The sequence below is a fragment of the Actinoplanes auranticolor genome, from assembly GCF_018332655.1.
In the GTDB taxonomy this organism is placed as follows: Bacteria; Actinomycetota; Actinomycetes; order Mycobacteriales; family Micromonosporaceae; genus Actinoplanes; species Actinoplanes auranticolor.
The window spans coordinates 1-56438 of record NZ_BOQL01000016.1 but is presented as its reverse complement, the minus strand read 5'-3'; the positions used below and the strand labels follow the sequence as shown (position 1 = coordinate 56438).

The following is a 56438-nucleotide window of genomic DNA, read 5'->3' as shown; positions in this document are numbered from 1 at the left end:
ATCAACGTCTGCCAGCTCGTGCCGGGCAGCGTGGACACGCCGATCTACACGAGCGCGGCCAACTACGCGGGCTTCGTGGGCCGCCCGCCGCCGCCGGTGGATTCCGCCGAGCGGATGGGTGCGGGAATCCTGCGGCTCGCCGACCGTCCCCGCCGGGAACTGTCGGTCGGCGCGGCGAACAGATTCGCCGAGCTCGGTTTCAAGACCATGCCACCGGTCTATGACGCGCTGGTCGGGCCGATGATGGGCCGGCTGGGCCTGAGCCGCCGCCGGGCCGTGCCGGACGCGGGCAACGTCTTCCGGCCCGCCGGCCGGGTCGAGGGTGGACCGGCCCGCTGGGGCCGGCTGCCGGTCGCGGCGCTGGCCGCCACCGCGACGGTGCTGGCCTCGACCACGGTGGCCGTCGGCGTACGCCGGCTGCGCCGCGGGTCTTGAGTCTTCCCCAGGGGCGGGGTGCACACTCGTCCCCATGACCGTGCGGGAGCTGCGGGGGCTGACGATCGGCGAGTTCGGCCGCCGGTCCGGCCTGTCCGTCAAGGCGTTGCGTCTCTACGACCTGTCCGGCCTGCTGCCGCCGGCCGAGGTGGATCCGGCCAGCGGCTACCGCCGGTACGCCGTGAGCCAGCTCGACCGGGCCCGCCGGATCAGCCTGCTGCGCCGCCTCGACATGCCGCTCGCCGTGGTCGCCGAGGTGCTGGCCGGCAACGACGAGGAGGCCGTGGAGCGCCTCGACCGCTGGTGGGCGGCCCAGGAGCAGGCCACGGCGGCCAAGCGGGGCAGCATCGGCTGGCTCCGCGTCCAGCTCGCCGCGGCCACCCAGCCGGCCCTGGCGTACGAGGTGCACCGGCGGGACGTGCCGGCCACCAAGGTCGCGTCCATCCGGCGGGCCACCGACCAGCAGGGACTCGCCGGGACCATCCACGAGCTGCAGTGGCAGGTACGCGACCAGCTGGCCGGCGCCACCACCACCGCGGCACACTGGGTGATCTACCACGGTTTCGTGACGCCGGACAGCGAGGCCACGGTCGAGGTCTGCGTGCCGTTCACCGGGGCGGCCGAGCCGGCGGGCACGATGGTGATCCGGCTCGAGCCCGCGCACACCGAGCTCTACACCACGGTCGTCCGCGACGACTGCTTCTACCCGCGGATCATGCAGGCCTACGAGACCCTGGCCCGGCACGTCGACGCCGAGGGCCTGGTGCTGAGCGCGCCCGTCCGTGAGGTCTACCTGGCCCACTGGCCCACGATCGCCGGCTCCGACCCGTTTGTGCACGTCGCCCAGCCCGTGGGTCCCTGACCGCGGCGCCCTACCGGACGAGGAGCTCGACCAGCCGGTCCAGCTCGGCCGACGGGTCCGCCGCCAGGCCCATGTGCACCGGACCGGCCTGCAGGATCGTGCTGCGCGGGGCGACCATCCAGCGGAAACGCTCGCCCTGCTTCATCTCGCGGGCCGCGCCGCCGTCCGCGCCGCCGGCACAGGTGATCTCCCAGGACTGCAGCGACGCCCGGATGCCGTCCAGGTCGGCGTTCGGGTCCAGGGCGAGCAGCCGGGGCTCGTGCAGGTGGGTGCGGGCGGCCAGGAAGTCGAGGCGCTGGGAGTAGAGGACCACGCCGACGTTGATGAACTCGCCGCGTTCCACCCGGGGGACCGCGCGGACGATCGCGTACTCGTAGGGGACTCTCATGCCGGAACCCCCGGCAGCCAGGCGGCCGGCTCGGCGGCGCGGGCCACCAGGTGGTCGAGGTAGGCGCGGCGGGCCTCGGCGGGCGCGGCGAAGTCGAACTCGGCCAGCCACTCGTCCGGGACCAGGTCGATGACCTCCGTCAGCAGCGCGGGCGTGAGCTGGGCGGCCAGCTCCGGCCCGGCGGTCGCCAGCGCGGTCGCGTACGGCTTCAGCACATGGTCGTCCCACTTGTACGCCCGGTGCACCACGTTCGCCGCGCGCGGCCAGTTGTGGTGGAAGTACAGCGTCGCGCCGTGGTCGATGAGCCAGAGCCCGCCGTGCCAGATCAGCAGGTTGGGGTTGCGCCAGCTGCGGTCGACGTTCTCCACGAACGCGTCGAAGGCCAGCGTGCGCGAGGCCAGCTCGGCGTCGACCGGGTGCGCCACCGGGTCGTAGCCCAGCGCCCCGGGCAGGTAGTCCATCCCCAGGTTGGCGCCGGCGCTGGCCTTGATCAGCTCCTGCACCTCCTCGTCGGGCTCGGCCCGCGCGACGACGGGGTCGAGCTGGGTGACGACGAGCTCGGGCACGGGCAGACCCAGCCGGCGGGCCAGTTCACCGGAGACGACCTCGGCGACCAGCGCCTTGGGGCCCTGGCCGGCGCCGCGGAACTTGACCACGTACGTGCCGAGGTTGTCGGCCTCGACGATGCCGGGCAGCGAGCCGCCCTCCCGCAGCGGAGTGACGTAACGGGTGGCGATGACCTCGGACAGCACGCCGCTCACCCTAGTGCGTGCAGATGGCGGGCCACCCAGTCGCTGCCGCAACAGGGCGGCGATCTCCGGGTCGCTGTCGGCGGCGCCGTGCACGACCGCATAGATCGGGTACGACCGCTCGGCCACCTCTCTGATCGGCCAGGAGCCCGTGGTGGTGAAGGGCGCGGACGACCACGAGGTCTACCTCCTCCGCCCCGGGATCCCGGCCGACTGGCTCGCCGCCCGGCGGGTGTGACTCAGGCGGCGTCCGGGCCGCGGCGGCGCAGGTCCTCGACCTTGGTCATGGCGTCGCGCAGCTCGGTCAGCCACTCCTCGGTGTGCTCACCGACCAGCTTGACGCACCAGGCCAGCGCCTCGGAGCGGCTGCGGGCCACCCCGGCGTCGACCAGCGTGTCGAGCACCTGCCGCTCGGGCTGGCGCAGCCGGGTCATCACCGGTGCGGAGAGATGGGTGAACAGCTCCTCGCTGTCGCCGCAGCGCACACCCCAGCTGACCTTGCGCTGGTAGCGGTGCTCGACCTGCAGGGCGACCCTGATCCGGTCGTCGCGGGTGTCCTCGCGGAACTGATGGATCCGCCCGGCCTGGGCAGCGGAACGGTCGGCGTCGGTGGCGTCGGCGCCTAGGTCGGGCGTGGGCACCCGGCCCCAGATGATGATCTCGTCGCGGTCGACGACGACCTGGGGTGGTTCGGTGAACCAGCCGTCGGGCGAGGCCCCGGTGATCCAGGCGGCAGCGTCATCGGCGGCGGGCGGCTCGGTGCGGGCCCCGGAGGGTGGACGGAAACGCATGGGAACCTCCAAGCGAAGCGATGATTACATGCTTACACCGTTGCACCGCTTGCACCAGGAATCACGTTCAGCTGTCAGAGGACAAAGGCATCGGTCCAGAGCTGGCGGGAGCGCCCGGACAGCGCGTCCATCAGGGCCACCGCCTGGCTGTCGGTCAGGGCGGCCACGAAGTCGATCACCGCGCGGCCGCGGGCCCGGTAGATCAGGTCCGGGGTGCCCTCCGGCAGTTCCGCCTCGGCCAGTTCCACCAGGTCCCGGATGCGGCGGGGTAGGCGCTCGGTCTCGTCCGGGTCGGCCAGCCAGGCCAGTAGCGCCTCGACCAGCGAGCCCAGCAGCCGGGCCTGACCCCGCTGGTGCAGCGCCAGGTCCGGGCGGGCCAGCACGAACCTGTTCTGCACGAACTTGAGCACCTGCACCTCGTGCCACTGGGCCGGGGCCAGCAGGACGTGCCCCGAGCGCACCGCCGGCGCGTCGGTCACCTCGATGGACTCGACCAGGCGCCGGGTCCAGTTCGCCGAGAACGCCGCCACCTGGGCCTCGGCGTCCAGCGAGCCGTCGAATGCCTCAGCCAGCAGCCCGTCCACCAGCTCCGCGCGGACGTGCTCGACCGCGGCGGCGAACGCCTCGTCGTCGCTGATCCAGCTGTCCTTGCGGTGCAGCTGGCGGCGCAGCGCCTCGATCGAGCTGCCCGGCCGGCGCTGGGCGTGGTTCAGATCCTCGTCCGGGACCTCTCGGAACGACGAGCGCTGCCAGGCCATCAGCTCCGCCGCCACCGAACCCTGCTGCAGTACCCCGACCCGGTGCACATCCTCCAGGTCGTGGATCGCGTACGCGATGTCGTCGGCCGTGTCCATCACCGAGGCCTCGGCGGTCTGCTGCCAGTCGGCGACCCGCCCGGCGAACGGCAGCCGGGCCTGCACCATGTCCTCGGCCTCGGTGGTGTACGCGCCGAACTTCAGCGAGCCGCCGTCCGGGTCGTCCGGCGGCGCGGCCGCACCGCGCGGGGGAGGGTCCATGAGCCGGGGATGTGGCGCCGGGTGGGTGTGGCGGGTCCACGGGTACTTGAGGATGGCCGCGCGGGTGGCGGCCGTGAGATTCAGCCCGATGGTGGCCTGACCGCGGATCTCGGTGCTGGTCACGATCCGGTACGACTGGGCGTTGCCCTCGAAGCCGTCGCGCAGCCCCAGCCGGTGGCGGGCGAGCTGGTCCAGGACCCGCTCGCCCAGGTGGCCGAACGGCGGGTGCCCGAGGTCGTGCGCGAGCGCCGCGGCCTCGACCACGTCCGGATCGCAGCCACCGAGCTTGTCCAGCACGTCGGCGTAGCGGGGGTCGGCGGACAGGCGTTCGGCGATCGCCCGGCCCACCTGGGCCACCTTGAGGCTGTGGGTGAGCCGGTTGTGCACCAGCAGGCCGGCGCCGCCGGGACTGATCACCTGGGTCACGCCGCCGAGGCGGGCGAAGAACGGCGAGCTGACGATCCGGTCCCGGTCGACGCGAAAGGGGCTGGTGGCGAGGTCGCCGGGGGCGACGAGACTGTCGCCGAAGAGGCGCCGGGCGCGCGGATCGTCCATGCGCCCGACGCTAACGCACCGGACTACCGGGACTGGAGCGCGTCCAGGGCTACCGACATCGCGGCGACCAGCCGGCGGTCCAGCTGCGGGTCGTGGATCGTCACGACGTACTTGTCGCGCAGGCCCCACTTCTTGACCACCGAGAACGCCGGGCGGCCGTTGAGCACGAAGTCGAAGTGGTACGGCAGCCAGGACAGCGCTTCGACGAAGCGGCGCAGGATCGCGACGGGCAGGTTGGTCTCCCGGCCGATCATCTCGCCGTAGCCCGGCTGCTCGAGGTGCCACGTCGAGCGCAGCAGGGATTCCTTGAAGTTCTTGCGGAACAGGCCGATAGGACTACCGGCGGCATCCGTGACGTCGTAGGTGGCGCCGAGATCGAGGACCTGGCGGGCCTGGAAACCGAGGACGGGAGTCGTCTTGGTGTCGTCGGTGTAGAGCGTCACCTGCTCCTTGAACGCCATCCGCTTCTGCTGGGCGAACGCGAGCACGCCGGCCTCGGACCCGTCCGGAGCGACGGCGTGGACCTCGTACTGGTTGACCATCAAGCGGACGCGCTGACGCACGATGAGCTGCTGCTGGGTCTGAAGGGTGTCGACAGTCACGGCGGCAGTGTGACATACCGGTGCCTACCTGAGGAGATCCACAGCACGACGGTGGCGCCGGGCGCCCGTGGGCGGTCAGACTTGCAGCCGGACAGAACTGACACGGAGGATCACGCATGGCGAAACAGGCAGACGGCCGTCGGGGGCGCACCGGGGCATGGGTGGCTCTGGCACTGGGGGCCGCTGCGGCCTGGGCCGCTCGTGACATCCCCGCGCAGATCGGCGGGCGCAAGATCGGTGCCCGCGCGGACGGCGAGCGCGGCGCGCGGTACAGCCGTTCCCCGCAGTTCGCCGACGGCAAGTTCCGCAACACGGTGCCGGCGACCATGATGACGGCCGGCTCGATGCCCCGGATCCTGGCCGCGACGCTGCGCGACCGCGACCGCCGGCACCCGGGCCAGCCGATCCCGGTGCTGCGGCCGGAGTTCGGTGGCGAGACGAGCGGGCTGCACGTCACGTGGTTCGGCCACTCGTCGGCGCTGATCGAGATCGAGGGCCGCCGGGTCCTGCTGGACCCGGTGTGGAGCGAGCGCTGCTCCCCGTCGCGGCTGGGCGGCCCGAAGCGCCTGCACGAGCCGCCGATGGCCCTGCGCGAACTGCCGCCGATCGACGCGGTGCTGATCTCCCACGACCACTACGACCACCTCGACATGGACTCCATCCGTAACCTGGTGGACCTGCAGGCGGCGCCGTTCCTGGTGCCGCTGGGCGTCGGCGCGCACCTGGAGCGCTGGGGCGTGCCGGCGACCCGGATCATCGAGCTGGACTGGGACGAGCGGGCGACCGTGGCGGGCATCGAGTTCATCGCGACCGCGGCCCGGCACTTCTCCGGCCGCGGCTTCAGCCGCGACGAGACGCTGTGGGCGTCCTGGGTGATCGCGGGACCCAACCGCAAGGCGTTCTACTCCGGCGACACCGGCTACTTCCCGGGCTTCGCGCAGATCGGCGAGGAGCACGGCCCGTTCGACGTGACGCTGGTGCAGATCGGCGCCTACAACGAGGACTGGCCGGACATCCACATGTTCCCCGAGGACGGCGTGGCCACCCACGTCGACGTGCGCGGCGGCCTGATGATCCCGGTGCACTGGTGCACGTTCAACCTGGCGCTGCACGACTGGCCCGAGCCGGCCGACCGGACCTGGCGCGAGGCCAAGGCGCGCGACGTGCGGCTGGCCATCCCGCGGCCGGGCGAGCGGGTGGACGTCGACAACCCGCCGGCCGTCGACGGCTGGTGGCAAGCGCTCTAGAGTCAAGATCAAGAAGCTCATGTCGCAGGCCCGTGCGTGGTGCTGACCGTCGCTTCCGCCGATTGCCGGCTGATTGCATGGTGAAACCCGTCGTCCCCCGGGGCGGCGGGTTTCTGCTGCGCGTTGCGTCAGTCGACGTACCAGGAACCCGCGGCGGCACGGATGGTCCAGTCGCCGCCGGGCAGGGGGAGGGCCATCGTCACGTCGTCGGCGGTGACGTCCAGCGTCGGTGCGCCGGTGAGAGCCAGGCCGTCCGGGGTGACGGTGAGGGGCGCGCAGCCGAGCGGTTCGCTGAGCACGATCACGACGATCGTGTCGCGGTCGCCGCGTCGGGCGTCCAGGTGGATGACGGTCTCGCCCGGCCCGGCCCGGCCGGCGGCGGTGTCCACGAAGCGCAGCCGGCCGCCGGTGAAGTCGAGCTCGGCCGGCAGGCGCGCGGCGGTGCCGACCGTGATCCTGCTCGGGACCGGTGGGGCGGCGGCGCCGGGCAGCTCGGGCACCTCGAGCGGCAGGTGCCGGCCGACGATCCGGAGCAGGTCCCGGGCCTGGCTGTCCTCGGTCTCCAGCAACGAGCGGACCCGGTGCGCGGCCCAGCGGGACCGCAGCGCCGTGGGGGTCATGCGGAAGAGCTGGGCGTTCAGGCCGCCACAGAGCGCGCCCGCCGCGGCCAGCTCCCAGCGCCGCAGCAGGCCGGCGTAGCGCATCCGGCGCAGCTGCCACATGATCGTGAGTTGCAGGATGCCCAGCACGTCGGCGCCCCGCGCGGCGAGCTCGGGCAGCTCGGGGGCGTCCTCGCGGACGCCTTCGTCCGAGGCTCGGGCCGCCGCCGACCCGGACCAGTCCACGTCGTCCGGATACCAGCGGAGATCCCGGCCCGCCAGCCGCAGTGCTGTGCCGCCGGCGGGAACGTCGAGACCGACCTCGTCCGGCGCCGGCACGACGGTCAGCTCTCCACCCAGCCGCACCGAGCCGCGCTCAGCGTGCGGGAACACCCCGGACGTCAGCTCGCCGACGTGGAAGTGCAGCGCGGGCGGGACGGGGCTGTCCGCGGGATGTCGCCGGCAACCCGGGGCGAGCTTCAGCGACCCACTGATTTGCTGTGGATCGCTGCCGTGCACGTCGATCCGGGCGCCGGCGAGGGTGCCGCCGGTCAGCTCGTAGTCCGCGCAGATCAGCTCCGCGGCCTCGGCGGTCAACGGCTGCGGCACCGGGATGAGCCGGCCGTCCCCGCTCCGGGACGGCCGGCTGCTCCGCTCGGGACCGAGCAGGGCCGCCGGGTCGTGCCCGAGACCGTCGAGGTGGCCGGCCATCCAGCGCCGGTGCTCGTCCCCGGCCGCGAGACCGAGCCGGCGCCACACCGCCCGCGCCGCGGACCGCCGGGTCCACGGAGGAGCGGTCCCGGCGGCCACGGCGGGCAGTAGATGGTTGTCCCACAGATCGAACTGACCGATGAGGAACTCCCGGTCGAGCGACCGGGGCCGCGCGGCCGCCGCGGCCACCTCGGCGTACGTGCGATCCAGCAGCAAGCCGAGAGCGCCCGCCTCGTCAGCCCGCCCGGTCCACATCATGCAGGCACTCTGCCAGGTCCGGCAGCACCGGGCCACAGCCCGGCCGGCCCGGCCTGCCCCGGGTTTCACCGAGCACGGACCTGGCAGGGTGAGGGTGGCCGCTCATGAGCCGACAGGCGAATGGCCACCCTCGCCCGGTCTCGGCGGGAGCGACGGTCGGTGCCATGCAACCAGGCACGACATCGCCTTGATCTTCGCTCTGGCTCTTCGTTCTGGCTCTTTGCTTCGGCTTTTTGCTCGGCCTCTTCGCTCCGGATTCGGCCGCTGTCTGCCGCGCGGCGTCAACGGTGGCCTCGATGGCGGCGTCAATGGCCGGCGTCGTAGGCCGCGGCGGCGAGCGTCAGGATCACGAAGACCGCGCCCAGGACCAGGGGCCCGGTGTGTCCCCAGGCGATCTTGCGCTTGGCCGGCAGGTCGCGCTTGACGGCGCGGACGTCGCGCCAGGCGGCGTGGGCCCGGCCGATGCGGTAGCCGATGACGATGACGGTGGCGGCGGTCATGACTGCTGCGACGCTCACTGCGGAACTCTGGTGGTAAGGCATTGCCGACCCCCTGGAGATGCGTAGCGGTGCCCGACGCCATCAGTGTGGGGTCGCGGCACCGCTACGGACCAGAGGATTAATCAGGCTTAAGAACCATGAATCAGATTTAGCGGGACGTAGGCCGACATACGTTTTCTGTCGCTTATCCGATCGGCTGATGCGGGACGCAGACCTTGACGGCGGCCGGCGCGACCTCCACGCGGATCTTCTTGACCGCTTCCCGGGCGCCACCGTCCAGCTCGTACATGAGCGGCTTCTTCAGCTTGACGTCGATGCGCCGGGCCCGGGTCATGTGCACGAACGGCGAGTCCTCCGAGCGGCCCACGGCCATCCGGCCCATCGTGCGGGCCCACTGGGTCACCCCGCGAGCCGTCGCCACACCGACGTCCAGCCAGCCGTCGTCCGGCTTGGCGTCGTCGAAGGCCTTGATGCCGCCGGTCACCGTGCTGACGTTGCCGACCAGCACGCAGCTCGCGTCGTCGGAGAACCAGGGCGTGCCGTCCACCTTGATCGTCGCCTTCGGTGCCTCGCCGTTGAGGTGGCGCATGCCCGTGTAGACGTACGAGAGCTTGCCCAGCCGGTCCTTCAGCTTGCCGTCCGCGTCCTGGATCATCGCGCCGTCGAAGCCGATGCCGGCCATGACCGCGAAGTGCTCGCCGTTGAGCACCCCCAGGTCCAGCTTGTGCCGCTCGCCGTGGAACGCGATCCGCACCGCCTCGGCGAGGTCGTGCGGCACGCCCAGATTGGTGGCCAGCAGGTTCGCCGTGCCGGCCGGGATGATGCCGACCGGGACCTTGGCGCCGCCCTTGGTGCGGGCGACGGTGTCCAGGCTGCGCTGCACCATGCCGTCGCCACCCCATACGAGCAGCAGGTCCGGTTCCTTCGCGAGGGCCCGTCGCACCTGTTTGGGCGCCTTACGGCTCTTGGGCACCTCGTGCCAGTCGAGCTCGTCGACGCCCTCGTCGGTGATGAGCCGGCGCAGCTCGTCGAGCCCGCCGCCGAGGGTCTTGCGCCGGTGGGCGACCACGGCGATCTTCCGGGGAGTCCGCATGGCACCGGCGTTTACCCGATGCCACACATTCCTACGCCCACGGTGGCCGTCCCCGCTCCCGCACCGCGGACTCTCAGTGCACGCTCTCGCGCATCCGCTGCTCGGCGGCCGCGCTGCGGATCACCATCAGCCGCAGCTCCAGCTCGTCCGACACCATGGACGCCAGGTGCTCCAGGGCGGTCAGCTGGCGCTCCGTCACCTCACGGGGGCGGTTGTCGATCACGTTGACCGTGCCCAGCCGGTAGCCGTCGTGGGTGCGGATCGGGGCGGCGGCGTAGAACCGCAGGCCCAGCTCGCCGCGGACCAGCGGGTGCTCCAGGGTGCGCGGGTCGACCGCGGCGTTGTTGATCACGTAGACGTCGTCCTGCGCGATGACCGAGGCGCACAGCCCCGGCTCCTTGCCGACCTCGCGGACGCCGGTCAGGCCCTGGCAGGCGGCGAGCCAGACCCGGTCCTGCTCCACCAGCGACACCGTCGCGATGGGAGCGTCGAAGATGGCGCCGGCCACGAAGGCGATCCGGTCGTACGCGTCCTCGACCGGCTGGTCCACCAGCCGGTAGCGGCGCACGGCCTCCAGCCGGCGCTGCTCCTCGGGGCCGGCACTGTCCAGGTATTCATAGGCATTGCCCGATACGGGGCTGCTGTTCGTCATGGGGGAACCACCTCACGCAATGATCGCTCGCGGTCACTGAGAGCCTAGTGAGAACGGCCAGGTCGTCCGCAATGGGCGCGCGCGCCAAAATGGCCACGATCATCGCGGCGAACGCGAATGTCGCACAAATTGTCAGACCCGCGGGGCCCTATTCCTCGTCGTCCTCTTCGGTACGGGGGATCGCGCGCAACCGGACCCGGGTGATCGCCCGGCCGGTCACCTCGACGACCTCGGCGGTGAACTGCGGCAGCGTCACCACCTCACCCGGCTCGGTGGGGATGTGCCCGAGCACCGCGAGCACCATGCCGGCGACGGTCGTGTAGTCGCCCTCGTCGTTGCCCGAGTTGTCGAAGCCGATGTCGGGCAGGTCGTGGATCGGGAACGAACCCGGCATCAGCAGGGCGCCGTCCGCCTCCTTGACCACCGACTGCACGTCGCGGTCGGTCTCGTCGTAGATCTCCCCGACGATCTCCTCGACCAGGTCCTCCATGGTGATGATGCCGTCGATGGCGCCGCGCTCGTCGACCACGAGGGCGATCTGCTGCCGCTCGGAGCGCATCTGCCGCAGCGCGTCGGAGACCCGCAGCGTCTCCGGCAGGAACAGCCCCGGCCGGGCCACCGCGTCGACCGGCCCCTGCGCGCCCACCAGGTCCCGCAGGTGCACGACGCCGAAGACGTCGTCCAGCCCGGCCGGCCCCACCACGGGCGCACGCGAGTGCCCACCGGCGATCAGCTGGCTCAGGGCCTCCGGCGCGGCCAGCCCGGTCGCCAGGGTCAGCACGTCGCGGCGCGGCACCAGGATCTCCCGCAGGATCCGGTCCGCGATCTCGAACGCCCCGCTGATGATGGTGCGCTGCTCGATCGAGAAGTCCTGCTGGGCCGCGACCATGTCCCGGATCTCCTCGGTGCTGACCTCCTCGCGCTGCGCCGACGGGTCACCCCCGGCCAGCCGGACGATCAGGTTGGTGGCCACGCTGAGCAGCCAGACGGCGGGCCGGGAGATCGTGGACAGGATGTCCAGCGGGCGCGCCACCAGCAGCGCCCAGCCCTCGGTGCGCTGCATGGCGATCCGCTTCGGCGCCAGCTCCCCGATCACCAGCGTCACGAACGTCAGCACGATGGTGACGACGACGATGGCGGCCGGCTCGGCGGCCGAGCCGAGAAAGCCCAGCGGCTCGACCAGCGGCCGGGACAGCGAGACCGCGGCGGCGGCCGAGGCCAGGAAGCCGGCCAGCGTGATACCGATCTGAATGGTGGCCAGGAACCTGTTCGGGTCCCGGGTGAGCCGGCCCAGCACCCGGCCGCGCCGGGAGGACCGTTCCAGCTTGTGCACCTGGCTGTCACGCAACGACACCAGTGCCATCTCGCTACCGGAGAAGGCCGCGTTGACCAGCACCAGCACCAGCACGAGCAAGACCTGCCCGCCTATGCCATCCACGACAGTTTCAGCCCCTCAGGCGTTCGGATCACGAGCCCCACAGGCTATAGACACTCGGTTACCGCCGCGCGGCGGCAGGCAGGAAAAACAGTTCAAACCCGCTTTTGCAGGTACGTGATGCCGACCGGAGCGGCGCCCGGCCCCCAGCCGGACTCGACGTACCCGAGCCCGCGGTAGAGCCGCAGGTTGGCCTCGCTGGTGGCACCGGTGAACAGCTCGAAGCGGTCGACCCGGCCGGCCAGCGCCTCCTCGACAGCGGTGGTCAGCCGCCGCACCGTGAGCACCTCGCCGGCGTCCGCGGGACCGGCCACCGCGATGGTGATCTCCATCAGCTGACCTCGTCGGCCCAGACCCGCCAGTCGTCGAGCACGCCGAACAGCGCGGGGGTCAACCAGCCGGGGGCGGACCGCTGGAAGACTCCCGGCTCCATCCCGCCGGCACCGTCGGGCAGCGCGCCGACCAGGTGCGGGACCAGCTCGGTGAGGTTGGCCCAGTGCACCAGCTCCGGCTCGGCCGGCCAGGCGCCCAGCACCACCTTGGCCGGCACACCCCGGCGGTCCAGCGCCTCCAGCGTCAGAGCGGTGTGGTTGAGCGTGCCCAGGCCGGCGCGGGACACCACGATGGTGCGGCCACCGAGCGTGGTGGCGAGGTCGGCCACCGTCCAGGCTTCACCCGAAGGACGGACGCCCATCGGCACCAGCAGGCCACCCGCGCCCTCGACGAGGACCAGGTCGTGCTTCTCCGCCTCGGCCCGGATCGCGTCCACGACCTCGTACAGCTCCAGCGGCGCCATCCCGGCGACCTTCGCGGCTGCGAGCGGAGCCAGCGGCTCGGGATACGACGCCAGGGTGCGCGCGGTGTGCGGGTGCGCGAGGCGGGTGATCAGGTCGATGTCGGTGGGGCCGCCGCCGGCGGTGCCGGTCTGGCCCGGCTTGACCACGGCCACCCGCAGCCCGGCGGCCTGGGCGGCGGCCGCGATGGCCGAGGTGACGATGGTCTTGCCGACGTCGGTGTCGGTGCCGGTGACCAGGACGATGCCGCGCCACTCGCCGGCCTCGGCCGGGCGGGCCGCGGCGCGGGTGGCCGGCTCGGGCTCCGGCTCGACGGTGGCCTGGATCGTCTCCGGGGAGAGATCGGCGTCCTCGGGCGAGGCGGGGCCCACGCCGGGGGAGACGGGGATCGGGGTCGCGGGGGAGATCGGAGCCGGGATCGCCGGGGAGACCGGGCGGGGGTCTTCCTCCGGGGAGCGGGTCGGGGCGGTCTGGTCCCACGTCACGGTGCGCACTCCACGATCACGTCGAGGGCCCGCGCGAAGTCCGCCGCCGCGACGCCCGCGTTCAGGGTCAGGCGCAGCCGGGACGAGCCGTCCGGCGTCGAGGGCGGGCGGAAGCAGCCCACCGCGATGTCCCGGTCCGCGCAGTCCGCCGCCCAGGTCACCGCCGCCTCCGGGCCCGGCGCCGGGACCGACAGCACCCCGGCCGCCGGCCGCGACACCTCGAACCCGGCCGCGCCGAGCCGCCGCGCGGTCAGCGCACCCCGCGCGGCCAGCACGGCCCGGCGGTCATCCGCGGCCCGGGCCAGCCGCAGCGCCGCGTGCACGCCTGCCACCACGGCCGGGGGCGGGGCGGTGTCGTAGATGAAGGTGCGGCCCGTGTCGACGAGGTGCCGGATGAGCGCGGCCGGCCCGGCCACCACACCACCCGCGCCGCCCAGGGACTTCGACAGGGTCGCCGTCACGATGACGTCCGGTTTGCCCGCCAGACCCGCCGCCGCGACGCCACCTGCGCCCTCGGTGCCGAGGACACCCACGGCGTGGGCGTCGTCCACCAGCAGCAGCGCGTCGCGGGACGAGGTCACCGCGTGCAGCTCGGCCAGCGGCGCGAGGTCGCCGTCCACGGAGAAGACCGACTCGGTGACGAACACGGCGGGCCGGCCGGGGTGGGCGTCGAGGATCGCCGCGAGCGCGGCCGGGTCGGCGTGCGGGGCGACGACCACCTCGGCGCCGGAGCTCTTGCAGCCGTCGATCAGCGAGGCGTGGTTGTAGCGGTCCGAGACGAGCAGGGTCTGCGGGCCGGCCAGGGCGCGGACCGCACCGAGATTGGCCAGATAACCCGACGAGTAGACCAGCGCCTGCTCCGCACCCAGCCAGCCGGCCAGCTCGGTCTCCAGCGCCTCGTGGGCCCGGGTCGAGCCGCGGACCAGACGCGAACCGGTGGCGCCCAGCCCGTACTCCTGCAGGGCCCGGACCGATGCCGCGATCACCCCGGGGTGCACCGCCAGGCCGAGGTAGTCGTTGCCGGCCAGGTCGACCACCGTGTCGCCGGCCGGCCGCGGCCGTAAGATCCTGGTCAGCCCGGCCTTGGCCCGCGTGCGGGCCTGGCGCTCGAGCGCCTCCTGCCAGCCCGCCAAAGCACCCTCGCCCTCTCATCGCCGAACCCCGTCCGCCGGGCAAACTACCACCCGGCTCCGACATCCCCGCCGCGCGGAACGCCTTGTAGGGTACGGGCATGCCAGAGATCCTCGACCGGGCCCGGGCCCGGGTTCTTGCCGACGGTGCCGGGCTCGACGAGGCGGGGATTCTCGAGGTGCTGCGGCTGCCCGACGAGGATCTGCCGGAGCTGCTCCAGCTGGCGCACGACGTCCGGATGAAGTGGTGCGGCCCGGAGGTCGAGGTCGAGGGCATCGTCTCGCTCAAGACCGGCGGCTGCCCCGAGGACTGCCACTTCTGCTCGCAGTCCGGCCTGTTCACCTCGCCCGTGCGCGCCGTCTGGCTGGACATCCCCTCGCTGGTCGAGGCGGCCAAGCAGACCGCGGCGACCGGCGCGACGGAGTTCTGCATCGTGGCGGCCGTGCGGGGGCCCGACGAGCGGCTCATGGCGCAGATGCGCGAGGGCGTCAAGGCGATCAAGGAGGCCGTCGACATCCAGGTCGCGGCCAGCCTGGGCATGCTCACCCAGGAGCAGGTCGACGAGCTCGTCGCGATGGGCGTGCACCGCTACAACCACAATCTCGAGACCTGCCGGTCCTACTTCGCCAACGTGGTGACCACCCACTCGTGGGAGGAGCGCTGGGGCACGCTCAAGATGGTGCGCGACTCCGGCATGGAGGTCTGCTGCGGCGGCATCCTCGGCCTGGGCGAGTCCGTCGAGCAGCGCGCCGAGTTCGCCGCGCAGCTGGCCGAGCTGGACCCGCACGAGGTCCCGCTCAACTTCCTCAACCCGCGCCCGGGCACCCCGCTGGGCGACCGCCCGGTGGTGGAGGGCAAGGACGCGCTGCGCGCCATCGCCGCCTTCCGGCTGGCGATGCCCCGGACCATCCTGCGGTACGCGGGTGGCCGCGAGATCACCCTGGGCGACCTGGGTACGCGCGACGGCCTGCTCGGCGGCATCAACGCGGTGATCGTCGGCAACTACCTGACGACGCTGGGCCGCCCGGCCACCTCCGACCTGGAGCTCCTCCAGGAGCTGAAGATGCCGGTCAAGGCGCTCTCGGCGACGCTGTGACGGTGCTGATGTACTGCGACCGGTGCGGTCAGGCGGCCACCGAGGGCGACCACTCGGCCTGCGCGGCGGCCCGTGAGCTGGAGCCACCACGCTTCTGCCCGGACTGCCGGCGCCGGATGAAGGTGCAGGTCGTGCCGACCGGCTGGACGGCGACCTGCGTCGAGCACGGAGTGCGGCACTCCTAGGGCCAGTCCTGGACGAACCCATCGGCGACGGCGGACCTCGTTTCAGGCCCGCCGTCGCCGCTCTCACCCGTCACCCGGAGGTGGCAGGAGTCTCGTCGCTCGCCGACCGGTGGCCCGCCACCGGCAGGGTCAGGGTCAGCAGAGCCCCGTCGCGGTCGCCGCCCTCCGCGACGCCGAACCGGCGCAGCGTGCGCAGCATCGCGACGTTGTCGGCACCGGTGTGCGCCACCAGGGCCGAGAAGTTCATCCGGGCCGCCCAGGCGGTCAGCCGGCGCAGCAGCACCGTGCCGATGCCCCGGCGCTGCCAGGCGTCCTGCACCAGTACGGCCACCTCACCGAGGTCGCCCTCGGTGAGCAGGTTGGCCATCGCGACGACCCGTTCCTCGCCGCTCGCCGGATCGACGTGCAGGGCGAGCAGCGTCAGGCCGTTCACCGGCTCCAGCATGCGGCGCAGGCGGGCCTCCGACGGCATCTGCGCGCCACCGAGGTAGCGGCGCCGGCGCGACAGCATGGAGCTGTGGGCGTGCAGCCGGCGGACGCCCTCGACGTCGTCGCCGGTCGCGGGGCGGATCAGCAGCTCGGCGCCGTCCGGCAGCAGCAGGGTGGTCTGGTCGGTGGTGCGGCGCACCAGGGCTCCGCTCACCTCGACCAGCGCCTGCGCGCGGGCGTACTCGGCCGGGGTGAAGGCCGGTGCCGGTCGCAGCACCTCGTAGCTGCCGCCGGCCGGGTCGATGAGCGTCATCCGCTCCTCGTCGAAGCCGTGCAGCACCACCGTGCCCTCGGGCCGCCAGCGCACCTCGGCCGCATCGAGCAGGGTGACCAGCGCCTCGCCCAGCGAATCGGGATCGTGCACCAGCCGGCCGGCCAGCGCGAGGGCCCGGGTCGGCTGGTCGGCCAGGCCCTGGGCCTCGGCCCGCGTGACGAAGGCGTCCCGGCCGCGGCCGCGGGCGATCGCGGCCTGCAGCTCCTGCTCCGACATGGTGTCCGGCGCGTCGACCAGGAAGTCGTCGACCGCGCCGCCCTCGGTGGTGTGCACCTGGACGGCGAGGATGTTGACCGAGCGCAGCGCGAGGCTCGCGGTGAGCACGGAGAGGTAGCCCGGTTTGTCCTCGACGGTTGCCCTGATGCGCCACAGCGCCATGCTCGGCACTCCCTCTCCCGGATCGATCCGCTCAACCGAACTTAAGCGTCTCTCGCCGGTGTTACCTGCGCATTGCTTGAGCTGGGACGACTATGAGGGGTCGATCACAGCGGTGGCGACCGGCGGCACACCGGTGCGGTCGAGGCGGTCGCCGAGGATCACGGCGGCCGCGCGGACCAGCTGGGCGATCCGGTCCACCTCGGTGATGTGGAAGGCGGCGGCGGGCAGCTCGTCGTCGTCGCTGCGGGCGATGACCAGGACCAGACCGGCGCGGCCGAACGGGGCCACCGCGTACCGGGTGCCGTCGGAGCCGGTCATCGGGCGGGCGCGCAGCGGGGTCACCTCGGGCAGGCGCAGCGGGGACGGGGCGCGCCAGCTCGCGTACGTCACCGTGGGCTCATTGCCGGTCGGCAGGCGCAGGGACGGCTCGTCGGCCGGGACCGGGCGCGGTGGTGCGGCGGTGCGCGCGGCCCAGTCGGCCGGCACGATCGCGGCCGCGGCCCAGTCGGCGGCCAGCAGCCCGGGAACGGCGTCGACCAGCGTGGCCAGCCCGTCCACCGGGTTGGCCGCGACCTGGGCCAGCAGCTCGGCGTCGTGACCGCCGGAGACCGGTGCGCCGATCGCCCGCCAGACGCCGTCCACCTGCACGCCCGGGATGGCGGCGAGGCCGGCGAGGAGCCGTTCGACGCGGGAGGCGCCCGGCCAGACGACGGTGAAGTCGTCCACGGCCCGCCCGCCGAGCCGCTCCAGCACGACGACCTGGACGATGTCGGCCCCGGCGACGCCCAGCGTGCGCGCGACCTGACCGAGGGCTCCAGGGCGGTCCGGCAGGGTGACCCGTACCCGCAGCAACATGCAACTCCTCCCGTCTGGCGAACGGCACGGCGGTGCCGTCCCGAGGTCACAGATTGCCGAAGCGGCGTTTCGCCCCGGTTGCGGCGCCGTGTCCCGGTGGTCAAGGCACAGAGATATGCCCGGAATCACACTCGAGAGTAGGACCGCTCAGGCGGAGGCGCGACGGACCAGATGGGTGTCGAGCAGAACGTGGGAATTCTCGACCGGCTCCCGGCGGATCCGGCACACCAGCAGCTCGGCCATGCGCCGGCCCATCTCCTCGACGGGCTGGTGCACCGTGGTCAGCGGGGGCTCGCACTGGCGGGCCACCGGCGCGTCCTCGAAGCCGATGACCGCCACGTCCTGCGGCACGCGCAGGCCCGCGTCGCGCAGGGCCCGCAACGCCCCGCTGGCCATCAGGTCGGAGGCGACGAAGACGGCGTCGAGGTCGGGCTCGCGGTTGAGCAGGGCCCGCATCGCCTTGACCCCGCCGGCCTCGCTGAAGTCGCCGTACGCGACCAGCTCCGGCCCGCCCACCGCCGCGCGATAGCCGGCCAGCCGGGCCCGGCCGACCTCCATGTCCTGCGGTCCGGCGATGGTGGCCACCCGCCGGGCGCCGTTGCCGAGCAGGTATTCGACCGCCTTGCGGGCGCCGGCGGAGTTGTCGACGTCGACCGAGAAGTCGCTCTCCGCGGCCCGGGCGGACCGGCCGCCGAAGACGAACGGCATGCCGCGCTCGCGCAGCACGGCCGGCAGCGGGTCGTCGTCGTGCAGGGAGAGCAGCAGGACGCCGTCGACGTGCTGGCCGGTCAGGTGGTGCTCGACCCGCTCGCGCTGCTCCGGGGAGGCGGCCATGGCCAGCCACAGCTGCAGCGGCGTCTCCAGCAGGGCGGCGTTGATGCCACGCAGCACGCCGGCGAAGAACGGTTCGCCGAACACCCGCTCCTGGGACTCCGACACGACCAGCGCGACCGAGTCCGTCCGCTGGGTCACCAGGGAGCGGGCCGCCCGGTTGGGGACGTAGCCCAGCTCCTGGATCGCGGCCTCGACGGCGGCCTTGGCCTGCGCGCTGACCTGCGTCGACCCGTTCAGGACGCGCGATGCGGTGCCGCGGCCGACGCCGGCGCGCGCCGCGACGGCGTCGAGCGTCGGTCGCCCCGGTGCACGGACGGGTTGCCTGGTCATCCGGGCATTATCGCCCTCAGGACCGCCGATGTCTCGCCCGTACGCGGTCGGGTTTGACCTTGACCGGTTCATCGGCTGCCGTACGGGCTCCGGCCGCCTAGGGTTCAGGGATGATCTGTCATGCCTGCCGGGAGCGCCGTCACGAGGACTGCCGGGGCGGGTCGTGGTGCGACTGCCAGCACCGTCCCGTCGAGCCGACCCCGCCGGTCACCGGCCCGGCGGCACCGTGATCGACGTCCGCGACGCCGATCTGGCCGCCTGCTATCCGCGCCGGCCGGAGCCCACCCTGCGGGTCAATTTCGTGGCCAGCATCGACGGTGCCGTCACGGTGGACGGCAAGTCAGCCGGCCTGGGTGGCCCGGGCGACAAAATGATCTTCGACACACTGCGGACGGTCTGCGACGCGCTGGTGGTCGCGGCGGGCACGGTCCGCACCGAGAACTACGACGCGTTACGACTCACCGAGCCGGCCCGGCAGTGGCGCCGGGACCACGGCCTGCCCGCGTTCCCGCTCATGGTGGTCGTCTCCGGCTCCCTCGATCTGGATCCTGGGCAGCTCGTCTTCTCGGACGCGCCGGTCCGGCCGCTGATCGTCACCCACGCCGGGGCGCCGGCCGACCGCCGGGCGGCCCTGGCCGAGGTGGCCGAGATCGTCACCTTCGGTGAGGAGTCGGTCGACCTGGCCGCGGCGGTCGGTGAGCTGCACGCACGCGGCGCGACCCAGCTGCTCTGCGAGGGCGGTCCGCGTCTGCTCGGCGCGATGATCGCCGCCGATCTCATCGACGAGCTGTGCCTGACGGTCTCTCCCCGGCTGGTCGGCGGGGCGGCCGGCCGGATCGCGGCCGGGCCGGACGGCCCGCCGCGGGAGATGTCGCTGGCCGGCATCCTGGCCGACGGCGACATGCTTTTCCTCCGGTACGCCCGCAGCCGCTAGAACTTGTGGACAACCCTGTGGATGACCCCTAGAACTTGTGGACAACGCGTGCCAACCGACGTGCCGTCCGTCGGATGTCATACGTCTGGTGCAACATGATCGGCGTGTCTGACGAAGTGGTCGAAGTAAGCGAACCGGTCGGGCGTGTCCTCGGCACCGCCGACGCCACCCCGTTGCAGTTCTGGACGGCGGTCACGCCGGGCAGCTATCTGCAGCTCGACGACGTCGTGGTGACCAAGCGGGAGCTGCCCGGCCGCGAGCCGGTGACGATCGCCGGCGTGGTCACCCAGGTCCGCGCCCGGCACGAGGGCGCGCAGTTCGACTCCGACGTCTTCGCCATCGCCGAGGGCACCCTGCCGGCTCTGGTGCAGGAGGCGGCCGAGATCACCACCACCCGGGTCGACCCCGAGCTCTACGTGCCACCCGCACCCGGCGCCGTCGTGCACCGCGCCTCCGGCGCCGCGCGCGACGCGGCCCTGCACTTCGACCGGATGGAGCGGCGGGTCCCGATGGGCACCGGCCGCGACGGCGTGCCGGTCTTCCTCAACGCCGACTTCCTCGACGGCACCCGCGGCGCGCACGTGTCCATCTCCGGCATCTCGGGCGTGGCCACCAAGACCAGCTTCGCCACCTTCCTGCTCTACTCGGTGTTCCGCTCCGGGCAGCTCGGCGGCGACGCGGTCAACGCCCGCGCCCTGATCTTCAACGTCAAGGGTGAGGACCTGCTCTTCCTCGACCACCCCAACACCAAGCTCGACGAGGCCACCGAGGCGGCGTACGCCCGGCTCGGCCTGCCCGCGACGCCGTTCCCGGACGTGCGGGTCTACGCGCCGCCACGGGCCGGTGACTCCTCCGGGGCGCCCGACGTGCAGAGCCGGCTCACCGGGGTCGACAGCTTCTACTGGACGCTCGAGGAGTTCTGCGAGAAGCGGCTGTTGCCGTACGTCTTCGCCGACGCCGACGACGAGCGCCAGCAGTACACGATGGTCGTCCACTCGGTCACCGCACACCTGGCCCGGCACGCGGTGCCCGCCGAGGGGGGCATCAGCATCGACGGGCGGCGGCTGTCGTCGTACGGCGACCTCGTCGACCACGTCGTCGACCAGCTCACCGACGACGAGACCCGTTCCACCTGGGCCGGCAGCGCGGTCAACATGGGCACCGTCAACGCGTTCGCCCGCCGGCTGATCGGCAGCAAGCGCGACCTGGCCCGGCTCATCCGCGGTGACCTCGCCGCCCGCCGCCCGCACCAGATCAAGACCGCCGAGAGCGCCCAGGTCACCGTCGTCGACCTGCACAACCTCCCCGACCGCGCGCAGCGCTTCGTGGTCGGCGTGACCCTCAAGACGGAGTTCGACGACAAGGAGAAGTCGGGCACCGGCCGCCCCCTGCTCTTCGTCGTGCTCGACGAGCTCAACAAGTACGCCCCCCGCGAGGGCTCGTCCCCGATCAAGGAGGTGCTGCTCGACATCGCCGAGCGCGGCCGCTCGCTGGGCGTGATCCTGATCGGCGCGCAGCAGACCGCCAGCGAGGTGGAGCGCCGGATCGTGACCAACTCCGCGATCCGGGTGGTCGGCCGCCTCGACCCGGCCGAGGCGTCCCGCCCGGAGTACGGCTTCCTGCCCCCGGCGATGCGTCAGCGGGCCCTGCTGGCCCGGCCCGGCACGATGTTCGTCAACCAGCCGGACATCCCCGTCCCACTCTGTGTCGAGTTCCCCTTCCCGGCCTGGGCCACCCGCAAGTCCGAGTCGGGACCGCCCCCGGCAGCCACGATGCGCTCGATCGTGCAGGGCGTCGACCCGTTCGCGGTGGTCGGTGGCCGCGGCGGTTCGTCCGACGACGACATCCCGTTCTAGCCTTCCAGGGCGTCTCCGGCGCACGTCAACACCAAACGGCGAAAGATGGAGCGATGCGCATCCTGCACACGTCCGACTGGCACGTCGGGAAGGTCCTGAAGGGCCGGACCCGGCACGAGGAACACATCCGCGTGCTCGGCCAGGTCGTGGAGATCGCCCGGGCCGAGCAGCCGGACCTCGTGATCATCGCCGGTGACCTCTACGACACGGCCGCGCCGTCGCCGGACGCCGTCCGGGTGGTGACCCGGGCGCTGTCGGCGCTGCGGCAGACCGGCGCCACGGTGATCGCGATCGGCGGCAACCACGACAACGGCCAGGCGCTGGACGCGCTGCGCCCGTGGGCCGAGGCGGCCGGGATCACGCTGCGCGGATCCGTGCGGGACAGGCCCGACGACCTGATCCTGACCGGTACGACCGCCGGCGGTGAGCGCTGGCGGCTGGCCGCGCTGCCCTTCCTCTCCCAGCGCTACGCCATCCGCGCCGTGGAGATGTACGAGCTGACCGCGGCCGAGGCGAGCCAGACGTACGCCGACCACATCGCCCGGCTGATCGCCCGGCTCGCCGAGGACTTCGGTGAGCCCGGCGTGGTCAACCTGCTCACCGCCCACCTGACCGTGGTGGGCGCCAGCGCCGGTGGCGGCGAGCGCGAGGCCCACACCGTCATGGGGTACGCGGTCCCGGCCACCGTCTTCCCGCCCGGCACGCACTACGTCGCCCTGGGCCACCTGCACCGTTCCCAGGCGGTCATCGGCCCCTGCCCGGTGCGCTACAGCGGTAGCCCGCTGGCCGTCGACTTCGGCGAGGAGGAGAACATCAGCTCCGTCGCGATCGTGGACGTGTCGGCCGAGAAGGCGGCGAAGGTCCGCGACGTGCCGGTGACCTCGGCCCGGACGCTGCGCACCGTGCGCGGCTCACTCGATCAGCTCGCCACGGTGAACCTTCCGGATGCCTGGTTGCGTGTATTCGTCCGTGAGACGCCACGGGTGGGGCTGCGCGAGGACGTCCAGGAGCTGCTGCCCAACGCGCTCGAGGTGCGCATCGATCCGGACATGGTGCCCGACCGGGCCGGGGAGCGGATGGCGCAGCGTGCCGGGCGCAGCCCGCGCCAGCTCTTCGGTGACTATCTGGACAGTCGCGGCACCGCCGAGGAAGGCGTCCGGGAACTCTTCGACGAGCTCTACGACGAGGTGAGCACCCACTCATGAGGCCGCTACGGCTCGACATGGCCGGTTTCACGGTCTTCCGCGACGAGACCACCGTCGACTTCACCGACGCGGACTATTTCGCGCTGGTCGGACCGACCGGTTCGGGCAAGTCCACGGTGCTCGACGGCATCTGCTTCGCCCTCTACGGCACTGTGCCCCGCTGGGGAGGCAGCCGCGGCATCGGTAACGCGCTGGCGCCCTCGGCCACCGAGGCCCGGGTGCGGCTCGTCTTCGAGTCCGCCGGTTCCCGCTACGTGGCGACCCGGGTGGTGCGCCGCGACGGCCGGGGCAACGTCAAGACGGCCGGTGCCGGCCTGCAGCTCATGCCGCCGGGCTTCGACGTCACCCGGCTCGACACCGGGATGAGCCTGGAGGACCTCGGTGACGTGCTCGCCGGCACCCCGGCCGAGATGGACAGCGCGATCGTCGAGGCCGTCGGGCTGCCGTACGAGCAGTTCACCAGCTGCGTGATCCTGCCGCAGGGCCAGTTCGCCGACTTCCTGCACGCCAAGCCGGCCACCCGCCAGCAGATCCTGGTCAACCTGCTCGGCCTGCACGTCTACGAGGAGGTCCAGGCCAAGGCCTCGACCCGCGCGACCAAGGCCGAGGCCCAGCTGGTCACCCTCGACCAGCTGCTGGCCGGGCTGACCGACGCCGACGACGAGGCCGTCGAGGCCGCCGAGACCCGGCTGACCGCGATGCGGGAGCTGACCCGGGCCGTCGAGCAGGCGGTGCCGCAGCTCAGCGTGGTCCGGGCCCGCGAGGCCGAGCTGGCCGCGGCCCGCGACGCGATCGCCGGCGAGCTGGCCGTGCTCGCCCGGGTGAAGATGCCGGCCGGCAGCGCCAAGGTCGCCGAGGCCGCGGCCGCGGCGCGGGCCGGCGCCGAGGAGGCGGCGGCGGGCGTGCGCGCGGCCGAGGAGCGCGAGGAGAAGGTACGCGGGGAACTGGCTGCCGCCGGTGACGCGGGTTCGCTCGGGCTGCTGCTGGACCGCCACCTCGAGCTGGACCGGCTGACCGGCCAGGCCGAGTGGTTCGCGGGCGAGGTCTCCGTCGCAGAGGTGGAATACAAGGACGCCGTGGCGGCGGCCGACCTCGCACGGGCCGCGCACACCGGCGCCGAACAGTTGCTGGAGCAGGCACGCGCGGAATACGCCGAGGCCCAGACCCTGGACCGGGCGGCCGCTCTGCGGGCGCACCTGACGACGGGCCACGACTGCCCGGTGTGTGCCCAGCCGGTGACCGAGGTCCCGCCGATGCCCGAGGGCTCGGCGGTCCAGGCGGCCGAGCGCACGGGCAAGGCGGCCCGGGCGGCTGCGGACGTGGCGTCGACGGCGTTCAAGCAGCGCGACGCCGTGGCGCGGGAGCTCGAGCGCGGGCTCGACCGCAAGCGGGCCCAGCTGGAGCAGCACCGGTCCCGGCTCACCGAGGTGCGCGCCGCGCTGGCCGACTCGCCCGGCGTCGAGGCCCTGCGCCGGCAGCTGGACGAGCTCACCAAGCTGCAGAAGAAGCTCGACCACGCCGGTGCGGCGGTCCGCGAGGCCCGCGACACCCAGCGGCGGGCCCACGCGGCGGTCGCGGCGGCCGACGAGCAGCAGCGCACGGCCTGGCGTTCGTTCGACACGGTCCGCGACGCGGTGGCCCGGTTCTCGCCCCCGCCCGCCGACCGTGACGACCTCGCCGCGGCCTGGTCCGCGCTGGTCGAGTGGGCGCGGACGTCCGCCCGGCAGCGGGAGAAAGCCCGGGCCGAGGCCGCGTCGGCGGTCGAGGCCGCTCACGCGGACACCCAGCAGGCCCGCGCGGCCGTGCTGGCCCTGTTCACCGACGCGGGGCTCAATGCCCCCTCCGGCGGCGCCGACGCCGACCTGATCCGGGCCGCCGCGGTGGCCGCCGAACGGGCCGAGGCGGCATGGCAGCGGCTGGCCGACCGCCGGGAGCAGGCCCGGGAGCTGGCCGAGCAGCGCGCCACGCTGCTGCGCGACGGCCGGGTGGCCAAGGCGCTGGCCGGGCACCTGCGGGCCAACAACTTCGAGCGCTGGCTGCTCGAGGAGGCGTTGGATCTGCTCGTCGACGGCGCGTCGCGGATTCTGCGCGAGCTGACCGGGGGACAGTACGACCTGATGCACGACAAGGGTGAGTTCTTCGTCATCGACCACCACGACGCGGGCCTGCGGCGCGGAGTGCGCACGCTGTCCGGCGGGGAGACCTTCCAGGCGTCGCTCGCGCTGGCCCTGGCCCTCTCCGAGCAGCTGGCCGGCATGTCGACGACAGCGGCCAGCCTGGAGTCGATCGTGCTGGACGAGGGCTTCGGCACCCTCGACGCGGCGACGCTGGACGTGGTGGCGGCGACGCTGGAGAACCTGGCCGCCCGCGGCGACCGGATGGTCGGGGTGGTCACCCACGTCAACGCCCTGGCGGAACGCGTACCGGTCCGCTTCGAGGTGCACAAGGACGCCCGTACGGCACATGTGGAGAGGGTTGGTCTGTGACGCGGATGTTCGTCGACGCCTGGGATCCGTCGTACGGGGCGTCGTTCGAGGGCGACTCGTCGGACGGGCCGGCGTCGCCCAGCAGCGCCCAGGTCGACACGGACGTCGAGGTGCCCGCCGACCGGTGGGCACCGATCGACGTCTCGTCCCGGGTCCGCTGCCCCGACGTGGTGTTCCTGGTCGACGGCGTCCGGCGCAACGACGCGGGTCTCTGGACGGCCGAGGAGGACGGCATGTCGTACGCCGGGCTGGCCGCCTCGTACGCGGCCGGCGTGGTGCGCTGCGACCTGCGTAACGGTGTCGCTGAGCTGGCCGGGGCCCGGGTGGCCCGGGGCTTGTTCACGGCCTCGCCGAGCGCGGAGGACCTCCAGGCCGGCTCGGTGCGCTACGAGGTGCACCGGGTCAGCGGCACCGGCGAGGCGAGCAAGCTCCCGGCCGCCGTCCAGGCGCCCCTGACCGCGCTGGAGATCGACATCTCGGGCGCGGCCCGCGACGGCGGCACGGACGGCGCCGACCTGCTGGTGGTGGACGGCCCGTTGCGTAACCGCCGGCAGCTGCCCCGCACGATCGGCTACGTGAAGACGCAGCAGAAGCAGTATCTGCCCGCGGCGCTGACGACCGTGGTGACCTCGTTGCGGCCCACCCAGCGCACGCCGGTCTTCCAGATGGGCACGGTCTGGGGCGGCTGGTCCTGGTATCTCCGGCTGCCGGGGGCCTCGGGCGCGCCGTGGTCGGGCATCGTCCGGATCGAATGCTCGCCGGACCTGACCCCGGCCGAGGCGATCGAGCTGGCCGACCTGTCCTCTGCGACCCTGCCGCGGTTCGCCTCGTCGTCGTACAAGGATCCCCGCGCACCGCAGAATCTCGTGCCGATCGCGGGCCTGGAGCGGCGCCTGCGCGGGATGCTGGGCGACGCCCGGGTGCTGCACCGCGCCCTCACCCTGGCCACCGCCAGAAGCCGCTGACCGCGCCACCGGCGTATCTTGTCGCCCGTGGGACTCCGGTTCGAGACGCGCCGGTCCGACTCGCCGTGGGTCGACGCCGTGTGGACCTGCGCGAGCGAGCAGGTCACGGCGATGACATCGGTCGCCGGGGTGCGCTGTGGCCTGGTGTTCTGGCAGCAGGCCGGCCGGGCGTACGCGGGCATCACCGGTCCCGAGACCCGGACCGGCACGGCGCCGGTGCCGGAGGGCGCGAGCTTCACGGGCATCGAGCTGGCGGTGGGCACCTCGTTGCGGGCCGTGCCCACGCCGGCGCTGGTCGACGGCGGCATCGGGCTCCCCGACACCACGCGCCGGACGTTCCGGCTGGACGGTACGCGGTGGGAGACGCCCGGCCCCGACGACGCCGAGGCCCTGGTCGTACGGCTGGTCCGGGCCGGGACCCTGGTCCGTGACCCGCTGGTCGCCGACGTGCTGCGGGGTCACCACCCGGCCGTCTCGCAGCGCTCGGTCGAACGCCGGTTCCGGGCCGCGACCGGGCTGACCCGGGGCGCGGTCCGGCAGATCGAGCGCGCCCGTACCGCGGCGGAGCTGCTGGCTGCCGGCGACCCGGCCGCCGACGTCGTCGCCAAGCTCGACTACTTCGACGAGCCGCACCTGGCCCGGGCACTGCGTTGCTACGTCGGCCGTACCGCCGGGCAACTGCGCGAGGGCGAGGGCGGCGCGATCGCCCTCGCCCTGGATCAGCGCTCGACGTCGTAGACCAGCTTCAGGATCCCGTTCGCGTAACTCTGCGACTCCCGCAGCGTGAGCATGTGCTTGTCCCGGTCGGCCCGCCCGAACAGGCTCTTCCCGGCGCCGAGCAGCACGGGGAAGACGAGCAGGTGGTACCGGTCGATCAGGCCCGCGTCCGACAGCCGCCGGGCCAGCTCCGCGCTCCCGTGGATGAAGATCGCGCCGCCCTCGCCCTTCTTGAGCGCGGTGACGTCCTCGGTCGAGCGCAGGATCGTCGTCGGACCCCAGCCGTCGACCAGGGCGTCGTCGGTCAGCGTGCTCGACACCACGTACTTGGGCAGGTCCTTGTAACCGGCGTGGTCCTCGGAGCCGGGCCAGACCGGCGCGAACGCCTGATAGCTGCGGCGGCCGAACATCAGCGCCGTCGTGTCGGTGAGCTCCTCACCCTTCAGCGACCAGGCCTCCGGGACGAACTCGAGGTCCTTGAAGACCCAGCCGCCGCTGCGATGCTCCTCGCCCGGGCCGCCGCCGGGCGAGTCCACGACGCCGTCCAGCGACATGAAACCGGTGTAGACCAGGTCGCGCATCGTGGTGTCTCCTCACCCTCGGGCAGTACGTGCAGTCCACGCTAGATCGCGGCCGAGGCGGCCGTCTTGGACAGAAACGACAGCGATGCGGTACGGCTGGAGGGGCGGGCCGGCGGCGCCGGGCCGGGGCGGGCCGGCGAGGGCTTCAGTGGGCGATTCGGAATCTTTGTGAGTTTTCCGGGACGGATGGACCGCTGGCCGTTCGCGGGCCGGCGGCACCGGGTCGGCCGGTTTACGCTGGCCAGGCGGCCCAGCGCGAGTCAGGACCGGTGCCGCCCCGGGCCGCTCTCCCGGCTGAATGCCAACAATCCGTGAGGACGGCCGCACCTGCTGCGACCGACCTCACCTTCCGGGGCCCCGATGGCGGACTCCGCGTCTGTCGTCCCCGTCGGCTTGCTGAGTATTATTCGCGTGCCCCCGAGTACATATCGGTGTCTATGCATGAAAGTCGCGCCCCCTCGCGGCTCGGACCCGGAGGAACCTCTTGCAACTGCGCCTCGCTGCCGGTCGGCCCGTCGGGCTTCCGGAAATTTTCCCGTTCGCTTTGATCCCGGCCGGTGCCCCGGGCCGTATGACAGGCGACGGGGAAAGCACCGGCTGGAGGATTCGATGCATGCGTTGGTCATGGAGCGGCTCACGCCGGACAGGGTGTGCGCGATGACGCAGCAGCGGTCCGGTGGTAGGTGGCAGGCTCTCGACGGAGGCCGTGGTGCGGACAATGATGATGCCGTGATCCCACGACAGGCCCGGCACGGGGCTGCGTCGGAAACGGCGAGCCACGAGGACACCCTCGTCCGCATGCTCTACGAGGAGCATGCGGGTCCCCTGCTGATGTTCGTGCTGCGGCTCACCGGCGGCGACCGGCAGCGGGCCGAGGACATCGTGCAGGAGACGCTCCTGCGGGCCTGGCGCAACGCGCACCGGCTCGGTGCCCAGGGCCAGCAGTCGCTGCGTCCCTGGCTGGTCACCGTCGCCCGGCGCATTGCCATCGACGACCACCGCAGCGTCAGCGCCCGGCCACCGGAGACGTACGACCGTGAGCTGGAGAGTTTCCCCAGCACGGCCGACGACACCGACCGCGTGCTGCAGCTCATGACCGTGACCGACGCGCTCCGTACGCTCAGCCAGTCGCACCGTGAGATCCTGGTCGAGACGTACTTCCGCGGCAAGACCGTTCCGGAGGCGGCCGAGGTTCTCGGCCTGCCGCTGGGCACTGCCAAGTCTCGTGTGTACTACGCCCTGCGGGCCCTGCGTACGGCCTTGCAGCAGCGGGGGGTGACGGAATGACCCAGGAACAACACTTCGACGTCGCGTCGTACGCGCTGGGCGTGCTCGACGAGCGTGACGCCTCCCGCTTCGAGGACCACCTGATCGACTGCCCGGCCTGCGCCATCGAGCTCGAGTCGCTGCTGCCGGTCGTGGACATCCTCTCGGACGTGGACGCGGACGCCCTGGTGGCGACCGAACAGTCACGCCGCGACGGCCTGATGCTCAAGACGATGATCGGCGAGGTGAAGCGCGAGCGTCGCCGGGCCAACAGCCGGCGGCTGTACTCGCTGGCCGCGGCGGTCGTGGTCTTCGCGATGCTCTCGATCGGCGCGCTCTTCGCCGGCGGTCAGTGGCTGGGCAACAACAACGACCCGCAGAACCCGAACCAGCAGCAGCGGTCGAGCAAGCAGCTCGATCCGTTGCCGGCGGCCGAGGGCGGCACCGGGATCGGCGGCCCCGACCTGGTGGGCGAGCGGCTCGGCGGCACCGACCCGCGCAGCGGCGTCAGCGCCGACGTGGGCCTGGAGGCCAAGGACTGGGGCACCCAGGTGTCCTTCGCGGTCTCGAACATCAAGGGCCCGCTGACCTGCCGCCTCGTGGTGGTCCGCCGGGACGGCGCCGCCGAGGTCCTGTCGTCCTGGAAGGTCGGCGACAAGGGCTGGGGCACGGCGGCGCAGCCGGAACCGCTGCTGCTGCAGGCCGTGACGGCGCTGCCGCGGGCGGACATCGCCTTCCTGCAGATCCAGTCGGTGGATGACAAGGGCGCCACCGAGACGCTGGTCCGCGTGCCCTGACCTGCACTGACTTCAGCACTGCGAAGCCCGGCCGCGTCAGCGCGGCCGGGCTTCGCCGTTCCCGCCCGTCGGTCCCTGGCCGGGCCGGCGAGGGCGATGGGCGGGGGTGACCGGTCCGTGGCGGGTCTCGCCGCTCGATCCGGGTCAGGTCCGGCGGGTGACCGGTTGCGCCGGGGCGACCGGCCCCGGGCCGTTTCCGCCTATCGGCCTCCGGCCGGGTGCGGTGGGGGCGATGGGCGGGGTTCGGTGCGGTGACCAGCCCGCGGCCGTTGTCGGCCCTGGCCGGGTATGGCGGGAGTGCGGCCACGTTGGGGCGACCGCCCCCGGTCTGTCGGTCTCCGCTGGCTCGGCGGGGGTGACCCGCCGCGCTGGGGCGACCCGGCGTGCGGCCATTTCCGCCCTCGGCCCGGCCGGGTCCGGGGAAATGACCGGCCGAGTTCGGCGCTGCGACCGGCCAGGCCGGGCTCGGCCGCGCAGCCGGCCGGGCTCCGCACGAGCGACCAGGCGGGCCGGGCCACCGGCCGACGCGGAACCCCGGTCGCCGGCAAATGAATGTCCGTCGCTTATGGACCCCACCGGCCCGTCCATGCAATTACTGATTGCTCATCGCCTCGGCACGCTGTGCGACAAAACCGCAGGTGGGCCACCTAATCACGTACCGCGCCGGCGTTCGGTTCAATCGAAATTCGAAGAAATTGATTGGGCCGATTCTTCAACCGCCGGCCGCGCCGGCGCGTACTACAGCCCGAACACGGAGATCGACGATCCCAGTTGGAGGGCACCAGTGGTACCGGAGAAGCGGAAGTTGAAGGTCGTCGGCGCCTCTATCGCGGCGGCGTTCGTGCTGACCGGTTGCGCCCCGGCGGGACTGGACAATGCCAGTGACTACGGCGCGGAGCCGGCGGCGAACGCTGTCGACGCGACCGCCACCCCGACTCCCGGTGCCGAGCCGGAGGGTGACGCACCCGAGGGTGACGAGGCCGAGGCTCCCGAGCTCAGCGAGGACGAGACGACCTCGGAGCTCAACGCCGCGAAGGTCAAGCGGATGGGCGAGACGGTCCAGAACGAGGACGGCTTCGTGCTGTACCGCTTCGACGACGACAAGGTGAAGCCGAAGGTCGTCTCCGAGTGCAACGGCGACTGCGCCAAGGTCTGGCCGCCCTCGGTCATCAACAAGGGTGAGAAGCCCAAGCTGAAGGGCGTCGACGCGGACAAGGTCGGCACCGTCGTCCGCGAGGACGGCACGCTGCAGCTGACCATCGACAAGTGGCCGGTCTACACCTACGTCGGTGACAAGAAGCCCGGTCAGTGGAAGGGCCAGAACGTCGGTAAGAAGTGGTTCGTCATCACTCCCGACGGCAAGAAGAACCTGACCTGTCTTCCGGCTCCGTCCAAGGCTGTCGCGCCGCCGTCGGACGAAGAGGAAGAGGGCGGCAGCGACTCGGCCGGTGACGCCGGCAGCGCCGACTCGGGTTCCGACTACAGCTACTGATCGACCTGCACGGGTGGCGGCCGGTCGACGCCCACGGCGTCGGCCGGCCACCGCCACGAATGCTCGGAAGTCTATAAGTCTTCGTTAAATCGGGCCTAAATACATCGCATTCCCGGGCCCGACCGGAAACGCTCGTCGTAGCGTTTCGCTCGACCGGCCACAGGCCACCGGAATTGTTTACCCGAATCGTTGTCGGAGGTGTAAAAGATGATTGCCGCCCGCTCTTCGCGCCGGTATCACCGCTGGCTGGTGGGCGTCCTGGCAATGGTCCTGACGGTCCTGCTGGCGCCGGCTGGAATGGCCCGCGCCGCAGAACCCCTCCCCGTCCCGATCCCGCCGGAGAACGCCGCTTCCGGCAAGGGCAGCAGTGCCAGCGCCGCCGACCGTGACTTCGTCATCAAGGTCCGCCTGGCGGGTCTCTGGGAGATTCCGGCCGGCAACATGGCCGTGGAGAAGTCCGAGAACCCGGAGATCGTGAAGATCGGCCGCACCATCTCCCAGCAGCACGTCGTGCTGGACAAGCTCGACATCGCGGTCGCCAAGAAGCTGGGCATCGCGCTGCCGAACCAGCCGAACAGCGATCAGCAGGGCTGGCTCAACGAGATGAAGAACGCGCCGTCGCCCGAGGTCTTCGATCAGATCTACATCGACCGGCTGCGGGCCGCGCACGGCAAGATCTTCCCCGCCATCGCGACCATCCGGGCCAGCACCCGGAACGACGCGGTCCGCAAGCTGGCCCAGCAGACCAACCAGTTCGTGATGACCCACATGACCCTGCTGGAGGGCAGCGGCATCGTCGACTACGGCGCACTGCCGACCGCCGCGGCTCCGGCCGAGAACGGTCCGGTGCCGGTCGACGCGGCCATGCTCGCCGCGGCGGGCTCCGGTGGTGTACCGGGCGTGAACACCTCGGTCATCCTCCTCGTTCTCGCCGGTGCCCTCGTGGCCGGTGTGATCACCACCATGCGCATCTTCCGGACGCGATAGCGGACGGTCCGACCTGGCCAGCCGACCAGGCCGTACGGCATCACCCCCAGGCGGCTGCTCCACCGCCCGCCACGTGTGCGACAGAGAAAGGTGTCACCATGCGAAGGTCGCAGTACCGGCGCGAATCCTCGAAGTCAAAGTGGTTCACCGGTCGGCGCCGGATCATCGCCGCGGTAGCCACCCTGGTTGCCTTCGGCGGCATCGTCACCGTCACGCAGGTTTCGGACGCGAGCACCAAGCGTTCCACCCAGCGCGCTCTGGCCGCCTGTAACAACCTCCAGGCCCCGAAGTCGGCGAAGCTGTCGACCAAGACCAAGAAGGGCACCTACACCACCAACGGTGGCAAGGTGACCCAGCACGCGGACGACGGCGCCGGCGACGTGCCGACGACTGCGCAGATGCGCGCCCGCTGCCGGCAGTGGGTCATGCAGAACGCCGGCAACAACAGCGGCGGCGGCAAGGGCAACGGCGGCAACAACGGCGGTGCCGCGTCCCCGGCCCCCTCGACCAGCAACGGCACCAACGCCGGCGAGGGCGGCAACACCGGTGGCAACACCGGCGGCGGCAACACCGGCGGCAACAACAACGGTGGCAACAACAACGGTGGCAACAACAACGGTGGCAACAACGGCGGCGGCGCCGCGACCCCGCCTCCGGGCGCCGGTCTGGGCATCCTGGCCAACAGCTGTGAGAACAGCCAGCTGGACGCGCACGACGGTTTCCAGAACGGCAACCGTTGCGTCTCCACCGAGTTCGGTGAGGTCGGCGCGCAGGAGAACAACCCCTCGCTGCTGATCACCGAGGCGCCCACCGAGGTCGCCCCGAACACGCCGTTCACCCTCAAGGTGAGCACCCGCAACCTGATCCGTGACCGCTTCCTCGCGGCCGGCCAGGGTGGGTACTACGTGGAGAGCTCGATCCTGCAGGGCGGCATCGTCCGGGGTCACTTCCACACCGCCTGCCGCATGCTGGCGAGCACCAACGAGGCTCCCGACCCGGCTCCGGTCCCCGCGTTCTTCGTGGCGACCGAGGACCGGCAGGGTGGCCGCGCCCCCGACACCGTGACCATCCAGGTCGCCGGGCTGCCCGCCGAGGGCGATGCACAGTGCGCCTCGTGGGCCGGTGACGGTTCGCACCGCATCCCGATGATGCAGCGCGCCAACCAGACCCCCGCCTTCGACGCGGTGCGCATCCGGGTCGGCGGCGGCGGTAACCAGGACCAGGGTGACGAGAACCAGGGTGACCAGGGCCAGGGCGACCAGAACCAGGGCGACCAGGGCCAGGGCGACCAGAACCAGGGTGGCGACCAGAACCAGGGTGGCGACCAGAACCAGGGTGGCCAGCAGGGCGGCAACAACAACGACCAGAACCAGAACGACCAGAACCAGAACAACTGAGTACGGAGCCCTGCCGCACCGGGACCGAACCCCGCGGGGCGCGCCACCTGAGGTGACGCCGCCCCGCGAGGGACCCCCCGTCGGGACCGGCCGCCGTCCACCCCCCTGAGGACGGCAAGACCTGCGGCAGGCGGTTCGAGTAAGGAATCGGCTGACGAAAGGAGGCGCGGGACCGCTCGGGCCGAGCTACGCAGCTCCGCCACTACCGGGTGACGCGGACCGACTCGGGTGTCCGCCAACCCGCACCGATGGCCCTGACCAGGAGCGCGGTCAGGGCCATCGGCATGTCCGCACCCCGGGACGGTCGGCCGGGCGGCGGGAGATGACCCGGCGCACGGAAGGTGGCCCGGGCGCCAGGATGGTGGCACAGTGTCCCGGGTGACGACGACGCGCCGGCTGCAGCTGCCGGACGGCTACCACTTCGCCCGGACTGTGCGCTCCCTGCTCGTCGTCCGCTACGACCCCTGCGGCACGTTCGACGACCGTGACTTCTGGCTCTCCGCCCGTACCCCCGAGGGTCCTGGCTCTCTGCACCTCGCCCGCGCCGGCGCGGAGGTCACCGCGACCGGCCACGGGCCCGGCGCGGAATGGCTGGTCGATCGCGCGGACGCGATCGCCGGCCTGCGCGACGACCTCGGTGACTTCCCCGCCCGGGCGGCGGCCCATCCGCTGATCGCCCGGCTGGCCCGGACCTTCTCGGGGGTACGCTTCCCCGCCACCGGCCAGATCTTCCACCGGCTGCTGCGGGCGATCCTGGAGCAGAAGGTGACCGGCATCGAGGCGCACCGGGCGTACCGGGCGATCGTCAAGCACTTCGGCGAGCCGGCGCCGGGCCCGGCCGGGCTGCTGCTGCCGCCCGACCCGCAGGCCGTCGCCGCGACGCCGTACTGGGTCTTCCATCCGTTCGGCGTCGAGCAGCGCCGCACCCAGGCCCTGCAGCGGGCCGCCGTGGCCGCCGCCCGGCTGGAGCAGTGCGCCGACAGCGCCGAGGCGACCCGCCGGCTCACCGCGATCGCGGGCATCGGCCCGTGGACGGCGGCCGAGGTGGTCCGCACCACGTACGGCGACGCGGACGCGGTCAGCGTCGGCGACTTCCACATCCCCAACACGGTGGCCTGGGCGCTGGCCGGCGAGGCCCGTGGCACCGACGCCCGGATGCTGGAGCTGCTGGAGCCGTTCGCCGGCCACCGGGGCCGGGTGTGTGAGCTGCTCGCGGCCGGCGGGATCAGCGCGCCCAAGTTCGGCCCGCGGATGCCGATCCGATCGTTCGCGAGGTTCTGACTGTCATCCGCCGGACGCACGTTGCACACTGGGGCGTGGCTTTCACGTTGACGATCGACTGCGGCGGCGGTGGCATCAAGGGGTCGGTGCTCGACGAGGCCGGCACGATGCGAGCCCAGCCGCTGCGCGTCCCGACGCCGTATCCGCTGCCCCCGGATCTGTTCGTCAAGACGCTGGTCGAGCTGGGCGAGCGGCTGCCGACCGCGGACCGGGTGACCGTCGGCATGCCGGGCATGCTGCGCCACGGGGTGGTGGTCGCGACGCCGCACTACGTGACCCGCAGCGGTCCCCGCACGAAAGTGGACCCGGAGCTGGTCGACGCCTGGCACGGCTTCGACGCGCGGACCGCGCTGGCCGAGGCGTTCGGGCTGCCCACGCTGGTGCTCAACGACGCCGAGGTACACGGCGCCGGAGTGGTCGCGGGTACCGGCTGCGAGCTGATCCTGACCCTGGGCACCGGCCTGGGCTGCGCGCTGTTCGACGGCGGGCAGCTCGCCCCGCACCTGGAGATGTCGCAGGCGCCGGTGCGGTGGGGGATGAGCTACGACACGTACATCGGCGAGCACGAGCGGCGCCGGCTCGGTGACGCGCTCTGGTCGCGGCGGGTCCGCAACGTGGTGGAGGGGCTGCGCCCGGTCTTCCTCTGGGACCGGATCTATCTCGGCGGCGGGAACTCGCGGCTGATCACTCCCACCCAGCTGGCCCGGATGGGCGACGACGTGGTGGTGGTGCCCAACACCGCCGGCATCGTCGGCGGGGTCCGTGCCTGGACGCTGCGGGCCGGCGGCGGGCGATAGGCCCGGCTCGATAGGTTGGAGGCATGCTGAGCGTTCCGGCCGCCCTGCTCCTCGACTTCGGCGGGGTGCTCGCCGACGCCCCGCCGCAGGATCCCGCGCCGCCCGAGCTGGTGCTCCGGATCTACAACCTGACCGACGGACTGCTCACGCCGGGCGAGATCAACCGGTCGCTGACCGCCGGGGACCGGGCGTACGCGGGGTGGCGGGACGAGGACCATCCCGACGAGCTCGGCCACGCCGAGGTCTGGCAGCGCTTCGTCACCGCCGACTGGCCGCGGCGGGCGCAGGACGCCGTACGCCTGCACGCCGCGAAGCTCAGCTACGACTGGGCCTGGCGTTCGACGTGGGCCCTGCGCCCCGGGATCCCGGAGGCGTTACGGGCCGCCCGCGCCGCGCAGCTGCCGATGGCCGTCGTCAGCAACACCCTGTGCGGCGCCGCGCACCGCGACTTCCTGACCAAGGCCGGCGTGGGCGGGCTCTTCACCGCGCAGATCTACAGCGACGAGGCCGGGGTCCGCAAGCCGAACCCGGAGATGATCTGGCGCGCCGCCCGTGAGCTGGGCGTACGCGCGGAGAAGTGCTGGTTCGTCGGGGACAGCCGCCAGCGCGACGTCGTGTGTGCCCGCCGCGCCGACGCCGCCGCGGTCATCCTGATGCGGTCGTCGCGCACCGACCGTGAGGACCCGGCCGCCTTCCCCGAGCCGGACGCCGTGGTGGAGGACGGTTTCGGCCTGCGTGACCTGCTGCCGGCGCGCTGAGCCGGGTCAGGGCAGGTGGCCCAGCACGACGCGTTCGGAGGTCAGCAGGTAGTCGCGCAGCATCTGCGCCGCCTCGCGGGCCCGGCCGGCCTCGTATCTCGTGGCGATCTCGTCGTTCATCGCCACGAACGGGCTGTGCAGCGCCTCGATGTTCGGGGCCGCCGCGAAGGCGAGCCGTAGCTCGGCCGTCAGCTGACGCATCCAGCCGTCCAGCCGCGGGCTGCCGGCCAGGGCCACGATCTGCTCGTGGAAGTGCATGTTCGCCGTACCCACGGCACGCCAGTCACCGGCCGCGGCCCCGCGCCGCGCCTCGTCGACTGCGGCCCGCATCCCCTCGGCGCGCGGCGGATCGGTCGGGGCCTGCTCCAGCGCCGAGCACTCCAGCAGGACGCGCACCCGGTAGATGTCCGCGATCTGGGCCGGAGTGAGGCTGGCCACGAAGACGCCCCGGTTGGGCCGGCGGACCAGCAGCCCCTCCTCGATCAGCGTCGAGAACGCCTCCCGCAGGGTGTTGCGGGAGACGCCGAGCGGACCGGTCAGGGAGGACTCGGAGAGCCGGGTGCCCGGCGCCAGCTCACCGTTGATCATCGAACTGCGTAGCTGCTCCACCGCCCTGGCCGCGGAGCCGGGCTTCTCGACCGTCGTCACCCGGTCAGTCAATCAGCCGCCGGGCCCGGCCCGTCACTCGGGCGCGACCACGAACCGCAGCCGGGCGCCCGGCCGGGCCTGCGCGGCGCGATCGGCGGCGGCCGGGGTGAGCACGGCGATCACCGGGTAGCCGCCGGTCACCGGGTGGTCGGCCTGGAAGACGATCGGGTGCCCGTCCGGCGGCACCTGCACCGAGCCGCGGACCACGCCCTCGCTGGGCAGCTCCTCGGTGCGGGCGCGGGCCAGCACGGGCCCGTCCAGCCGCAGGCCGACGGAGTCGCTGCTGGGTGAGACGGTGAACTCGGCGCTGAGCAGGGTCTCGATCGCCGCGGCGGTGAACCAGCCGGCGCGCGGCCCGAGGTCGACCTCGAGCGGCGCGTCCGGATCGGCCGGCCCGTCGACACCCTCGGCGGAGGGCGAGCCGGCGGACGACGCGGCCGGGGAAGCCGAGGGGGCGGACGACGCGGTGAGGGACGGCGAGGCGGGAGACGGGGCGGCCGGGGACGGGCCGATCGGCAGGGTGTCGCCGGCGGCCGGCTTGGGCGGGCCGATCCCGGCGAGCCGGTCGGTGGAGCGTGAGCCCAGCACCGGCGGCACGGCGAGACCGCCGCGCACGGCGAGATAGCTGCGCAGACCCCGGCGCGGCATGGTCACCGCCACCTCGGCGCCGGCCGGGACGCTGACGACCTCCTCGACCGCGGTCCGCGTACCGTCCACAGTGAGGACTGCGTCGGTGCCGGTCAGCACGACCGTCGCCGGTTCGTCGAAACGGACCCGCAGGCCGCCGAGCGTGCACTCCAGCGCGGCGGCCCCGCGCGGGTTGCCGACCAGCGCGTTCGCCCGGGCGTAGGCACCGCGGTCCACCGCCCCGGACGGCGCCACCCCCTGCCCGGCGTGCCCGGGCCGGCCCTCGTCCTTGATCACCGTCAGCGGTCCGGTCCGCAGGATCGTCATGGTCATCGGTCCACCGCCTTGAAGATCACCTCGACGCCGGGGACCAGCAGGGCCGGCTCCGGCCGGTCCAGGTCCCACATGCGTTGCGTGGTGCTGCCGATCAGTTGCCAGCCACCCGGGCTGTCGCTCGGGTAGACGCCCGAGAACCGGCCGGCCAGAGCGACCGAGCCGGCCGGGATCCGGGTACGGGGCGAGTCCCGCCGCGGCACGTCGAGCCGGGGGTCACCGCCGGTGAGGTAGCCGAAGCCGGGAACGAACCCGGCGAAGGCCACCGTCCACCGTGCACCCGTGTGCAGCGCGACCACCTGGTCCGGGCTCAGCCCGGTGCGTTCGGCCACCTCGACCAGGTCGGGCCCGTCGTAGCGCACGGGAATCTCCACCGTGCCGCCGGTGGCCCGGTGCCGGGTGTCCACGGGGAGAACGGCTACCGCCTCGCGGACGGCCGCCGGCGAGGTGACCGCCGGGTCGATCTTGATCAGCACGGTCCGGGCGGCGGGCACCAGGTCGACCACCCCGGGCAGGGCCGCCGACCGCAGCGCGGCATAGAGGGCCAGGGCCGCGTCGAGGTCGTCGACCTCGGCCAGCAGCGCCTCGCGGCCGCAGCGGAGAAAACTCGTCATCGCTCATATTCCGTGTCGGGGACGTCGGTCACGAACATGTGGCCGGGCGCGTGGGTGATCGCGTACGGCACCTGTGATGCCATCACGGCCGCCTGCGGGGTGACCCCGCAGGCCCAGAACACGGGGACCTCGCCCGGGCGGATCTCCACCGGGTCGCCGAAGTCGGGCCGGTCCAGGTCGGTGAGGCCGAGACCGGCCGGGTCGCCGATGTGCACCGGGGCGCCGTGCACGGCCGGGAAGCGCGCGCTGATGGTGACGGCCTCGGCCACCCGCTCCGCGGGGACGGGCCGCATCGAGACGACGAGCTCACCGCGCATCCGCCCGGCCGGACGGCAGTTCCGGGAGGTACGGAACATCGGCACGTTGCGGCCCGTGGAGATGTGCCGGACGTCGATGCCCGCGTCGATCAGTGACGCCTCGAAGCTGAAGCTGCACCCGATCAGGAACGCGACCAGGTCGTCGCGCCAGGCGGCGGTGGCGTCCGGCACCTCCTCGACGAGCCGGCCGTCGCGCCAGATCCGGTACAGCGGCAGGTCGGTGCGCAGGTCCGCGCCATCGGCCAGCACGGTCGCCGGCGAGCCCGGGTCGCTGACGTCCAGCACCGGGCACGGCTTGGGGTTGCGCTGGGCGTACAGCAGCATGTCCCAGGCCCAGTCGCGGGGCACGGCGATCAGGTTGGCCTGGGCCACGCCGGGGGCCAGCCCGGCGGTCGGGCGGACCAGCCCGGCCCGGAAGCTCGCCCGCAGGTCGGCGGCCGCCTTCACGAGCCGGCCCCGGCGAACGCGGTGATCGGGACTCCCGCACCGGAGAGGGCGTCGTGCACGGCGCGGGCCATCGCGACCGCACCCGGCGAGTCGCCGTGCACGCAGATCGAGTCGGCCTCCACCTTGATCGCCGAGCCGTCCACCGCGACCAGGGTCCGGTCCGTGACCAGCCGCAGCATCCGCTCGGCCACCTCGGCCGGGTCGTGCAGCAGGGCGCCCGGCTCGCGCCGCGAGACCAGCGTTCCGTCCGGGCGGTAACCCCGGTCGGCGAAGGCCTCGCGCACGGTGGTCAGCCCGGCCTCCTCGGCCAGGTGCAGGAAGACCGAGCCGGGCAGGCCCAGCACGGGCAGGTCCGGGTCGTACCGGCGGACGGCCTCGACCACGGCGGCGGCCTGCTGCTCGTGGTGCACGATCGTGTTGTAGAGCGCGCCGTGCGGCTTGACGTAGAGCACCCGGTCGCCGGCCGCGCGGGCCAGCCCGTCCAGCGCACCGAGTTGGTAGATCACGTCCGCGGTCAGGTCGGCGCTGTCGTAGTCGATGAAGCGCCGGCCGAAGCCGGCCAGATCGCGGTAGCCGACCTGGGCGCCGATGACGACGCCCTTGGTGACGGCCCGTTCGCAGGTGGCCAGCAGGGTCCGCGGGTCGCCGGCGTGGAAGCCGCAGGCGATGTTGGCGCTGCTCACCACGTCGAGCATGGCGTTGTCGTCGCCGAGCTGCCAGGTGCCGAAGCCCTCGCCGAGGTCACTGTTGAGATCCATCGTTTCCTCCTGGTGCCGGTCGTTGCCTGGGTTTTCCGCCGCGGGGAAGCTCAGCCGGCGAGGTATTCGAAGATCGAGCGGGCCGAGATGATGCCCATGTACCAGGTCAGAGCCGCGACCACCGCGCCGAGGACGAGCAGCCACACCGGGTACGCGTACCCCCGCAGCAGTTCGCGACGCCGCCACGCGGCGTACAGCAGGATGGTGAAGCCGATCGGCAGGATGAGCCCGTTGAACCCGCCGGCGAAGACCAGCAGGGCCGACGGCGCGGTACCGATCAGCAGAAAGATCGTCGTGGTGACGCCGATGAACGCGACCGTCGCCCAGGACCGGGGACGCGGCTCGCTGAAGCGCTTGGAGAACGCGTCGAAGAACGACACCGAGGTGAACGCGGCACCGACCACGGAGGTGATGGCCGCCGCCCAGAGGATCACGCCGAACGCCCGCAGCCCGAACTCACCGGCGGCCGACTCGAAGGCCTGCGCGGTCGCGTTGCCCTTGGTGTTGAGCACGACGCCGCCGCTCACCACGCCGAGGATCGCCAGGAAGAGCACGAAGCGCATGATGCCGGTGACGGCGATGCCGGTCAGTGCGCCGCGGGTGACCTCACGGATGTGTTCCGGGCCGGTGGTGCCGCTGTCCAGCAGCCGGTGCGCGCCGGAGTAGGTGATGTAGCCGCCGACCGTACCGCCGATGATGGTGGTGATCGCGGCGAAGTCGATCTCGTCGGGCAGGACGGTCTGGCGCAGCGCCGCGCCGACCGGTGGGTCCGAGACGATCGCGACGTACACGGTCAGCAGGATCATCAGCACGCCGAGCCCGATGAGCAGCCGGTCCATCGCCATCCCGGCCCGCTTGACCACGAAGATGGAGATCGCGATCAGTGCGCTGATCAGGCCGCCGAGCTTGGGGTCCAGGCCCAGGGCGGCGTTGAGGCCCAGCCCCGAGCCGGCCACGTTGCCGATGTTGAAGACCAGGCCACCGAGGATGACCAGCGCCGCCAGCACGTAACCGGCGCCGGGTACGACGGCGTTGGCGAGCTCGTGCGCCCGTTTGCCGCTGACCGAGATGATCCGCCAGATGTTCATCTGGACGACGAAGTCCACGAGGATCGACATCAGGATGCCGAACGCGAACGCGGCACCCAGGGCCGCCGTGAAGGTGGTGGTCTGGGTGATGAATCCGGGCCCGATCGCGCTGGTCGCCATCAGGAAGATGGCGCCGATCAGGGCGGTCCGGCGGGTACGGGCGGGGGTGGGCGTCTGCGTGGTCATGGGCACTCCTCGGATCGTGGTAGTTCGATGGAGGCACCCCTGACCGTAGGGATTGTTCAACGATCACACAAGAGTTGTTGAACAATCCGCCATTACCGGCTCGCGAAATCCACCTGCCACACGCTGGTCCGCCGTACCGGCACCGACTCCAGTGCCTCGAGCACCGGCACCTCGTACGTCGCCCGCCGGATCATCCCGTCGACCGGCAGGTACGCCCGCCCCGGATCCCCGACCAGCACCAACGCGCCGCGCCCGGCCGCGCGCCGCAGGAACGGCAGCACCCGCCCGGCCATCTCCCGGCTGTAGAACACGTCCCCGGCCAGGATCACGTCGGCCTCCGGATACCCGCTCGTGAGCAGATCTCCCTCCACCAACCGGATCGGCACCCCGTTGGCGTCGGCGTTGGCCTCGGCGGCGGCCAGCGAGAGCGGATCGATGTCGTTGGCCGTGACGGTGCGGGCCCCGGCCCGCGCCGCCGCCACCGCGACCAGGCCCGAGCCGGTCGCCAGGTCCAGCACCGCCCGCCCGCTGACCAGCTCCGGCTCGTCGAGCACGTGCCGCGCCAGGGCCTGGCCGCCGGCCCAGGCGAAGGCCCAGAAGGGTGGCGGCTGCTCGGTGCCGGCCGCCTCTGTCCGCTCCCAGAGCTCGATCGGCTCCTCGGCCTGGTAAAGCACCAGTTCGGGGAGGAAGGGCACGGGCGCGAGCCGTGTGTTGGCGCGGACGAAGTCGGTGGACACGTACCGATTCTGCTCAGTTGCTCCGGTGCGGGACCGATCAGGGCAGCGTCCGGCTTTCACCCACGCGCGGAGAGGAGCAACATGCCGACCCGAGCGACGGCTGCCCTCTTCGGCGTCTGGATGGTGGTGCTCGGCGCCGTCTTCGCGCTGGAGCCGGGCTGGCAGTTGCCCGTACACCTGGTCGCGGGGGTCTCCGCCGTGCTGGCTGTGGTCTCCGGCATGCGCCGGCACGACCCGGTCCGGCGCGCGCCGTGGCACCTGCTGGCCGTCTCCGTCGTGCTCTCGGTGCTCGGCACCGGCGCCTACAGCGCCGGACCGGGGGCGCTGCGGGTGGTCCCGAGCCTGCACATGATCGGTACGGGCATGCTGCTCGCCGCCTACCCGGCGCTGGCGCTGGTGCTGTACTGGTTCGTCCGGCTGCGCACGGGCGGCCGCCGCGACCGTGGCGGGCTGCTCGACGCCCTCACGCTGACCTCCGGCGTGGCCCTGCTGGCCTGGACCTTCGTGATCGGTCCACACCTGCGCGACACCGAGCTGTCGGCGGCCGGGCAGTGGATCGCGGTCGCGTTCCCGGTCGGCGACCTGCTCTGCCTGGCCCTGCTGACCCGGCTGCTGACCGTCTCCGGCCGGCGGTTGCCGGCCGGAGGCTGGCTCGCCGCGGGCGTCCTGGCCCTGCTGCTCGCGGATGTCGGCGGCAATCTCGTGACGCTGCGCGACGACATCGCCTTCCTGGCCGCCTTCGGCCGGGTCCCGCTCTACGCCGCCGTCGGCCTGGCCGCGCTGAGCCCCTCGATGGCCGCGCTCACTCAGCCGGTCGCCACTCCGCCGGCCGAGCTGGGCCGGGTCCGCCTCGCCCTGCTCGCGCTCGCCTCGCTGGTCGCCCCGGCCGTGCTGGTCTTCCACGTGAGCGCCGACGGCGAGGTGCCCGACCTGGACGTGGTCGCCGCCCTCAGCGCCTGCACGTTCCTGCTGGTCCTGGCCCGGATGGCGGGCATCATGGCGAGCCACCGGCTGGCCCTGGCCCGCGAGCGCGGTCTGCGCGAGGCTTCGGCGGCGCTGGTCTCCGCGGCCGACGCCGACGAGGTCGGCAATGCGGTCCGCACGGCCGTGGCCCAGCTGCTGCCGGCCGACGTGCCGCACCGGGTGGTGCTGGCCATGGCCATCACCGAGCCGGAGGAGCCCGTCTCGCCCGAGGCGGCGGCCCAGTCCGACCACGACCGCGGCACCGGTACGGCCGCCCGTCTCGTCGCCACCCGCGACGTCGACTGGGCCGTCGCGGTCCGGCTCACCCAGTTCAACATGGTGCTGCGCTGCCCATTGGTGCTGCAGGACCGCCCGACCGGCGACCCGCTCGTCGGCGTGCTGCACGTCGGCGGTCCCACCTGGGCCCTGCTCGGCCTGCAGCGGGCGCTGGAGGTGCTGGCCACCCAGGTCGCCCTGGCGCTGGAGCGGATCGCGCTGAGCCGCGAGGTGACCCGGCGCAACAGCGAGGCCTACTTCCGCACGCTGGTGCAGAACACCTCGGACGTCATCCTGATCATCGACGAGGAGGACCGCGTCCGGTACGCGAGCCCGTCCGCGGGACACGTGCTGGGCGCCGACCCGGTGGGCGTGTCCCTGCCCGACCTGATCCACCCGGGCGACCGGTTGCGACTGGCCGACGTGCTGGCCGCTGTCCGTGGTGGCGAGGGGACGCAGGAGGGCCTGGACTTCCGGGCTGTCGGGCGGCGCCGTACCGAGGTGATGCTCGAGATGCACTGCCGGGACCTGCGAGCGGACCAGACCGTCGCCGGCCTGGTGGTCACGCTGCGCGACGTGACCGAGCGCCGCCAGCTCGAACGCGAGCTCACCCACCAGGCGTTCCACGATTCCCTGACCGGTCTGGCCAACCGGGTGCTGTTCGCCGACCGGTTGCAGCACGCGCTCGCCCGCGGCGCCCGCGACGGTTCGGTGGTCGGCGTGCTCTTCATCGACCTGGACGACTTCAAGATCGTCAACGACACCCTCGGCCACGCGACCGGGGACCAGCTGCTGATCGCGGTGGCCGGCCGGATCGCCGGCGCGCTGCGGGCCGACGACACGGCCGCCCGGCTCGGCGGCGACGAGTTCGCCGCGCTGGTGGAGAACGTGCAGGACCCCGGGGCGGTCGAGGAGACGGCGGCCCGGATCCTGGCGGCCCTGTCCGAGCCGATCATCGTCGACGGGGGGCCGCTGCAGGCTGTGGCCAGCATCGGCATCACCACCACGCCGGAAGCGGACACCGCCGACGCCCTGCTGCGCCAGGCCGACCTGGCCCTGTACGTCGCGAAGGGCGCCGGAAAGAACCAGTGGCGGCGCTACCAGTCGCACCTGCACAGCGCGATGGTGGAGCGGCTGGAACTGCGCTCGGCGCTGGACCACGCGGTCAACGAGGGACACTTCCTGCTGCAGTTCCAGCCCATCGTCGACCTCGCCACCGACGAGGCGGTCGGCTTCGAGGCCCTGGTGCGCTGGCACCATCCGCAGCGCGGGGTCATCGCGCCGGACGAGTTCATCGAGGTGGCCGAGGAGAGCGGGCTGATCGTCCCGATGGGCCGCTGGGTCCTCGACCAGGCGCTGCACACGGTCGCCCAGTGGCGGCGCATCCTGCCGCGCGCCCGCCAGCCGTACGTCTCGGTCAACGTCTCGGTCCGGCAGTTCCGCCAGTCCGGTTTCGTCGAGCAGGTCAAGACGTCGCTGGAGTACGCCGGGGTGCCGGCGCGGGCGCTGATGCTGGAGATCACCGAGACCCTGCTGATGGGCGACGACGAGCAGATCTGGGCGGACCTGGCCGTGTTGCAGGAGCTCGGGGTGCGGATCGCGATCGACGACTTCGGCACCGGCTACTCGTCGCTGGGCTACCTGCGGCAGCGCCCGATCGACGTCCTGAAGATCGACAAGACCTTCATCGACGACATGGTCGGTAGCGAGCAGCAGCTGGCGCTGGTGGCCGGGATCGTGAGCCTGGCCCGGACGCTGAACCTGACCGTGGTCGCCGAGGGCATCGAGGACGCGACCCACCGGCTCATCCTGGCCCAGCTGGGCTGTCCGCTGGGGCAGGGCTACTACTACTCGGCGCCGCTGGACGCAACGGAGGCGCTGGCCTGGCTGCGTAATCCGCTGCCGCTCGCCGTGGCCTGACTTTTCCGCTGCATTTGATTTTATTGCGGAAGCCCCCTCGGGCCCGGGGCGAACGCGAAAGACTTTCGGGTGTTCACCCATCAACCCTGAAAGGACAAATCATGCGACGTCCGGGCCTGCTCCTCGCCGCTGTGCTGCTGGCGACCGGCTCCAGTCTCGCTGTCTCGGCCCCCGCCTCGGCCTCCGACTCGGTGCCCGATCACCGGCGCCACTGCTGGTATCAGTCGAACGGCCATTGGTTCCCCTGGCACCACAACAGGCACAACTGGGACGACTGGGACGACGGCGACCGCTGGAGCGCCGGCACGCCGAGCCGCGACGACCGCCGCCGGCACTGCTACCGCTACCGCGGAGGTGGCGGTGGCGTGGTCATCATCAGCACCGGAGGTGGCCGACGCTGATTCGTCATACGGTGTTCCAGCAGGCCCGGACGCTTCGGCAGCCGGGCCTGCCGCTGCGGGTCAGTACGGGTTGCCCGAGCCCGGCAGCCGGCCGCGCAGGACCCCGCCCAGGCGGCCCGGCAGCGCGGGATCACCGGACAGCGGCGGGCTGTCCGTGTGGGCCCGGTCGGCCAGCCCGGCCACCAGTTCCTTGAGGGTGTGCACCGCGTCCACCAGCGGGCGCCAGCCGAGCTCCGCCTTGATCCGGTCGCACGACATCAGCGGCGCCTTGAGCCCCAGCCGGACCCACCCCACGTCGACCGGCTGCAACCGCAACCGCCAGCTCAGATCGGCCGCGCCGCGCAGGACGAAACCCGGCACCGGCACCTGACGCCCGTGGAACGCGGCGGCCGCGACCGAGGGATCCAGCACCGGCCCGGCGGCCACATTGAAGGCGCCCCGCACATCGGCGAGCAGAGCCCGGGCGTACGCGTCGGCCACGTCGTCGGCGTGCACCGCCTGCACCCGCAGCCCCGGGTGCGAAGGAATCACCGGGATCCGCCCGGAACGCAACAGCCGCGCGGGCAGCAGCGGCCCGGCGAAGTACCGGCCGATCTCCGTGCCGATGTCCCGCTGGAAGATCAGCCCCGGCCGCAGCCGCACGACGCGCAGCGTCGGATGATCCGACTCGACCCGGTCCAGCAGGCCCTCCACCAGCGCCTTGTGCCGGCTGTAGGAGGAACCGAGAATACCCGTACGGGGCCAGGCCTCGGTGACGAACGCATGCTTCGGGCCGGGGGCGTAGGCGCCGACCGAGGAGGCGTACGCCAGCGTCGGCACCCCGGCGCGCAGCACGGCCTCGACCACCGTCCGGCTGCCCAGCACGTTGGTGCGGAACAGCAAACGCTGGTCGTGGCTCGGCTGGATCTGCCAGGCGAGATGCACGACCGCGTCGGCGCCCCGGAAGATCTCGGTGAGCTGCTGCGCGGCGCCGGGAGCGCCGATGTCGCAGGAATGCCAGTCCATCCCGTCGTACGGCTCGACGCTGGGCGGCAGCCGGCGCACCACCCCGGCGAGGTCGATCCCGGGCTCGTTCCGCAGCCTGCGCAGAAGGGCCGTGCCTGAGTTCCCGGTCGCTCCGACGATCACCACTCGCATCGTGTGCTGGTACCCGGCGGGCCGAGGTTGAACCACGGCGCTTCTGGACAAGCTGTTGCCGCACCGGGAGCCGAGAACGCCTTAACCACCCTTAAGCAGAAATCGGCGCCGCCCACCGGGCGGCGCCGATTTCCTGGTGGCCGTGCCTATCGCTTGCTGTGGTACGCCTCGACGATCGAGCTCGGGATGCGGCCCCGCTCGGAAACCTCGTAGCCGTTCTTGGTGGCCCACTCGCGAATGGCCTGATTCTGGTCGCGGCTGGCCCGGCCGGTGCTCGCCGGGGCGGCCCCGCGCCGGGCGGAACGCGACTCGACGCCGGAGCGGCCGACCCGCGTCGCCACCGCGAGGTACGGGTCCAACGCCTTACGCAGCTTGCCGGCGTTCTTCTCCGACAGGTCGATCGTGTAGTTCACACCGTCGAGTCCGAACTCGACGGTGCGGTCGGCCTCGCCGCCGTCGAGGTCATCGGTCAGAAGGGTAATTACCTGCTTGGCCATGATGTGGTTGCTCCCGGGACGGTGCCATTGTCTATGAGAATTCCTGCGTATTCATTCTGTCCGTCCGTGCCGACGTGTGCAAATTGTCCGCCCTGCATGTCGCGCAGATCATCCGACGCATTCGTGTGACCCGGCCCGGGGCCGCGGCCGGGGAAAGGGGCGCGGAGAGGGCCGGGCGGGCCGCCGCGGGGCGAGAACTTCACGAAACTTCCCGGCAACACTTCTCACGCCTGTCAATATGTTGTACGTTGCGTGGGAGCGCTCCCACGTCGCCCCTCCCCGGGGCATCCCCACCACCAGGAGCAGTCATGAGACGTGTCATCCGGGCCGTCACGGCCGCCGCTCTGCTCGCCGCGGGCGCGATCACGACAACCGTGATCGCCAGTCCCGCGAGTGCGGACACGCAGATCTGCGAGCAGTACGGCTCCACCACCATCGGCGGCCGTTACGTGGTGCAGAACAACCGCTGGGGCACCACCGCCCAGCAGTGCATCAATGTCACCGACAGCGGCTTCTCCATCACCTCCCAGCAGGGCGTCGGCAGCACCAGCGGCGCGCCGGTGTCCTACCCGTCGGTCTTCTACGGCTGCCATTACACGAACTGTTCGCCCGGCACGAATCTGCCGATCCAGGTCAGCTCGATCAGCAGCGCGACGAGCAGCATCAACTACAACTTCGTCTCCGGTGCGACCTACAACGCGTCGTACGACATCTGGCTGGACCCGACGCCCCGGCGTGACGGTGTCAACGCCATGGAGATCATGATCTGGTTCAACAAGCAGGGCTCGATCCAGCCGATCGGCTCGGCCGTGGGCAACACCACCATCGGTGGCCGCACCTGGCAGGTCTGGCAGGGCAGCAACGGCTCCAACAACGTCATCTCGTACGTCGCGCCGTCGGCGATCTCGAGCTGGAGCTTCAGCGTCCTGGACTTCATCAACGACGTGCGCAGCCGTGGCGCGATCACCAACTCGTGGTACCTGACCAGCATCCAGGCCGGCTTCGAGCCGTGGATCGGCGGCACCGGCCTGGCCGTGAACAGCTTCTCGGCGGCGGTCAACGGGGGCGGCGCCCCGCCCACCACCCCGCCGCCCGGCGGGCCCACCACCCCGCCGCCCGGCACCGCGGCCTGCCGCGTGACCTACGCGGCGGACTCGTGGGGCAGCGGCTTCGTGGCCAACGTGACCGTGGCCAACACCGGCAGCAGCGCGGTCAACGGCTGGACGCTCGGCTTCACCCTCCCGAGTGGTCAGACGGTGACCAACTCGTGGAACGCCGCCCTGTCCGGCACCAGCGGCGCGCTCACCGCCCGCAACACGACGCACAACGGCAGCCTGCCGGCCGGTGGTAGCGCCTCGTTCGGCTTCCAGGGCACCTACAGCGGCACCTTCGCCAGCCCGTCCGCGTTCACCCTCAACGGTTCGGCCTGCACCAGGGCCTGATCCGTCCCCAGCATCACAGCAGCCCCGCCCCGTCGCCGATCAACCCGGCGGCGGGGCGGCCGGCGTTATCCGCAGGGCTGCCGGGGCGTGCGCCGGGACCGCGGGGGATCGAGGTGGCACCGGCTCGACGCGTTCGTAGGGTGCGCCCAGCGCGGGCCGCGGATCCGTATCGCCTTTGTGGGGCCACAGCGCCAGGGCCCGCTCGGCCAGCGCGGTGATGGTCAGCGACGGGTTCACCCCGAGGTTGGCCGGGATCACCGAACCGTCCACCACGTGCAGGCCGGGGTAGCCGTACACGCGCTGGTAGGGGTCGACCACGCCGGTCACGGGGGAGTCGCCGATGGTCACGCCACCGAGGATGTGCGCGGTCATCGGGATGTCGAAGACGTCACCCACCGAGCCGCCGGGATGGCCACCGATCTTGGCGGCCATCCGGCGTACCGCCTCGTGACCGACCGGGATCCAGGTCGGGTTGACCGGGCCGTGGCCGGGCCCGGTGGTGAGCCGGCCGCGCTTGGTGCGCCGTACCGTCAAGGAGTTGTCCACGGTCTGCATGACCAGCGCGATGATGGTCCGGTCGCTCCAGCGCCGCTTCGACAGTGACCGCAGCAGCGTGCGCGGATGGCGCAGCGCCTGGCCGAGGAAGCGGACCGGCCGCGGCACGCGGCCGCCGCCGTCCACCAGCAGGGTGGTGAGCAGGCCCATCGCGTTGCTGCCGGGTCCGTAGCGGACCGGCTCGATGTGGGTCTCGGCGTCCGGGTGGAAACTCGAGGTGATCGCCACCCCGCGGGAGAACGGCTTCTCCGGTACGGACACAGCCTGCGCGCCGAGCAGCGCCTCGGAGTTCGTCCGGGTCAGCGCGCCGAGCCGGTCGGAGACTCCGGGCAGCACACCGGTGTCCCGCATGGCGTGCAGGAGCCGCTGGGTGCCGAGCGCCCCGGCTGACAGCACCACCTCCCGCGCGGTGAACGTGCCCTGCGAGGTGGTCAGCTCCCAGCCGTCGTCGACAGGCCGCAACACTGAGACGGTGGTGTCCGGGTGCACGACCGCACCGGCCCGCTCGGCGAGATAGAGGTAGTTCAGGTCGAGCCGGTTCTTCGCCCCGAACCGGCAACCGATCATGCAGTCGCCGCACTCGATGCACCCGGTCCGGGCGGGCCCGGCCCCGCCGAAATAGGGATCCGGCACGGTCCGGCCCGGCTCACCGAAGAACACCCCGACCGGGGTACGCCGGAACGTGCCGCCGACCCCCATGTCCTGCGCGACGGACCGGATGACCTCGTCGGAGGGGGTCATCGAGGGCTGCACGGTGACGCCGAGCATCCGGGAGGCCTGCGCGTAGTGCGGCTCCAGCTCCCGGGCCCAGTCGGTGATCCCGGCCCAGCGGGGATCGGCGAAGAACGCGGCCGGCGGCTGGTAGAGCGTGTTCGCGTACACCAGGGAACCGCCGCCGACGCCCGCCGCGGAGAGCACGATGATGTCCTTGAGCAGGGTGATCCGCTGCATGCCACGCAGACCCAGCGCGGGCGCCCAGAGGAAGGCCCGCAGATCCCAGGACGTCCTGGGCAGCGTCTCGGGGGTGAAGCGCCGGCCGGCCTCGAGCACACCGACCCGGTAACCCTTCTCGGTCAACCGCAACGCGGTGACGCTCCCGCCGAACCCGCTGCCCACGACGACGATGTCGTAGTCCGTCATGCCGCTCAGCTCATCACGTCGAAGCCCGTCGAACCAGACCTGACGAGCACCTTGATGTGCTCGCCGCTCTCCGCATCGGCGAAGGCCGCAGCGGCCCCGGCCAACGGATGTACCGCCGTCACGAAATCGGCGGCCGTGACCACCTGCTCGCGCAGCAGCGTCATCGCGTCCGCGTAGTCCTCCGGCAGGTACGTCGCACTGCCCTGGATCCGCAACTGGCTGTCCTGCAGCAACGCGAGGGGAATCGTCACCTCGCCGGCGGGCACGCCCACCACCACGACCGTGCCGCCCTTGTCGGCGACGGCCAGCGCCTGCGTCGTCGTCGACTGCTCGGCCACGCAGTCGAAGACCACGTCGGCGCTCTCGCCCAGCGCTGCGCGTACCTGATCGGCTGCGTCCCCGGCGGTCGCGTCCACGGCCGCGTCCGCGCCGAAAGCCAGCGCCCGCTTGCGGCTGCGGGCCGACCGGGCCGTCACGACGATCCGCCGGGCGCCCTGCGCCCGCGCCACCTTCAGCGTCAGCAGGCCGATCGTCCCCACCCCGAGGATCGCCACCGCCCGGTCCCGGACGCCGCCGGCCAGCCGGATCGCGTGCACCGGCGTCGACAGCGGCTCGATCAGCGCCGCCGTCGCGTCGTCGAATTCCTCGGGCACGACATGCAGGCGCCGCGCGTCGATGGTGAACACCTCGGCCATGCCGCCCTGCTCGGAGCCGCAGCCGAAGAAGCCGAGCCGCTCGCAGAGATTCTGCCGGCCGGCCCGGCACTGCTTGCACTCCCAGCACGGCAGATCCGGCTCGACGGTGGCCCGCTGCCCGGCCCGCACCGAGGTCACGCCCGCCGCCACCGCGGTGACCACACCGACCACCTCATGACCCGGCGCGTACGGCGGATGAACGTTGGGATGCCGGCCCCGCAGGGCGTGCGTGTCAGAGCCGCAGACGCCGGCCACCACCATCCGCAGCTGAGCCTCCCCGGGTCCCGGCTCCGGCGCCGCCGCCTCGACCACCCGTACCTCGTCCGGCAGCACCACGACACGCATCATGGCTGGAGCATAGGACCTGGGTTTACGCTAAGCCGTGCGTGCAGCGACGATGGCCGACATCGCCCGGCGTGCCGGCGTGTCCCGGATCGCCGTCTCGTACGCCCTCAACGGCCGTCCCGGCGTCTCCGCCGACCTGCGGCAACGCATCCTGGGCATCGCCCGGGAGCTGGGCTACCGGGCGAACGGCCCGGCGCTGGCCCTGCACGGCGCCGCGGCCCACGCGATCGGGCTGGTGCTGCTGCGCTCGTCGGCCGCGCTGACCGTGGAGGTCTTCCGCCGTCAGCTGATCGCCGGCATCCAGGCGGAGCTGGCCGGGCGCGGCTTCGGGCTGGCGCTGCAGCTGGTGGCGGATCTGGAGGAGGAGGCGCAGGTGCACCGCCGCTGGAGCGCCGAGCGCCGGGTGGACGGGGTGCTGATCTGCGACCCCCGGGAGGACGACCCCCGGCTGGCCGCGGTCCGCCGGCTGGGCCTGCCGGCGGCGCTGATCGCGAGCACGCCGGACGACGGCATGCCGGGCGCGTGGTGCGACGACCGGGGCTGGACGCTGGAGCTGGTGGAGCACCTGGCCGGGCTGGGCCACGTCCGGGTCGCCCGGGTCAGCGGCCCGGCCGGGATGGTGCACACCAGGATCCGGGACGACACCATGGCCCGGGCCTGCGCGGAGCGGGGGATGACGCTCACCATCGTGCGGGCCGACTACACGGGCCGCGAGGGCGCGGAGCGGACCCGCGAGCTGCTGCGCGACCGGCAGCGACCGACGGCGATCGTGTACGACAACGACGTGATGGCGGTGGCCGGGCTGGGGGTGGCGGGGGAGCTGGGATTGGCGGTGCCGGCGGACCTGTCGGTGGTGGCCTGTGAGGATTCGCCGCTGTGTCAGGTGGTGGGGCCGCCGTTGACGGTGATCCGGCGGGATATCGCGGCTTATGGGGGGTTGGCGGCGGCGCAGTTGTTCGCGGCGCTGGACGGGGAGGTGCGGGCGCCGGTGCAGGCCGAGAGCGGCCGTCTCGAGGTGCGGCGGAGCACGGGGCCGGCCTGAGGGGCGTTCGCTGCGGGCGTTTGTTGCGCCTGTCCGGCTTCAATGCCGCCGGATGGCGCGGCCCTGCTGTTGACGCCGGTCGTACTGCTCTGGTCTTTGTTTCCCGTGGCCGGCTCTAGTCTTTGTTTTCCGTGGTCGGCTCTTGGTTCTCCGCGGTCGGTGGCGGCGCTGTGCTGGCGCGGGCGACCAGGTGGGCGGGCTCGTCGAGCCGGCTGGTCACCTCGTCCCCGGCGATGACCGCGAGCAGCAGCCGGGCGGCGTTCTCGCCGTAGGCGACGATGTCGCGGGTCAGCGCGGTCAGCGGCGGATGCACGAGCCCACAGACCGGCGAGTCGTCCCAGGCGACGATGGACAGCTCGGCCGGCACGGCGAACCCCAGCTCCTGCGCGGTGGCCAGCCCGGCGATGGCCATGATGTCGTTGTCGTACACGATCGCCGTCGGCCGCGGCCGGGTGTGCAGCAGGTCGCGGGTGGCGCGGGCGCCGGCCTCCCCGGTGTAGTCGGTCCAGACCGTGGTCGCCCCGGTGATCCCCAGCCGTTCGCAGGTCTCGGCGAAGGCCCGGCTGCGCGCGCCGGTGTGGGCCAGCTCGGGGATCCCCGCGACCCGGGCGATCCGGCGATGACCGAGCCCGGCCAGGTGTTCGACCGCCTCGGTCACCGACACCGCGTCGTCGGACCAGAGGCTGGGCAGCAGCTCACCCTCGGTGGGCGGCCCCACGACCACGGCGGGGAGGCCGATCTCGGCCACGGCCGGCACCCGCGGGTCGTCGGCGCGGACGTCACAGAGCAGCACCCCGTCGACCCGGCCTTCGATCCACCACTGCCGGTAGACCTCGATCTCCGCCGCCGGGTCGTCATCGGGGACCATCTGCAGCAGCAACGCGTACGAGCGGATGGACAGTTCGGCCTCGAGCCCGCTGACGAGCTCCATGAAGAACGGCTCCACGCCGAGCGTGCTGGCGGGCCGCCGCAACGCGAGCCCGACGACCTTGGCGGGCGCACCGGCCAGCGCCCGGGCGGCGGCACTGGCCCGGAACCCCAGCCGGTCGGCGATCGCCAGGATGCGCGCACGGGTGACCTCGGAAACGCCCGGCCGGTCGTTCAACGCGTACGAGACGGCACCTTTGGAGACCCCGGCCTCGCGGGCGATATCGGCGATCGTCGGTCTCTTCACCTTCGTGACCCTAAGCCTCGCCTGCCAGAAGCCGGCGGCCCTAGGGCAGGAAGCCGAGCCGCCGCGCGGTCACGACCGTCTCCATCCGGCCGTGCGTGCCGAGCTTGCGCATCGCGTTGCGCAGGTAGCTCTTGACCGTCTCCGGCAGCAGGCCGAGCCGCCGCGCAGCCTCGGCATTGCCGCACCCCACCGCGACCATCGCCAGGACATCCAGCTCCCGCGGCGACAACGGATTGTGCGGCCGCGCCGAGCTGCCGGACTGGGCGAGCAGCGCACACACCTCCTGCAGCCGGGACCGCAGCGCCGGGTCGTCGACCTGCTGCGCGATCGTGCGCAGGTCAGCGTGCGCCTGCCGGACGTCCTCCCACTCCGGGGCGGCCGGCGCCGCACGGGTCAGGGCCGCGGTCGTCTCCAGCTCGGCGATCCGGCGCTGCACTTCCCGGCGTACGGTCAGCTCGGTGCCGACCCGCACCGCCACCTGGCTCATCGCGTCGAGCGCGCGGATCCCCACCGACAGTGGCTCGCGCGTGCCGGCATAGAGCACCGCCAGAACGGAACCGCCCACCATGACCGGCATCGCGGCGATCGCGCGCAGCCCTTCGGCGGTGACCGGCTTGTCGTACTCGTGGCTGATCCGCGGGTCGGCGGCGTAGTCCTCGACCCGGCCCGGGCGGGCCGTGCTGACGACGCGCCCACCGAGACCCTGCCCGGCGCTGACCACCAGCCCGTGCAGCGCGCCGGTCACGGTGCCGGCGAAGTCGGTCAGCCGCATGGCCCGTCCGTCGGCCGCCACCGCTCCGCCGAACGCGACCGGCAGCCCGGTCACCCGCCGGACCCGGCCCAGCGCGGCGGACAGATCGGCTGTTTCGAGCACGTCACCAGCATGTCGCGGACCGGGTGCGCGGTCCACCCCTGAACGGGGGTGGTGCCACCCGGCGAACCGGCTCATGCTGCAGAGATGCTCTCGTATGCCTCCGGGACTTCGGACGTGCCGCTGCTCGGCGAGACGATCGGCGCGAACCTCGAACGCACGGTCGCCACGCACGGCGACCGCGAGGCGCTGGTGGACGTGGCCGCCGGACGCCGCTGGACGTACGCGGAGTTCAACGTCGCGGTGAACGAGATCGCCCGTGGCCTGCTGGCCCGCGGTACCGACAAGGGCGACCGGGTAGGCATCTGGGCACCGAACTGCGCGGAATGGGTGATCACGCAGTACGCCACCGCCAAGATCGGCGCGATCCTGGTGAACGTGAACCCCGCGTACCGCACCCACGAACTCGCCTATGTGGTCCGCCAGTCGGGCGTACGCCTGCTGATCAGCGCGGTCAGGTTCAAGACCAGCGACTACCGCGGCATGATCGCCGAGATCGGCTTCACCGACACGATTTTCATCGGCACGCCGGACTGGAACGACCTGATCGCCGCCGGCCGGGGCCTCTCGCTGGAGGAACGCGCCGCGTCGCTGGCCTTCGACGACCCGATCAACATCCAGTACACGTCCGGCACGACGGGTTTCCCGAAAGGCGCGACGCTGTCGCACCACAACATCCTCAACAACGGCTTCTTCGTCGGCGAACTGGTCGGCTACACCGAGCAGGACCGGATCTGCATCCCGGTGCCGCTGTACCACTGCTTCGGCATGGTGATGGGCAACCTCGCGGCGACCTCTCACGGTGCGTGCATGGTCCTGCCGGCCCAGGGCTTCGACCCGGCGGCCTCGCTGCGGGCGGTCACCCAGGAGAGCTGCACTTCCCTGTACGGCGTCCCGACCATGTTCATCGCCGAGCTGGGCCTGCCCGACTTCACGACGTACGACCTGTCCTCGCTGCGTACCGGAATCATGGCGGGCTCGCCGTGCCCGGTGGAGGTGATGAAACGGGTCGTGGCGGAGATGCACATGACCGAAGTGGCGATCTGCTACGGCATGACCGAAACTTCGCCGGTCTCGACGATGACCCGCCGCGACGACGGTCTGGACCGGCGAACGGAAACGGTGGGCCGCGTGATGCCGCACCTGGAGTCGAAGGTCGTCGACCCGGCGACGGGCCGGCCGCTGCCGCACGGCGAGGCCGGGGAGCTGTGCACTCGCGGCTACTCGGTGATGCTGGGCTACTGGAACCAGGCGGAGGCGACCGCGGAAGCGATCGACGAAGCGCGCTGGATGCACACGGGCGACCTGGCCACAATGGACGAACACGGCTACGTGAACATCGTCGGCCGCATCAAGGACCTGGTGATCCGAGGCGGCGAGAACGTATACCCGAGAGAGGTGGAGGAATTCCTGTACTCCCACCCGGACGTATCGGACGTCCAGGTGATCGGCGTCCCCGACCAGAAGTACGGCGAAGAACTGATGGCATGGGTGGTGCTGCGCCCGGGAGCGACGCCGCTGACCACGGAGGCGGTACGGGAGTTCTGCAAGGGGAAGCTGGCCCATTACAAGGTGCCGCGGTATGTGCATGTGGTGGAGGACTTCCCGATGACGGTGACCGGGAAGGTGCGAAAGGTGGAGATGCGCGAGCGGGCGGTGGAGATCCTGGACCTCCACGCCGCCGCTGACATTCGCAACGCTTAACACCATTCGTTCCCCGCAGTACGTACCTCGACGCTTGCCGCGTGCCCGCCACGTTCGTCTTGCCGTGCCGGCCGCTTTCGCCTTGTCGCGCGCCGTCCAACTCTCGCTACGCCGGCCGACCTCGCCACGCCTGCCTGCCGGTCGGCCGGCTCACCGTGTCGGTCGGCCTCGCCTTGCGCGCCACCCGGCCGTCTCGCCTTGCCGCGCCACCCGGCCGTCTCGCCTTGCGGTGCCGCCAGCCGTGCCGTGCCGGCCAGC

53 protein-coding genes and 1 pseudogene (1 of these 54 running past the window's edge) are annotated in these 56438 nt (G+C 72.3%); 24 read left to right on the top strand and 30 right to left on the bottom strand.

Annotated features, from left to right (window positions below; all coding sequences use genetic code 11):
* Together Aau02nite_RS07870 and Aau02nite_RS07865 are read left to right on the top strand one after the other, a co-directional pair.
* Positions 1-435, top strand: the end of a protein-coding gene (locus Aau02nite_RS07870) for an SDR family NAD(P)-dependent oxidoreductase (protein ID WP_212987652.1). Its footprint begins 516 nt before the window's first position; only the last 435 of its 951 coding nucleotides appear in the window; the start codon falls outside the window, past its left edge; its stop codon occupies positions 433-435.
* A 34-nt stretch (positions 436-469) separates the two neighbouring features.
* The gene (locus Aau02nite_RS07865; protein WP_212987651.1) at positions 470-1297 is read left to right on the top strand and encodes a MerR family transcriptional regulator; all 828 of its coding nucleotides are present in this window, start codon (positions 470-472) and stop codon (positions 1295-1297) included.
* Positions 1298-1307: 10 nt separating this feature from the next.
* Here Aau02nite_RS07865 and Aau02nite_RS07860 read toward each other — a convergent pair whose 3' ends face one another.
* From Aau02nite_RS07860 to Aau02nite_RS07840, 5 genes are all read right to left on the bottom strand, one after another.
* Positions 1308-1685 carry a DUF3037 domain-containing protein gene (locus Aau02nite_RS07860; protein ID WP_212987650.1) on the bottom strand — a complete coding sequence of 126 codons (378 nt, stop codon included), beginning with the start codon at positions 1683-1685 and terminating at the stop codon, positions 1308-1310.
* A complete protein-coding gene (locus Aau02nite_RS07855) occupies positions 1682-2563 on the bottom strand; it encodes a HipA family kinase (protein ID WP_246594974.1) in 882 nt (293 codons plus the stop codon). Before Aau02nite_RS07855 ends, Aau02nite_RS07860 begins: the two co-directional genes overlap by 4 nt.
* A gap of 110 nt (positions 2564-2673) precedes the next feature.
* The gene (gene abmR, locus Aau02nite_RS07850) at positions 2674-3225 is read right to left on the bottom strand and encodes an ATP-binding transcription factor AbmR (RefSeq protein WP_212987649.1); all 552 of its coding nucleotides are present in this window, start codon (positions 3223-3225) and stop codon (positions 2674-2676) included.
* 74 nt (positions 3226-3299) lie between these two features.
* Positions 3300-4796, bottom strand: a complete 1497-nt coding sequence (locus Aau02nite_RS07845) for a deoxyguanosinetriphosphate triphosphohydrolase family protein (protein WP_212987648.1) — start codon at positions 4794-4796, stop codon at positions 3300-3302.
* Positions 4797-4819: 23 nt separating this feature from the next.
* Complete coding sequence (locus tag Aau02nite_RS07840; protein ID WP_212987647.1) at positions 4820-5398, bottom strand: LURP-one-related family protein; 579 nt, start codon at positions 5396-5398, stop codon at positions 4820-4822.
* Positions 5399-5514: 116 nt separating this feature from the next.
* On the opposite strand from Aau02nite_RS07840, the gene Aau02nite_RS07835 reads away from it, so the two are divergent.
* Positions 5515-6645 carry an MBL fold metallo-hydrolase gene (locus Aau02nite_RS07835; RefSeq protein ID WP_212987646.1) on the top strand — a complete coding sequence of 377 codons (1131 nt, stop codon included), beginning with the start codon at positions 5515-5517 and terminating at the stop codon, positions 6643-6645.
* A 128-nt stretch (positions 6646-6773) separates the two neighbouring features.
* Here Aau02nite_RS07835 and Aau02nite_RS07830 read toward each other — a convergent pair whose 3' ends face one another.
* The 8 genes from Aau02nite_RS07830 to Aau02nite_RS07795 form a co-directional block, all read right to left on the bottom strand.
* Positions 6774-8213 (bottom strand): hypothetical protein, encoded by a 1440-nt coding sequence (locus Aau02nite_RS07830; protein ID WP_212987645.1) that lies wholly within the window; start codon positions 8211-8213, stop codon positions 6774-6776.
* A gap of 305 nt (positions 8214-8518) precedes the next feature.
* Positions 8519-8731 carry a hypothetical protein gene (locus Aau02nite_RS07825; protein WP_212987644.1) on the bottom strand — a complete coding sequence of 71 codons (213 nt, stop codon included), beginning with the start codon at positions 8729-8731 and terminating at the stop codon, positions 8519-8521.
* A 166-nt stretch (positions 8732-8897) separates the two neighbouring features.
* Entirely contained in the window at positions 8898-9806 is a 909-nt protein-coding gene (locus tag Aau02nite_RS07820) for a diacylglycerol/lipid kinase family protein (protein ID WP_212987643.1), read from the bottom strand.
* A 73-nt stretch (positions 9807-9879) separates the two neighbouring features.
* Positions 9880-10458, bottom strand: coding sequence for a GAF domain-containing protein (locus tag Aau02nite_RS07815; RefSeq protein WP_212987642.1), 579 nt, complete (start codon positions 10456-10458; stop codon positions 9880-9882).
* Positions 10459-10606: 148 nt separating this feature from the next.
* On the bottom strand, positions 10607-11896 hold the full coding sequence (locus tag Aau02nite_RS07810; RefSeq protein ID WP_212987641.1) for a hemolysin family protein: 1290 nt from the start codon (positions 11894-11896) through the stop codon (positions 10607-10609).
* Between the two features lie 92 nt (positions 11897-11988).
* A complete protein-coding gene (locus Aau02nite_RS07805) occupies positions 11989-12225 on the bottom strand; it encodes an N-acetyltransferase (protein ID WP_212987640.1) in 237 nt (78 codons plus the stop codon).
* Positions 12225-12932 (bottom strand): dethiobiotin synthase, encoded by a 708-nt coding sequence (gene bioD, locus Aau02nite_RS07800; protein ID WP_246594990.1) that lies wholly within the window; start codon positions 12930-12932, stop codon positions 12225-12227. Before bioD ends, Aau02nite_RS07805 begins: the two co-directional genes overlap by 1 nt.
* A 236-nt stretch (positions 12933-13168) precedes the next feature.
* Positions 13169-14305: an 8-amino-7-oxononanoate synthase gene (locus Aau02nite_RS07795; protein WP_212987639.1), complete on the bottom strand. Its 1137-nt coding sequence runs from the start codon at positions 14303-14305 to the stop codon at positions 13169-13171.
* Between the two features lie 98 nt (positions 14306-14403).
* Between Aau02nite_RS07795 and bioB the strand changes: the two genes are divergently transcribed.
* Together bioB and bsaP are read left to right on the top strand one after the other, a co-directional pair.
* The gene (bioB, locus tag Aau02nite_RS07790; protein ID WP_212987638.1) at positions 14404-15399 is read left to right on the top strand and encodes a biotin synthase BioB; all 996 of its coding nucleotides are present in this window, start codon (positions 14404-14406) and stop codon (positions 15397-15399) included.
* Positions 15330-15584 (top strand): annotated as a pseudogene (gene bsaP / locus Aau02nite_RS07785) (biotin synthase auxiliary protein BsaP); the annotation flags it as partial. The gene bioB and the pseudogene bsaP, both read left to right, overlap by 70 nt.
* A gap of 70 nt (positions 15585-15654) precedes the next feature.
* Here the strand turns inward: bsaP and Aau02nite_RS07780 are convergent.
* From Aau02nite_RS07780 to Aau02nite_RS07770, 3 genes are all read right to left on the bottom strand, one after another.
* On the bottom strand, positions 15655-16725 hold the full coding sequence (locus tag Aau02nite_RS07780) for a GNAT family N-acetyltransferase (protein ID WP_212987637.1): 1071 nt from the start codon (positions 16723-16725) through the stop codon (positions 15655-15657).
* A gap of 90 nt (positions 16726-16815) precedes the next feature.
* On the bottom strand, positions 16816-17580 hold the full coding sequence (locus Aau02nite_RS07775) for an ACT domain-containing protein (RefSeq protein ID WP_212987636.1): 765 nt from the start codon (positions 17578-17580) through the stop codon (positions 16816-16818).
* Positions 17581-17727: 147 nt separating this feature from the next.
* Positions 17728-18744 carry a LacI family DNA-binding transcriptional regulator gene (locus Aau02nite_RS07770; protein ID WP_212987635.1) on the bottom strand — a complete coding sequence of 339 codons (1017 nt, stop codon included), beginning with the start codon at positions 18742-18744 and terminating at the stop codon, positions 17728-17730.
* Positions 18745-18907: 163 nt separating this feature from the next.
* Here Aau02nite_RS07770 and Aau02nite_RS07765 point away from each other — a divergent pair, with 163 nt between their 5' ends.
* The 6 genes from Aau02nite_RS07765 to Aau02nite_RS07740 all read left to right on the top strand — a co-directional run bounded on the left by Aau02nite_RS07765 (position 18908) and on the right by Aau02nite_RS07740 (position 26928).
* Complete coding sequence (locus tag Aau02nite_RS07765) at positions 18908-19678, top strand: pyrimidine reductase family protein (RefSeq protein ID WP_438841109.1); 771 nt, start codon at positions 18908-18910, stop codon at positions 19676-19678.
* A gap of 95 nt (positions 19679-19773) precedes the next feature.
* On the top strand, positions 19774-21534 hold the full coding sequence (locus Aau02nite_RS07760) for an ATP-binding protein (protein WP_433721270.1): 1761 nt from the start codon (positions 19774-19776) through the stop codon (positions 21532-21534).
* 53 nt (positions 21535-21587) lie between these two features.
* Positions 21588-22739 (top strand): exonuclease SbcCD subunit D, encoded by a 1152-nt coding sequence (locus Aau02nite_RS07755; protein WP_212987632.1) that lies wholly within the window; start codon positions 21588-21590, stop codon positions 22737-22739.
* Positions 22736-25225 carry an AAA family ATPase gene (locus Aau02nite_RS07750; protein ID WP_212987631.1) on the top strand — a complete coding sequence of 830 codons (2490 nt, stop codon included), beginning with the start codon at positions 22736-22738 and terminating at the stop codon, positions 25223-25225. The genes Aau02nite_RS07755 and Aau02nite_RS07750 overlap by 4 nt, the downstream gene beginning before the upstream one ends.
* A complete protein-coding gene (locus Aau02nite_RS07745; protein WP_212987630.1) occupies positions 25222-26190 on the top strand; it encodes a hypothetical protein in 969 nt (322 codons plus the stop codon). Before Aau02nite_RS07750 ends, Aau02nite_RS07745 begins: the two co-directional genes overlap by 4 nt.
* A 27-nt stretch (positions 26191-26217) precedes the next feature.
* Complete coding sequence (locus Aau02nite_RS07740; RefSeq protein WP_212987629.1) at positions 26218-26928, top strand: helix-turn-helix domain-containing protein; 711 nt, start codon at positions 26218-26220, stop codon at positions 26926-26928.
* Here the strand turns inward: Aau02nite_RS07740 and Aau02nite_RS07735 are convergent.
* A complete protein-coding gene (locus Aau02nite_RS07735; RefSeq protein ID WP_212987628.1) occupies positions 26910-27488 on the bottom strand; it encodes a dihydrofolate reductase family protein in 579 nt (192 codons plus the stop codon). The genes Aau02nite_RS07740 and Aau02nite_RS07735 overlap by 19 nt on opposite strands.
* A gap of 609 nt (positions 27489-28097) precedes the next feature.
* On the opposite strand from Aau02nite_RS07735, the gene Aau02nite_RS07730 reads away from it, so the two are divergent.
* The 8 genes from Aau02nite_RS07730 to Aau02nite_RS07695 all read left to right on the top strand — a co-directional run bounded on the left by Aau02nite_RS07730 (position 28098) and on the right by Aau02nite_RS07695 (position 36263).
* Entirely contained in the window at positions 28098-28775 is a 678-nt protein-coding gene (locus Aau02nite_RS07730; RefSeq protein WP_212987627.1) for a sigma-70 family RNA polymerase sigma factor, read from the top strand.
* Positions 28772-29551, top strand: a complete 780-nt coding sequence (locus Aau02nite_RS07725; RefSeq protein WP_212987626.1) for an anti-sigma factor family protein — start codon at positions 28772-28774, stop codon at positions 29549-29551. Before Aau02nite_RS07730 ends, Aau02nite_RS07725 begins: the two co-directional genes overlap by 4 nt.
* An 805-nt stretch (positions 29552-30356) precedes the next feature.
* Positions 30357-31043, top strand: coding sequence for a COG4315 family predicted lipoprotein (locus Aau02nite_RS07720; protein ID WP_246594973.1), 687 nt, complete (start codon positions 30357-30359; stop codon positions 31041-31043).
* Positions 31044-31250: 207 nt separating this feature from the next.
* Positions 31251-32030, top strand: coding sequence for a DUF4142 domain-containing protein (locus Aau02nite_RS07715; RefSeq protein ID WP_212987625.1), 780 nt, complete (start codon positions 31251-31253; stop codon positions 32028-32030).
* A gap of 98 nt (positions 32031-32128) precedes the next feature.
* A complete protein-coding gene (locus Aau02nite_RS07710) occupies positions 32129-33427 on the top strand; it encodes a Pecanex-like protein 1 (RefSeq protein ID WP_246594972.1) in 1299 nt (432 codons plus the stop codon).
* Between the two features lie 378 nt (positions 33428-33805).
* Positions 33806-34708: a DNA-3-methyladenine glycosylase family protein gene (locus tag Aau02nite_RS07705; protein WP_212987624.1), complete on the top strand. Its 903-nt coding sequence runs from the start codon at positions 33806-33808 to the stop codon at positions 34706-34708.
* 35 nt (positions 34709-34743) lie between these two features.
* Positions 34744-35505 (top strand): ROK family protein, encoded by a 762-nt coding sequence (locus Aau02nite_RS07700; protein WP_212987623.1) that lies wholly within the window; start codon positions 34744-34746, stop codon positions 35503-35505.
* Positions 35506-35528: 23 nt separating this feature from the next.
* Positions 35529-36263 carry an HAD family hydrolase gene (locus Aau02nite_RS07695; protein WP_212987622.1) on the top strand — a complete coding sequence of 245 codons (735 nt, stop codon included), beginning with the start codon at positions 35529-35531 and terminating at the stop codon, positions 36261-36263.
* A 6-nt stretch (positions 36264-36269) separates the two neighbouring features.
* Here Aau02nite_RS07695 and Aau02nite_RS07690 read toward each other — a convergent pair whose 3' ends face one another.
* The 7 genes from Aau02nite_RS07690 to Aau02nite_RS07660 all read right to left on the bottom strand — a co-directional run bounded on the left by Aau02nite_RS07690 (position 36270) and on the right by Aau02nite_RS07660 (position 42018).
* Entirely contained in the window at positions 36270-36911 is a 642-nt protein-coding gene (locus Aau02nite_RS07690) for a GntR family transcriptional regulator (RefSeq protein WP_212987621.1), read from the bottom strand.
* A gap of 33 nt (positions 36912-36944) precedes the next feature.
* Positions 36945-37871 carry a 5-oxoprolinase subunit C family protein gene (locus tag Aau02nite_RS07685; protein ID WP_212987620.1) on the bottom strand — a complete coding sequence of 309 codons (927 nt, stop codon included), beginning with the start codon at positions 37869-37871 and terminating at the stop codon, positions 36945-36947.
* On the bottom strand, positions 37868-38485 hold the full coding sequence (locus tag Aau02nite_RS07680; protein WP_212987619.1) for a 5-oxoprolinase subunit B family protein: 618 nt from the start codon (positions 38483-38485) through the stop codon (positions 37868-37870). The genes Aau02nite_RS07685 and Aau02nite_RS07680 overlap by 4 nt, the downstream gene beginning before the upstream one ends.
* Positions 38482-39249 carry a putative hydro-lyase gene (locus tag Aau02nite_RS07675; RefSeq protein WP_212987618.1) on the bottom strand — a complete coding sequence of 256 codons (768 nt, stop codon included), beginning with the start codon at positions 39247-39249 and terminating at the stop codon, positions 38482-38484. Before Aau02nite_RS07675 ends, Aau02nite_RS07680 begins: the two co-directional genes overlap by 4 nt.
* Complete coding sequence (locus tag Aau02nite_RS07670; protein ID WP_212987617.1) at positions 39246-40007, bottom strand: LamB/YcsF family protein; 762 nt, start codon at positions 40005-40007, stop codon at positions 39246-39248. Before Aau02nite_RS07670 ends, Aau02nite_RS07675 begins: the two co-directional genes overlap by 4 nt.
* 50 nt (positions 40008-40057) lie before the next feature.
* A complete protein-coding gene (locus tag Aau02nite_RS07665) occupies positions 40058-41281 on the bottom strand; it encodes an NRAMP family divalent metal transporter (RefSeq protein WP_212987616.1) in 1224 nt (407 codons plus the stop codon).
* Positions 41282-41373: 92 nt separating this feature from the next.
* Positions 41374-42018, bottom strand: coding sequence for a class I SAM-dependent methyltransferase (locus Aau02nite_RS07660; RefSeq protein WP_212987615.1), 645 nt, complete (start codon positions 42016-42018; stop codon positions 41374-41376).
* Between the two features lie 81 nt (positions 42019-42099).
* Between Aau02nite_RS07660 and Aau02nite_RS07655 the strand changes: the two genes are divergently transcribed.
* Positions 42100-45177: a putative bifunctional diguanylate cyclase/phosphodiesterase gene (locus Aau02nite_RS07655; RefSeq protein WP_212987614.1), complete on the top strand. Its 3078-nt coding sequence runs from the start codon at positions 42100-42102 to the stop codon at positions 45175-45177.
* A 101-nt stretch (positions 45178-45278) separates the two neighbouring features.
* Positions 45279-45578 carry a hypothetical protein gene (locus Aau02nite_RS07650; RefSeq protein ID WP_212987613.1) on the top strand — a complete coding sequence of 100 codons (300 nt, stop codon included), beginning with the start codon at positions 45279-45281 and terminating at the stop codon, positions 45576-45578.
* A 60-nt stretch (positions 45579-45638) separates the two neighbouring features.
* On the opposite strand, the gene Aau02nite_RS07645 is transcribed toward Aau02nite_RS07650, so the two are convergent.
* Both Aau02nite_RS07645 and Aau02nite_RS07640 read right to left on the bottom strand, forming a co-directional pair.
* The gene (locus Aau02nite_RS07645; protein ID WP_212987612.1) at positions 45639-46715 is read right to left on the bottom strand and encodes an NAD-dependent epimerase/dehydratase family protein; all 1077 of its coding nucleotides are present in this window, start codon (positions 46713-46715) and stop codon (positions 45639-45641) included.
* A gap of 146 nt (positions 46716-46861) precedes the next feature.
* A complete protein-coding gene (locus Aau02nite_RS07640) occupies positions 46862-47212 on the bottom strand; it encodes a histone-like nucleoid-structuring protein Lsr2 (protein WP_212987611.1) in 351 nt (116 codons plus the stop codon).
* Positions 47213-47520: 308 nt separating this feature from the next.
* Here Aau02nite_RS07640 and Aau02nite_RS07635 point away from each other — a divergent pair, with 308 nt between their 5' ends.
* On the top strand, positions 47521-48654 hold the full coding sequence (locus Aau02nite_RS07635) for a glycoside hydrolase family 12 protein (protein WP_212987610.1): 1134 nt from the start codon (positions 47521-47523) through the stop codon (positions 48652-48654).
* 39 nt (positions 48655-48693) lie between these two features.
* Here the strand turns inward: Aau02nite_RS07635 and Aau02nite_RS07630 are convergent, their stop codons facing one another.
* Both Aau02nite_RS07630 and Aau02nite_RS07625 read right to left on the bottom strand, forming a co-directional pair.
* Positions 48694-50349, bottom strand: coding sequence for a GMC oxidoreductase (locus tag Aau02nite_RS07630; RefSeq protein ID WP_212987609.1), 1656 nt, complete (start codon positions 50347-50349; stop codon positions 48694-48696).
* Positions 50350-50354: 5 nt separating this feature from the next.
* Positions 50355-51392 carry a zinc-dependent alcohol dehydrogenase gene (locus Aau02nite_RS07625; RefSeq protein WP_212987608.1) on the bottom strand — a complete coding sequence of 346 codons (1038 nt, stop codon included), beginning with the start codon at positions 51390-51392 and terminating at the stop codon, positions 50355-50357.
* Positions 51393-51426: 34 nt separating this feature from the next.
* Here Aau02nite_RS07625 and Aau02nite_RS07620 point away from each other — a divergent pair, with 34 nt between their 5' ends.
* Positions 51427-52431, top strand: coding sequence for a LacI family DNA-binding transcriptional regulator (locus Aau02nite_RS07620; RefSeq protein ID WP_438841108.1), 1005 nt, complete (start codon positions 51427-51429; stop codon positions 52429-52431).
* A gap of 115 nt (positions 52432-52546) precedes the next feature.
* Here Aau02nite_RS07620 and Aau02nite_RS07615 read toward each other — a convergent pair whose 3' ends face one another.
* The gene (locus Aau02nite_RS07615; RefSeq protein ID WP_212987607.1) at positions 52547-53605 is read right to left on the bottom strand and encodes a LacI family DNA-binding transcriptional regulator; all 1059 of its coding nucleotides are present in this window, start codon (positions 53603-53605) and stop codon (positions 52547-52549) included.
* Between the two features lie 40 nt (positions 53606-53645).
* Positions 53646-54479 (bottom strand): helix-turn-helix transcriptional regulator, encoded by an 834-nt coding sequence (locus tag Aau02nite_RS07610; protein ID WP_246594971.1) that lies wholly within the window; start codon positions 54477-54479, stop codon positions 53646-53648.
* Positions 54480-54563: 84 nt separating this feature from the next.
* On the opposite strand from Aau02nite_RS07610, the gene Aau02nite_RS07605 reads away from it, so the two are divergent.
* A complete protein-coding gene (locus Aau02nite_RS07605; RefSeq protein WP_212987605.1) occupies positions 54564-56180 on the top strand; it encodes an AMP-binding protein in 1617 nt (538 codons plus the stop codon).
* Positions 56181-56438: the final 258 nt, after the last annotated feature.

What these genes read in the sequence shown, in the direction of transcription:
- Aau02nite_RS07865 (WP_212987651.1), top strand. Translation starts at nt 470, where the DNA reads ATGACCGTGCGGGAGCTGCGGGGGCTGACGATCGGCGAGTTCGGCCGC.
- Aau02nite_RS07625 (WP_212987608.1), bottom strand. Translation starts at nt 51,392, where the DNA reads ATGATGCGTGTCGTGGTGCTGCCGGACGAGGTACGGGTGGTCGAGGCG.
- abmR (WP_212987649.1), bottom strand. Translation starts at nt 3,225, where the DNA reads ATGCGTTTCCGTCCACCCTCCGGGGCCCGCACCGAGCCGCCCGCCGCC.
- Aau02nite_RS07775 (WP_212987636.1), bottom strand. Translation starts at nt 17,580, where the DNA reads ATGTTGCTGCGGGTACGGGTCACCCTGCCGGACCGCCCTGGAGCCCTC.
- Aau02nite_RS07760 (WP_433721270.1), top strand. Translation starts at nt 19,774, where the DNA reads ATGATCGGCGTGTCTGACGAAGTGGTCGAAGTAAGCGAACCGGTCGGG.
- Aau02nite_RS07770 (WP_212987635.1), bottom strand. Translation starts at nt 18,744, where the DNA reads ATGACCAGGCAACCCGTCCGTGCACCGGGGCGACCGACGCTCGACGCC.
- Aau02nite_RS07725 (WP_212987626.1), top strand. Translation starts at nt 28,772, where the DNA reads ATGACCCAGGAACAACACTTCGACGTCGCGTCGTACGCGCTGGGCGTG.
- Aau02nite_RS07650 (WP_212987613.1), top strand. Translation starts at nt 45,279, where the DNA reads ATGCGACGTCCGGGCCTGCTCCTCGCCGCTGTGCTGCTGGCGACCGGC.
- Aau02nite_RS07640 (WP_212987611.1), bottom strand. Translation starts at nt 47,212, where the DNA reads ATGGCCAAGCAGGTAATTACCCTTCTGACCGATGACCTCGACGGCGGC.
- Aau02nite_RS07815 (WP_212987642.1), bottom strand. Translation starts at nt 10,458, where the DNA reads ATGACGAACAGCAGCCCCGTATCGGGCAATGCCTATGAATACCTGGAC.
- Aau02nite_RS07755 (WP_212987632.1), top strand. Translation starts at nt 21,588, where the DNA reads ATGCGCATCCTGCACACGTCCGACTGGCACGTCGGGAAGGTCCTGAAG.
- Aau02nite_RS07710 (WP_246594972.1), top strand. Translation starts at nt 32,129, where the DNA reads ATGCGAAGGTCGCAGTACCGGCGCGAATCCTCGAAGTCAAAGTGGTTC.
- Aau02nite_RS07695 (WP_212987622.1), top strand. Translation starts at nt 35,529, where the DNA reads ATGCTGAGCGTTCCGGCCGCCCTGCTCCTCGACTTCGGCGGGGTGCTC.
- Aau02nite_RS07845 (WP_212987648.1), bottom strand. Translation starts at nt 4,796, where the DNA reads ATGGACGATCCGCGCGCCCGGCGCCTCTTCGGCGACAGTCTCGTCGCC.
- Aau02nite_RS07830 (WP_212987645.1), bottom strand. Translation starts at nt 8,213, where the DNA reads ATGATGTGGACCGGGCGGGCTGACGAGGCGGGCGCTCTCGGCTTGCTG.
- bioB (WP_212987638.1), top strand. Translation starts at nt 14,404, where the DNA reads ATGCCAGAGATCCTCGACCGGGCCCGGGCCCGGGTTCTTGCCGACGGT.
- Aau02nite_RS07635 (WP_212987610.1), top strand. Translation starts at nt 47,521, where the DNA reads ATGAGACGTGTCATCCGGGCCGTCACGGCCGCCGCTCTGCTCGCCGCG.
- Aau02nite_RS07735 (WP_212987628.1), bottom strand. Translation starts at nt 27,488, where the DNA reads ATGCGCGACCTGGTCTACACCGGTTTCATGTCGCTGGACGGCGTCGTG.
- Aau02nite_RS07780 (WP_212987637.1), bottom strand. Translation starts at nt 16,725, where the DNA reads ATGGCGCTGTGGCGCATCAGGGCAACCGTCGAGGACAAACCGGGCTAC.
- Aau02nite_RS07680 (WP_212987619.1), bottom strand. Translation starts at nt 38,485, where the DNA reads ATGACGAGTTTTCTCCGCTGCGGCCGCGAGGCGCTGCTGGCCGAGGTC.
- Aau02nite_RS07835 (WP_212987646.1), top strand. Translation starts at nt 5,515, where the DNA reads ATGGCGAAACAGGCAGACGGCCGTCGGGGGCGCACCGGGGCATGGGTG.
- Aau02nite_RS07645 (WP_212987612.1), bottom strand. Translation starts at nt 46,715, where the DNA reads ATGCGAGTGGTGATCGTCGGAGCGACCGGGAACTCAGGCACGGCCCTT.
- Aau02nite_RS07655 (WP_212987614.1), top strand. Translation starts at nt 42,100, where the DNA reads ATGCCGACCCGAGCGACGGCTGCCCTCTTCGGCGTCTGGATGGTGGTG.
- Aau02nite_RS07670 (WP_212987617.1), bottom strand. Translation starts at nt 40,007, where the DNA reads ATGGATCTCAACAGTGACCTCGGCGAGGGCTTCGGCACCTGGCAGCTC.
- Aau02nite_RS07820 (WP_212987643.1), bottom strand. Translation starts at nt 9,806, where the DNA reads ATGCGGACTCCCCGGAAGATCGCCGTGGTCGCCCACCGGCGCAAGACC.
- Aau02nite_RS07605 (WP_212987605.1), top strand. Translation starts at nt 54,564, where the DNA reads ATGCTCTCGTATGCCTCCGGGACTTCGGACGTGCCGCTGCTCGGCGAG.
- Aau02nite_RS07805 (WP_212987640.1), bottom strand. Translation starts at nt 12,225, where the DNA reads ATGGAGATCACCATCGCGGTGGCCGGTCCCGCGGACGCCGGCGAGGTG.
- Aau02nite_RS07860 (WP_212987650.1), bottom strand. Translation starts at nt 1,685, where the DNA reads ATGAGAGTCCCCTACGAGTACGCGATCGTCCGCGCGGTCCCCCGGGTG.
- Aau02nite_RS07665 (WP_212987616.1), bottom strand. Translation starts at nt 41,281, where the DNA reads ATGACCACGCAGACGCCCACCCCCGCCCGTACCCGCCGGACCGCCCTG.
- Aau02nite_RS07685 (WP_212987620.1), bottom strand. Translation starts at nt 37,871, where the DNA reads ATGACCATGACGATCCTGCGGACCGGACCGCTGACGGTGATCAAGGAC.
- Aau02nite_RS07715 (WP_212987625.1), top strand. Translation starts at nt 31,251, where the DNA reads ATGATTGCCGCCCGCTCTTCGCGCCGGTATCACCGCTGGCTGGTGGGC.
- Aau02nite_RS07750 (WP_212987631.1), top strand. Translation starts at nt 22,736, where the DNA reads ATGAGGCCGCTACGGCTCGACATGGCCGGTTTCACGGTCTTCCGCGAC.
- Aau02nite_RS07730 (WP_212987627.1), top strand. Translation starts at nt 28,098, where the DNA reads ATGCATGCGTTGGTCATGGAGCGGCTCACGCCGGACAGGGTGTGCGCG.
- Aau02nite_RS07630 (WP_212987609.1), bottom strand. Translation starts at nt 50,349, where the DNA reads ATGACGGACTACGACATCGTCGTCGTGGGCAGCGGGTTCGGCGGGAGC.